Below are 57,671 nucleotides of genomic sequence, written 5' to 3' on the forward strand. Positions count from 1 at the left end.
CCGCAGGGGTAGGATCCTCATTTCCTTCGGACGTATTCGTAGTCCGTCTGGGGTACTTAACCCCTTCGGACCGGAACCGTCCGACGACGAAATGAATGAACACTTCGCCAATCACGCGTTCTTTGCAATCGTATCCGAATCCCCGTATGTACTTAAGGGCAACGGATCGATTCCGTCCCGGAAGTCACAGCCGGAACGGGATTTGCGTAGTAATGGATACGCCCCGTGTGTATATAAGGACGTTGTTCCATGGCGTCGAAGACGCCACCTACGCTCAATCCAGTTGCCCCAAGAGACCTGGCTTCAGAAAGCCAGATAACTGGGAGATGGATACGGTGCCTACCTCCGTGCCGGAAACCGGCCAGAGGGAACGTGGCGGCGTGCGCCACGTCGTTCGCATTAATGACGAGGAGAGGGTGCATACNCCTCCGTGCCGGAAACCGGCCAGAGGGAACGTGGCGGCGTGCGCCACGTCGTTCGCATTAATGACGAGGAGAGGGTGCATACATAAGGCCGTCGAACGAGACGCCCATCGGAATCCAGTACCATGAGAGGAGGTTCCACCTGTGAGTGAATTGCCGTGTACGTGAAATCCAGCTGGGCTGGCGGGTAGAACGGTTTTGAACGAGTGCATACTGGCATCGCTCAGTGCTCCTAGCAAGCAAGAGAACCACAGCAATTGGTGATCCGGAGAGACTCGACGAGGTAAAATAAATTACTCGCTGATCGTGTATCACTCGCTAATCGTAGTAGTCGTACAGACAAGCTGTTACGCGGGCGGAGGTCGGCTAGTCATCCCGTCCTCGTAGATACGGTCGAACCGAATGATACCCGCGTAGGTCGAGTTCAGTTGTGCGCGTGTAAGAAACTTACTTCTGGGAACGGGACGGCGAAAACCAACACTCGAGTAGTTCGCTGCGACGTGCACCGATGCGAATAAACCGAAGGCGTTGCAAGTAACTGATGAATGGTCCGGGACCCGATCGGTTCGGAGTCAACACCGTCTGCAGCAGAAATCTGTGCTGCACTCGACGACCCTGACTGCCGTGAGATCATCCGGAATCTCGAGGAACCCATGACGGCTTCTGAACTTACTAACCGGTGTGAGATACCCCAGTCGACGCTGTATCGGAAACTCGAGTTGCTGACCGACTCGACGCTACTCGAGGAGACCACCGAGATTCGTCGCGACGGGCATCACGCGAGCAAGTACGCCGTCGCGTTCGACGAAATCTCGATCGGGTTGGACGACGACCAGTCGTTGACGGTGCAGATCGATCGGCCGGCCCGAACGGCAGACGAGCGGCTCGCAGAACTTTGGTCCGAGGTGCGAAAGGAAACATGAGCCCGTACGCTTCTGGTGCATCGGAGATCGCGCTCGCACTCGCAATTGTAAAGACGCTCGTCTTGATCGTCGGTGGCTTCATCACGTACTTTGCGTTCAAGGCCTATCGGCGGACGAGACAGCGTGCACTCGGGTATCTAACGCTTGGTTTCGGGCTGGTTACGCTCGGGCTCTTTCTGGCAGGGATGCTCTACGAACTGCTGAACGTCCATCTGGCGACGGGGATCTTGCTCGAGAGCCTGCTGGTACTCGCGGGCTTTCTCGTGATCGCGTATTCACTGTACGTGCAGTAGTGAATGCGCCTCTTTTTTAGTCCAGTTAGCTACCTTGATCGAACAGGAAAGAAAAACCGACTGGTTCCGGTCAGCCGTCGTATCCCGCGTCGTCCATAATCTCGCCGAACTCGTCAGAGTCCATCGCAGACTCGTAAACGATCGCAGTCGCCATCCCACCGGGATAGCGGCCTTCAGTCGTCACGTGGTGGACCTTGTGACAGTGTGCTGGATAGATACCCGGCTCAGCGTCGGCCGTGAACTCGAGTGTGTACCGTTCTGCGGGGGCGATGTTGAGCACGTCCTGTTCGTACCGCGCTGCGTCGGGGATGGGTGAGCCGTCCTTTTCGATGACTTCGAATCGGTGGCCGTGGGTGTGGAACGGGTGGGATTCGTAGCCGTTGTTGGCGATGTGGAGGTGGACGGTGTCGCCTTCGGAGACGATCAGCGGGGTGCCCAGTTCAGGGTGGAACGTAGTGGGGGCGCTGCGGCCGTTGAGGGTGTAGGCGTCCGACGAGCGCTCGACGGGGTCGTAGTCGGCGTCACCGCCCGCTTCGCGGTCGTGGAGACGCGTGTCCCAGTCGCGAAGCGTGAAGAAGTACTCCTGATCCGGTGAGTCGTAGTCCTCCGGGTCGACGCGAAGGATGCCGTACATCCCCATGTCGAGGTGGTTGTGCGTCTGGTAGTGACAGTGGTAGACGTGTGTTCCCGGCACGTCGGCCTCGAGGGTGTAGGTGTGGCTCTCACCGGCGTCGACCTGATCGCGGTTCGTGACCGGGGCACCGTCGTCTTCCCAGGACTTGCTGACGGCGTGGACGTGGACCGTGTGGGGCCGGTTGTGTTCGGTGTTGTCGTAGGTGAGTTCGAAGGTATCGCCTTCGGTCATCCGATACATGGGGCCGGGGACGGAGGGTGCGAGGTCGTCAGCCTGCCAGGCCCATACTTCGGGGAGTTCGACTGGACCGCCGCTGCCGTCCTCGGTGACGAGTGCGTGGCGTGCGGGGACGGTTCGAAGTGTCGATTCGTACCCCTGCTCAGCGATGTCGACGATCTGTGGCGGTGCAGTGTACTGGTAGTCCGTGAGCGGAGCGTCTTCGTCTGTCTCCCCCGAGCCATCACCATCGTCTGCGTCCGGGTCTCCCACAGACGCAGGTTCGTCGTCAGAAAAGACAGAGAGACAGCCGGCGAGTGCGCCCACTGCACCGACCCCGGCAGTCGAAAGAACCGTTCGTCGCCGCAGCGTGGAAGGACCATTGGATGCAGTCATAGTACACCTGATCGTTGGGACGGCAACCTAAAGGAGAGTAGAGGGAGTTCCCACCGAATGGGAAGCCAACGGATCGGTTCGGACCAAATCTGGACAGTTTTCCCGGACGTAGCGACGGGTTCCCTGTCGACGACAGCAGTGGAAACTGGCCGCTAACAGACAGGAATCTACCACGGCAAGAGCCAGTTCGTCTCGAGTACTCCGCCGATTGTGCGTATGGGTGAGAGAGAAGGGGAGTGTGTGTGGGCTCGTTCGAGATTGTGCACCGGTGCAGCGGTGCAGCGGTTCAGCGGTGCACGATGCAGCAGTCAACAGTGCAGCAGTTCAGCGATTCAACGTGTGAATCGCGTGTCCAAGCGCGTTCTCTGCGGCCTCCATCACCGATTCGGAGAGCGTCGGATGCGCGTGGATCGTCGAGGCGACGTCCTCGAGTGTCGCGCCGAGCTCGATTGCGAGGCTGAGTTCGCCGACGAGTTCGGACGCCTCGGGACCGACGATGCTGGCACCGAGGACGTAGCCCTCGTCTTCTTCAGCGACAATCTTGACGAATCCGTCACTCTCGCCGGTGGTCAGCGCGCGACCGCTGGCGCGGAAGGGGAACTTCCCGATCACGGTGTCGAAGCCGGTGTCTTCGGCGTCGGTCTCGGACATCCCGACGGTCGCGATTTCGGGGGCAGTGAAGACGACCGCGGGCATCGCCTGGTAGTCGATGGCCGACGGCTCGCCGGCGATGACTTCGGCGGCGACTTCGCCCTCCATACTGCCTTTGTGTGCGAGCATCGGCTCGCCGGCCACGTCACCAACGGCGAAGATGTGGTCGACGTTTGTGCGTGCGCGCGAATCGGTTTCGATGAAGCCCTTGTCGTTGGTCTCGACACCGGCCTCAGCGAGGTCGAGCGTGTCCGAGACGGGCTGGCGACCGACGGCGACGAGGACCTTCTCGGCGTCGAGGTCGAGCGAGTCTGCTTCCTCGGTTTCCTCCGCTGCAGCCCCGCCATCTGCGGCGACCGCCGCCGCGGGCTCTGCGATGACGCGAACGCCGTCGCCGTCCTCGCGCTCGTGCCACTCCGCGGCCGTGTAGCCGAACTCGAACTCGATGCCGAGGTCTTTCGCGTGCTGCTTGACCGGCCGTTTGAGGTCGTTGTCGTAGCCCGGCAAGATCTCGTCGAGCATCTCGACGACCGTCACATCGGTTCCCAGCTTGGCGAAGACGCTTGCCAGTTCCATCCCGATGTAGCCCGCGCCGACGACGACAAGCGAGTCAGGGACGGAGTCGAGCGAGAGCGCCTGGCGCGAGTTCAGGATTGGCTCGTCGCCGTAGGAGAAGTTCGGAATCTCGATCGGACGCGAACCGGTCGCGACGATTGCGTGTTCGAACTCGAGTGTCTCCGAGCCCTGGCCCTCACCGTCGTGGGAGATGCGGACGGTGTTCTCGTCGGCGAACGTCGCCGTCCCCTCCATGAGGTTGACGCCGTTTGCCTTACAGAGCTTCTCGACGCCGCCGGTGAGCTGGTCGACGACGTCGTCTTTCCAGCTGACCATGCCCGCGAGGTCGATGGCGGGATCGGCGTGGATCCCCATCTGTTCGGCGTTGCGGGCGTCGTGGGCGACGTCGGTCGCCGTGATCAGTGCTTTCGATGGGATACAGCCGTGGTTCAGGCAGGTACCGCCGTAGGCCTCCTTCTCGACGAGCGTGACGTCGAGATCGAGCTGGCCGGCTCGAATCGCGGCGACGTAGCCGGCGGGACCCGCGCCGATCACGAGGACATCGGTGCCGGTGGTGACGTCTCCGACGACCATTAGTTGACTCCTCCGTGCTGGGCCAGGATTGCGGTGCTCGTAGTCGGTACCGAACGGAACCGCACGTGCGTCGTATATGCGCTCATGTACATGCGTATGCTGGTGCGTATGGTGGGTAGCGTCTAACGTTTAGGGGTCGCGGTCGAACTCAGGGAGCGATGGAGGGAGATTCGGAGCCGGTTACTCGAGTAACAGCAGTTCCGGATTTTCGAGGTACTCCATCACCGTATTCGTAAACTGTGCGCCGACGGCGCCGTCGATCAGCCGGTGGTCGAACGACAGCGAGAGCGTCATCACGGATCGCGGCTCGATCGACTCCTCGCCGTTCTCGTCGGTGACGACGCGTGGTTTGCGCTTGATCTCGCCGACAGCGAGGATGCCCGATTCGGGGTAGTTCAGGATTGGGGTTGCGTACTCGCCGCCGATGCCGCCGATGTTCGTGATCGTGAACGTCGAGCCCCGAAGTTCGTCCGGGCTGATCGAGCGCTCGCGGGCGCGCTGGACGAGTTCGTTCATCTCCGAGGAGAGCTGGAGCATGCCCTTCCCGTCGGCGTTGTCGACGACCGGGACCATCAGCCCCACGTCGGTCGCCGCTGCGACGCCGATGTTGTAGTAGTTGCGGTGGACGATCTCCTCGTTCGCCTCGTCGATGACCGCGTTCATCTCGGGGTACTCCTGCAGCGCCGCGACGACGGCCTTCATGATGAACGGCATGTACGTCAGGCGGATACCCTGCTCCTCGGCGTGGGGTTTGAGCCGTTTGCGGGCGTCGACGAGTTCGGTGACGTCGACCTCGTCGTGGTGGGTGACGTGCGGGGCCGAGAACTTCGACTCGACCATCGCGTCGGCGATCGTCTTGCGGACGCCGCGGAACGGTTCGCGCCGCTCGCGCTCGCCTTCGGCGAAGGCTTCGCCGGCTTCGATCGCTGCCGCGTCGGCCTCCTGGGCCTGCTGCTGAGCCTCGGCGTATTCCCGGACTGCCTCAGGCGTGACGAACGCCTCGCCGTCGCGCTCTTCGGTTGCGGGGACGGCGTCGAGGTCGACACCCTCCTCCTCGGCGATGCGCCGCGTTGCGGGTGCGGCGAGTGTGCGCTCGCGGTCGGCAGACTCGACCTGGGCCGGGGCCTGCGTCTGTGTCTGTGTCTGGGATGCCCCAGTCTGACCAGTCGACCCACCCGCCGTGGACTCATCGGTACTCGAGTCGGCTGCTGTAGCCGTGGTCGATTCGTCCGCAGTGGTTGCTGCAGTCGATCCCGAGCCACCGGTCTCACCGCTCTCAGCCTGTGTCTGTGCGTCGGCCGCTGGCGCGGTACCCGCTGCAGCCTGCACGTCGGCAGCCGTGATCCGGCCGCCGGGACCGCTTCCCTGGACCTGTGAGAGGTCGATACCTTCCTCGCGGGCCAGGCGTCGCACGCGTGGGGGCGCGAAGATTCGATCGTCTGGCGTCTCCGCGGGTTCGGTGTCATCGCCAGCACCCGTTGCGCCGGGGTCGCCGGCGGGACCGGCGTCTGCGTCTGCGTCTGCTGTGGCGTCGGATTCCGTCTCGACCTCACCAGCGTCTGCATCTGCTTCCGCTGTGTCTTCCTCGCCCTCCACGTCGAACGTGACGAACACGTCCCCGACGGGGATCACGTCGCCTTCCTCGAAGTGGAGTTCGCGAACGCTGCCGTTGACCGGGGCGGGGACCTCGACGAGCGCCTTGTCCGTCTCGACCTCCGCGACCGGCTGATCTTCGCTGACCTCGTCGCCCGGTTCGACGAACCAGGTGACGAGTTCTCCCTCTGCGACACCTTCACCGACGTCTGGAAGCTCGAATTCGCGGACCATGTTAGAACCCCATTGCGTCGCGGATACCCGATTCGATGCGTTCTGCCTCGGGCAGGTAGTAGTCTTCGAGCGCGTACAGCGGGAACGGCGTGTCGAAGCCGGTGATGCGCTCGACCGGTGCCTCCTGGTAGAGCAGCGCCTCCTCCTGGATCGTCGCGGCGATCTCTGCGCCGAGGCCGCCCGTCTGGGGAGCCTCGTGGACGACCGCTGCACGGCCGGTTTTCTTGAACGATTCGACGATCGTGTCCTCGTCGAGCGGCGAGAGCGTCCGGAGGTCGACGACTTCGACGTCGATCTCGCCTGCGAGGTTCTCCGCGGCCTCGATCGTCGGCCGGGTCATCGCACCCCACGTGAAGACGGAGATATCCGAGCCGTCGCGGCGGACGATGGCCTCGTCGAGTGGGACCTCGTACGATTCTGCGGGGACTTCCTCGCGGAACGCCCGATAGATGAGCTTCGGTTCGAGGAAGAGCACCGGATCCGGCGAGCGGATCGCGCTCGTCAGCAGCCCCTTCGTGTCGTACGGCGTCGACGGAACGACGACCTTGAGTCCGGGCTGGTGGGCGAACATCGCCTCCGAGGACTCGGAGTGGTGTTCGGGCGCGCGAATGCCGCCACCGTACGGTGCGCGGATGACCAGCGGGCACGTAAAGCGGCCGCGCGAACGCGTCCGCAGTCGTGCTGCGTGTGAAACGATCTGGTCGAAGCCGGGGTAGATGAACCCGAGGAACTGCATCTCGGGGACCGGGCGCATCCCGTAGGCGGCCATCCCGATCGCGGTGCCGATGATACCCGACTCCGCGAGCGGCGTGTCGATGACGCGATTGTCGCCGAACTCCTCGTACAGTCCTTCGGTGGCGCGGAAGACGCCGCCGTTCTTGCCGACGTCCTCGCCCATGACGACGACGTCCTCGTCGCGTTCCATCTCGCTGTGGAGTCCGTCTCGGACTGCCTGTACCAGCGTCAGGTTGTCAGTTTCGGTGTCAGTGTCAGTGTGAGATTCTGCAGCCATAGATTATCCCTCCAGCAGCGCGTCGTCGCCGTGTTCCTCGCGAATCGATTCGAACCACTCGAGTTGCTCCTGCAGTCGCTTGGGCATGCCCTCGTAGACGTGGGCGAAGATTTCGGCGGGGTCTGGTCGTTCGACCGCCTCTGCGGCGTCGATTGCGTCTGCGACGTCACTCTCGATGCGCGACTCGATGGCGTCGACGCGCTCGTCGTCGAGCATGCCGTGGTTGCGCATGTACGTCTCGAGGCGCGGGATCGGATCCTTTTGCTTCCAGTGTTCGACTTCCTCGTCGTCGCGGTAGACGGAGGGGTCGTCGGCGGTGGTGTGGGCACCGAAGCGGTACTGAACGGCCTCGATCAGCGTCGGACGGAGTTCGTCCTCGCTGGGGTTTTTCGCTTTCTCGACGGCGTCGCGGGTGACCTTGTAGACGGCGAGTGGGTCCATGCCGTCGACCTGGACGCCCTCGAAGCCGTAGGCGGTCGCCTTCTGGGCGAGCGTCGCGCTTGCAGTCTGGCGTTCGCGCGGGACCGAGATTGCCCACTGGTTGTTGTTACAGAAGAAGATGTTCGGCGTATCGAAGACGCCGGCGAAGTTGAGCCCTTCGTGGAAGTCGCCCTCCGAGGTCGCGCCATCGCCGAAGTAGCAGATGAACGCCTTCTCCTCGTCTTTGAGCTTCGAGGCCCAGGCAGCCCCCGTCGCGTGGGGAATCTGCGTTGCGATCGGGACGGCGACGGTGAAGATGTTCGCATCCTCGGGAATCTCGTTGCCCTGCTCGTGGCCCATCCAGTACAGCAGGGTGCGTTTGAGCGAGAGGCCACGAACCAGCCCGGCACCGTGTTCGCGATAGCTCGGGAACAGCCAGTCGTCCGTCCCGAGTGCGTGTGCGCTTGCGACCTGCGCACCTTCCTGCCCCGACAGCGGCGGGTACGTACCCATCCGTCCCTGTCGCTGGAGGCTCACGGCGCGCTCGTCGAAGTGACGAACCAACCGCATCTGCTCGTACATCTCGAGCAGTTTGTCCTCGGCGATATCCGGCACCTCGACGCCCTCGCGGACGCGGCCGGCGTCGTCGAGAATCTGTACTCGTTCTCGGGGATCGCGCTGTATCGTGCTCACGGAGAGTCCCACCTGCGCATACTCTAACGAATTATCGCTTGTGTTAAAGGATTTTCGTAAATAGTTTACTATCAGAGGAATTCTTGCGAGACAGACCGTGGGACACAGTACGAGTAAGGACTAAATAATTCAAACGTTCACCAAGCCACATCGTTTTGTAATAGTTCCAGAAACAACGTCCCGGGTCGTGTGAACAGTGAACGGTTGGGCAACTCCCCGCTGCTCGTAGGGACACCAAACTTGGAGTGGCGACTGTGAAAGAACGACCGTACTCGAGTAGGGGCTGCGTTAGTCGGGACGAAACGGGCACCGAGAGGGAGACACCATACGGGTGTGCCAGCTTCGCTACCTCACTCCGAGACGGAAACCGAAGTGTCTGCACGGCGGGCGCGCTGTCGCGCCTCGTCAACGCTCGTTCCTTCCCGGAGGACGGCGTCGACGAACAGCTCGCCGGCCTTGTAGGAGGATCGAACCATCGGGCCGCTCGCACAGTAGAGGAAGTTCAGTTCGTCTTCGGCCACCTGTCGCCACGTCTCGTACTTGTGTGGATGGTCATAGCGCTGGACGTCGAGGTGGCTGCGCGAGGGCTGAAGGTACTGGCCGAGGGTGATGATATCGACACCGTGTTCGCGACAGTCGGCGAGCGTCTGGTAGACTTCGTGATCGTACTCGCCGTGGCCGAGCATGATCGAGGTCTTGGTGTAGATGTCGGATTCGCGCTCGACCTGTTCGAGCACCGAGAGCGATTGTTCGTAGTTCGCGCGACGGTCACGAACGGGAAACTGGAGGCGTTCGACGGTTTCGACGTTGTGTGCGATCACGTCCGGGTCGGCGTCGATGATCTTGCGGACGAGCTCGGGTTCGCCCTGAAAGTCCGGAATGAGAACCTCGACGAGGATGCCAGGGTGGCGATCCTTGATTTCGCGAATCGTCTCGGCGAAGTGGCCCGCACCCTGATCCGGCAGGTCGTCACGGTCGACGGATGTGAGCACGACGTAGTCGAGACCGATCTCGGCGACGGCGTCGGCGACGTTGGCCGGTTCGTCCGGATCGAGTGGCTCCATGCCGCCTGTCGTGACGTCACAGAAGTTGCACGCACGGGAGCACCGGTCACCCATGAGCATGAACGTCGCTGTCCCTCCGTCGCCCCCGCCGGTGCCGGCCCCGCCGGACCAACACTCGCCGAGGTTCGGACAGTTGGCCTCCTCGCAGACGGTGTGGAGATTCCGCTCGCGGAGTGTCTCCCGGATATCGGTGAACTCCCGACCTGATGGCGGTCGCATCTTGAGCCAGTCGGGCTTCCGAGCGCTGCTCATACCCGAACCGAAGCGGGCGGGTGGGAAAAATGGTGGTGGTCGGCTGTGCCAGCAGTGGCGTCCGTCAGTAGCCACCGCGTCCCGTACTATCTTATAGCAATGTTTATTTCCCCAACCAATCACCGTGGGAACGAGATGCTCGATCTCGACCGAACGGAGATCACAACGGGGCCGATTCCCAGGGTGCTCGCACTGCTTGCGGCACCGCTGCTCGTTCAAAACCTCGTACAGGTTCTCCAGCAGGTCGTCGATACCCTCTGGCTTGGCCGACACAGCCTCGAAGCGGTCGCCGCAGTCGGCCTCACGTTTCCGCTCACCGGTCTTCTCGCCGCCGTCTCGATTGGGGCCGGCGTCGGCACGCAGGTCCTCGTCTCACAGCGCGTCGGCGCTGAGGGGGACTGGCGTGCACGACGCGGCGCAGCAAACGGCATCGTCGTTGGCTTCGCCGCTGGTGGCCTCGCTGGCCTCATCGTTGCCTACTTCGCCGCCGACATCGTCTCGCTGTTCGGTGCGAGCGACCTCGTCACCCAGTACGCCGCCGCTTATCTCGCCGTCAGCGCGCTCCTCTTTCCCGCCCTGAGCACGAGCGAGGCACTCGAGTCGGGCTTCATCGGCTGGGGAGATACGCGCGCAGCGCTGTACATCAACGTGGTCGCAGTCGCCGTGAACATCGTCCTCGACCCGTTCCTCATCTTCGGCTGGTGGCTGTTCCCCGAACTGGGCGTCCAGGGCGCGGCGCTGGCGACCGGTATTGGCTACGCGCTCGGCTTCGCGTTTGGACTCGTACTGGCGTTGCGCGGCCGGAACGGGTTCGTCCTGTCGCGGGACGTACTCACGTTCTCCCGAACGGATTGTCGCGAGATTATCGACATCGGCTGGCCGACCGCAGGCCAGTACGTCTCGAGTCAGTCAGCCCGTGTTGGGATGGTCTGGCTCGTGGCGCTCGTCGGCGGGGACCCGGGACTCGCCGCGTACACGATCGGGGCACGGGTCGCAGCAATCGCGTTCGTGCCGGCGATCGGGCTCCAACAGGCCGCACAGAGTATGATTGGACAGAATCTCGGGGCGGAGCTACCGAAGCGGGCGCGGCGTACGACGTGGACCGGTGTGGTCATGGCGAGCGTTGGACTCACGGTCGTCGGCGTGATCCAGTGGCTGATTCCGGAGACGCTGTCGGTGCTGTTCGTTCCCGACGCGACGCCGACGGAGGTTGCAGTCGCCGCGGACTACCTGCGGATTCTCGCGTACAGCTACTGGGCGATCGGTGCGACGTATCTCCTGCAGGCCGGGTTCAACGGGGCGCGGCGCACGCGGACGAGCCTGATCGCGACCTTGCTCCAGTACTGGATCGTCCGCATCCCGGTCGCGCTCGCCGCGGCGTATCTTCTGGAGATGGGAGTCAACGGCGTCTTCTGGGGCGTAACCATCTCGAACATCGTCGCCGCGCTCGGACTAGGCGTCTACTACTGGTACGAGACGGCGACCGGGATGAACACACGGGCGGTCGAGGTGGCCCAGTCTGAAGCCGCCGATTAACCCGAAATACGCCGCGAGACACGAGAATACTCCGCGATAGCTTTACGGAGCCGAACGAAGTAGACCGGAGTATGTCACCGTCGACGCTGGACTGGCTTCACCTCTCGGACGACGAACGAGTCGTCTGGGAGAGCCGACCGCATCCGATCACGATGGGAATCAGGGTGCCGATCGCGGTGGGACTGGTACTCGTCGGCTTCGTCCTCACAGGGTGGAGCGCATCCGACGGAATGGGAGCGCTCACCTACATCGGCATCGCGCTTGCACTCGGCGGTGCGATCGTCGCGCTCATCCAGTACGTCTTCTGGCGGAACACTCACTATGTGATTACGTCGGCAGAGTTGTACAAGAAACACGGCGTCGTCTCGCGAGACGTGACCCAGTTCCGCCTCGACCGCGTCCAGAACGCCAGCCTCCAGCAGACGATCGTCGGCCGCGTACTGGGCTACGGGACGCTGACTGTCTACACGGCCGGTTCCGGCGACCCCGAACTGACGTTCGAACGCGTTCCGCAGCCACAACGGGCGTCGGGAGTGCTCAGCGACGAGTTAGGCGAGATCGCACACAGCGGTTCGCCCGTCTGAAATCGACTTTTGGCGTTGGCTCACAGAGAAAAACGGCCGGAAATCACAGTGAGGACTCGAGTGCCACGCGAGAGTCCACGGCCCACGCTCGCCCCGGCACTACCGAAGACTCACCTGGAGAGTGGCGAAGAACCAGAGGGGCTGACGTGTATGCCAGTCGGCAACCCGGATTTAACAGGTTGCTAAGGCCGTATTGGAAAGCCTGAATCACAAAGTATATTATACGAACTCGACTGGGGAGCCAATGCGATGGCCCAACAGTCACTGGCGACACCAGCGGAGTCGGTATCGCGCGGAGCGAGTATTGCAGCGAGCGCCGGACTCGGTGTCCTGGCCGCTATCGTCGGGTATCTGATCACCTACGTGATGGTCGTCGACCAGGTCCGCGAGGGCTTTGGCGACTACGTCGCCGAGTGGACCGGCGTCGCCTGGTACTACTACAACGCACACCTGGTCGATATCGAAGCGAGCGGTGGAATCGGCGGCTTCAGCGGCACCGATACCGTCGACTTCATCGCCCAGACCGACGCCACGAGCGCGACGGCGCTGTACGTCGTCCCGCCGCTCGTGCTCTTCGCGTTCGGCGCGGTGCTTGCGTATCAGCTCGACGCCCGCAACCTCGGCGAGGCGGTTATCGTCGGTGCACCGGTGACAATCGGTTACGCCATCATCATGGCTCTCGGTGCCGTCGTCGCCGAATCGAGCACCGAGGCGTCGTTCCTCGGAATCGAGGCGACGGGCACGATGTCGCCAGAACTCGTGCCGGCGATCATCCTCGGCGGGATCATCTACCCCGTCGTCTTCGCGACGGCCGGTGCAGTGGTCGCGGCACTACTCCGGGCCTGAAGCGGTTTCGGAGCCACGATCCGACCACAACCGGTTACGAGACGACAATCGTCACGGGACAACATCCGGCCACGGAACAGCCACGAGACGATCCGAAGGAAACGCCTTTCACCACCCGCTCCCCGTTTTCGCGTGATGGAGGTTGCCGAGGTTCTCCCCGAGTTCGCAGACGCCTTCGCGTTCGAGGAGTTCAACCGCATGCAACGCGAGGCCCTGCCCGCGTTACTCGAGCGCGAGGAAAACGTCGTCGCGAGCGCACCCACCGCGTCGGGCAAGACCGCCCTCGCCGAACTCGCGATCTGCAAAACCCTGGCCGACGGCGGCACCGCACTGTTTATCGCGCCGCTACGCGCCCTGACGAACGAAAAGGAGGACGACTGGGACCGCTTCGAGGAACTCGGCTATACCGTGTACGTCGTCACCGGCGAGCGCGAGTTGAACTCGAGACGCGCCCGTCACGCGGACATCCTCGTGATGACCCCCGAGAAGCTCGACTCGGCGACGCGCAAGCACGATTCCCGACGCTATGACTTCGTGACGGATATCGACGTCTGCGTGATCGACGAGGTTCACCTGCTGGATGCCGACCGCAGAGGGTCCGTCCTCGAGGTCACGATTTCACGACTGCGCCGACTCTGTGAGCCGCGCGTCGTCGCGCTCTCGGCGACCATGCCGAACGTCACCGACGTGGCGGCGTGGCTCGACGCGCCCGACGAGACCACCTTCGAGTTCGGCGACGAGTACCGCCCGGTCGACCTGAACGCCGGCGTCAAGACCTACACGCACGGCGAGAATTCCTTCGCGGACAAGTACCGCCGACTCTACCGCGCGATAGACCTCGCCGAACCGCACCTGAACGAGGACGGCCAGGCGCTCGTCTTCGTCTCCTCGCGTCAGGACACCGTCCGAGCGGCCGAGAAGGCCCGCGACGAGATCGCCGAACGCGACATTCCGATGGGGGCGCGCGGTGACTACGACTTTCACACCGAATCGAAGGAACTCGAGAACGACACGCTCAGAAAGTCGGTCCTCGACGGCGTCGCCTTCCACCACGCTGGGCTCTCGAAGAACGACCGCGACCTCGTCGAGGAGTGGTTCAAGGAGGGCATCGTCGAACTGCTGTTCTCGACCTCGACGCTCGCCTGGGGGGTGAACCTCCCCGCCCGCTGTGTCGTGATCCGGGACACGAAACTGCACGACCCACTCGAGGGCGAGGTCGATATGAGCCCGCTCGACGTGCTCCAGATGCTCGGCCGTGCGGGCCGGCCGGGGTACGACGACGTGGGTTACGGCTGGGTCGTCTGTGACGGTTCGGAGGCGGACAAGTATCGTCGCCTGCTGCGAGACGGCAAAGAGATCGAGTCCCGACTCGCCGAGAGCCTGGAAACGCATCTGAACGCCGAAATCGCGATGGGGACCATCACCGATCTGGACGACGTGATGGACTGGCTCGAGACGACCTTCTACTACGTCCGCGGCCAGTCCCGTCCAGAGGACTACGACTTCCCGAACCTCAGACAGCGCGTGCGGGACTGTCTCGAGAAACTCGTCGACCGCGGCTTCGTCGAAACCGGCGACGACCTCTCGATCGAGGCAACGCCACGGGGCGTGCTGGCCTCGAAGTACTACCTGCGCCTCGAGACCGCGGCCGAGTTCGCCGGCCTCTGTGATCGCGCCGCGGAACATGCAGGTGCACTCGAGATGGACGACATTCTGACGGCCGTCGCGACCGCCGAAGAGTTCGACTCCGTCTCGTCCCGGCAGGACGAACGAGACGCGATCGATGCGGTGCTCGTCGGCGCGGACACGGGCGATCTGGAAGCGGGAGAGCGGAAGGTGCTCGCCATCCTGCGCAGTGCTGCGAGCGGGACGACACCAGGTGCGTTACGAAGCGACGCCTGGGTCATCAAGCGAAACGCGACACGACTCATCTCCGCACTCGGCGCGTTCCTCGACCGGTTCGTCGGGCCGCATGCGGCGAATCTCTCCCGCCGAACCGAGGCGCGCATCGAGAACGGCGTCGCAGAGGATGCGGTTGGCCTGACGGCCATCGACGGTGTCGCCGCGGGTCGTGCAAGCAAACTTGCGAAAGAAGGGCTTTCGACCCCCGGCGACGTTATCGACGCCGATATCGACGGCCTCGTGGCGGCCGGTCTCTCGGAGGGCATCGCCGAACGAGTTTACGAGGGTGCACAGTCACTCCCCTCGATCGAGTTCGACTGGGGTACCTTCCCCGACGCCATCGGCACCGGCGAAAACGAGGTCTGTGAAGTCACGATCCGAAACGTCGGCGAACCGGCACGGGCCGGCGTCCGGGTCACCGTCAATGGTGTCGAGATGACCAGCACCAGCACCTACCTCCGCGATGTCGAGACTGTCCCGGTTGGGGTGTTCGGCGCAGATGCGGATGTACTCGAGTACACTGTGAGTGTCGCCTTCCCCGAGGAGCCGCTGGTTCCGGTGGAGGCGAGCCGTGTAGTGGACGTCCAGTAGCGGGTTTGTGGTAGTGAAGTTCGACGGAGGGCTCGATAAAGTATTGTCCTGCAGGTACTGAGGTGTACTCTGTCCCTCCCGTCCGACCGCCGTCTGTTTGCGATGTGCCTTCTCGCCGCTGGAGCCGGCCTGCTCGGCTGGCGGGCGTTCGTCCCACACCAGAACGGCGGTGTCGTGCTCGTCCTTGCGATCGGCGTCCTCGCGATCCTGTTTTTCGTGGACGGGGTCGTCCAGCACCACGCGTGAGGTGTGGCTGGGTGAGTGAGCAGATTGGCAGAGAAATTGGTAGGTAGAGAGACGAACGGAGCTATCGAGTGGCGTTTGGATCGGTCAGCGATGGCAACCGATCCGCAGGCAGTAACACACGCTGAAACAGTTGTTGCGTGGACAAGAGAGCCATAGCGAACAGATAGTAATGACGCTGGTCGGTCGTGCGCCGAGTATGGAAGAGTGGCGCCGCCGTTCGGTACTGGCGACTGGTGTAGCACTGTCGATCGGAACCGGACTCGCTTCGGCGGGGGCTGGAGCTGATGAGGGCGAGGCTGACACCGAGACAGGGACCGAGAGCGACGCCGACGAGCTTCCGAACCCGAATCGCGATCCGGGACCGGACGAAGACTGGCCGTCACACCGGGGAGATCCCGGACACGCTAGACACATCGCGGACGGCCACGAGTTCGAGGGAGAGGGACTCGACGCCGTGTGGTCCGTCGACGGGGCGGGCACGAGTTTCGTCGCTATCGCCGATGAGACGGTCTACGTTCCGACCGACGATGGGGTTCTCGCCCTCGATGAGACAGATGGCACCGTCGTCTGGGAGAAGACGGATATCGACGCGGGCACGCCGTCGGTCGACGGCGAGGCGGTCTACCTGAGCGGTGACGAGGTCGTCACGCTCGACCGGGCCGATGGGAGCGTCCGCTGGGAAACCGAATTCGAACCTGAAGAGGAAATCGTCTGGCAAACCGCCGCCTACGGCGGCGTCTACGTCGTGGTCGAGGGCACGCTGTACGCGCTCGATACCGACGACGGCTCGGTTCGGTGGGAAAAGGAGTCGATCACCACCGCAGCGCACGGTGACGAGGAGGACGAATACGAGTTCGTGACGGCACCCGCCGCGGCAAACGGCGTTATCTACAGCGTGACGGGAGCTGGGCCGATTGCGCTCGATCCCGAGACCGGGGCCGAAATCTGGCAGGAGGGAACACACGTCGGAACCCACGTCAGTACGACCTACGCGACATCGACAGGAATCGCGTACGACGGCGGAGCCTACGAGGAGTGGCCGCTGTACGACGCCCAGACGGGCGAATTTGCAACCATCGGACACGGAACTCGCGAAATCGCGTTCAGTGAGGAGATCTACGTCGGTGGCGGCACCGACCACGGCTACTCCGGTGGTTCGATTGTGGATGACGAATACAACTGGGAGCTCGATATGACGTACACCTATGGGCAAGCCGTCATCAGCGGCGACACCGCGTACGCGTATTTCTATCTTGACGGGCACAATTACGGAGACCGTGAGTACGACGAGGAACTCGTCGCCCTGAACAAGTACGACGGCTCCGAGAAGTGGACTATCAGTGTCGAGGACGCACCAGTCGGCCCCATTCGTGCGATCAGCGGCGAGACGTTCTACGTCGAACACGACGGTGATCTCGTGGCACTCCGCGAACCGACCGACGAGGATGACCAGTCGGAGAACGGTGAAGATGGTTCGGAGGACGATCAGACAACCGACGACGAAGACGGTGACGGTGATGGTGATGGTGACAAAGATGATGGCAGTAACGCAGACGGAGATAGAGACGATAACGCAGACGGAGACGAAGATGAAGACGATAACGCAGACGGTGACAGCAACGAGACTCAATCCGATGGTGGCGACGAGGCCAAAGAAGACAGCGGCGACAAAGACAACGGAGACGGAGCCGACAACGATGACGGAACTGCGGTCGACACCGATGGCGGGAACGAGGATAACGCAGCGGCAGACACCGGCGAAAACACCACAAACGGTGCCGACGGCGACGGCGATGGAGGCGACAACGACGCGTCGACCGTCGACGCTGCCGACGATGACACCGGTATCGACGGCACACCTGGCTTTACGACCGGCGCAGGACTGCTTGGCGGCGCACTCGGACTCGAGTGGCTGCGCCGCCAGGCCGGCCTAAGCGAGCAGGCCGACCTGGATACGCACACCGATTCGGGCGAGCAAAGCGACTAACGGACCGCCTGAAGGCACCCGTGGAAGAGCGAACCCGCGTTAGTCGACGAGGTCGAGGACGATCTCTCGCACCTCTGTCGGCGAGTCAGCAACCCAGTCGGCCGGCGAATAGTCGATGTCCCCGTGGGCGTCGATTCGGTAGGCGATCACGACCGTCTCGGCTCGGTGGGCCGCTTCGATGCCGTTCGCCGAGTCTTCGACGACGACACACTTCTCCGGCGGGACACCGATTTCGTCCGCGGCGTACTCGAACACGTCGGGTTCCGGCTTGCTCGCCGCGTCGATATCGTCGGCGCTCACGATTTCGTCGAACGAGTCCTCGAGGTCGAACCGGTCGGTGACCCAGCCGATCCACTCGTGGGGCGAGGAGGAGACGATTGCCGTTTCGATTCCTCGGGCGTCGAGTTCGGCGAGCAGGTCGTGGAGTCCCTCGAGGAGTTCGACCCGTTCCGTGTAGAGTTCCTCGGCTGCCTCGGTAAACCGGTCGGTGTACTCCTCGCGCGAGATCGCCGTGCCGTACTCGTCGTCGAGGTAGTCGTAGATCTCGCGGTAGTTCATCCCGGTGACCTCTGCGACGTCGATGTCCTCGTCCGGGACCGCGGCGGGAAGGATCTCCTCGCGCTCGAACTCGACCCAGTAGTCCTCGCTGTTGACGATAACGCCGTCCATGTCGAACAGGACTGCGTCGGCGGTCTCGCTCTGGGTGTCGGTCTGTCGGTCAGTCGTCTCCGCTGTCTCCGACGCAGTGGTCACCGTTTCGTCCATGTACATCCGGCTACCCGATCGACCAGTATAGCCGTTTGGCCAGCGAGCAGTGTGGATCCTCCAGTCAGCCGAAGACCTCACCGCGACGCTCGTGGATCATCTCCTCGGCAACCTCGTCCGCAATGGATTCATCAAACTCGCGTTCGAGCAACCACAGCCCGAGATCGATTCCCGACGTAACCCCACCCGCGGTGAGCACGTCGCCGTCGTCGACCACTCGCTCGTCCACCACGTTTGCGGCCGTCTCCTCGAGATCGTCCACCGCAGCAGGGTGAGTCGTCGCGGGTCGGCCCTCGAGTAGCCCCGCCTCAGCAAGAATCATCGCGCCGGTGCAGACGGAGGCAACCGTCGCGCCGTTCGTGTAGCACTCGTCGACTGCGGCCGGCAGGTCGCCCTCGTCGACGACGAGCCGGACGCCACCCGTCGAGGTCGTCCAGCCGCCGCCGGGGACGAGCAGCAGGTCGGGGTCACCCAGCGTGCCGTCGGGTTCGACCCGCAGGTCGTGACTGGCGGTCACGATGTCGGTTTCCTCGAGTGTCACGAGATTTGTGTCGATCGATGCGCCGGCTTGCGCGCCGTTCTCGAGTACCTCGTAGGGACCGATCGCGTCGAGTTCGTCGAAGCCATCGAAAAGGACGATTTCAGCGGTAATGTCGACCATATCCGAGTCGTCGCGGGCGCGGGAGAAACGTGTTTTGCCGGACGGTGACGCGTGTGGGATCGTCCTCGGAACCCTCCCACCCGGTCGCAATCCGCTTACCCGGTCAGGTGTGATAGTCATACCTGCTATCGAGTGTCTTTTCTCCCAACACGATCTGTACGCAGCTATGGCAGACCAATCAGCCCAGGAACGCGTCGCCGAGTTCATCGCCACTCACGACCTCGAGACGCCGCCCGAGTTCAGACTGCTCGATCTCACTTCCGAGGTCGGCGAACTCGCGAAGGATGCGAACACGTCGACCGAGTACGGCACCAAGCCGGCCGCACTCGAGTTGTCGTCGGACGAGATTGGCGACGTACTGTTCGCGCTGCTTGCGCTTGCAGAGTCGGTCGACGTGGACGCAGACGCGGCACTGGACGAAGCACTCGCGAAGTACGAGGAGAGGCTGGCAGCAGACGGTGTGGAGTCGCCTGGGTCGGAAACCGGCGAGGAGTGAGGGAGAGCTACAGGTACAGATACAGGTTCAGATCAGATTCAGGACCAGGTGCAGATTTGGCCGCCGATTCAGCACCGATCACATACTCGCGGACCGAATACAGTCTGTGGGCCGCGCTCAGAGGTTGCCCTCACCTGGACTCGGCATCGTGTCCTCTTTCTGGCCCGCTGTTCCCGATTCACCAGAGGACTCCGAAGTCGGCTGGTCACGGTCGTGTTCGTTCCGACGGAGTGCAACGGCGAGGACGGCTACGGAGAAGACGGCTAAGACAACCGACAGTGTTCCGACGCCGTTGACGACCACGAGTCCGAGTGCTGTGAGAAGGCCCACAGTGAAGAGCGCCCCGTGAAGTACCCCGCGCACGGTGGCGTGGGGCGTCCATGTTTAGTCCTGCACTGCTGACGCAACGGACTTTAATTCCTCTCGCGCTCCCATCCCTGGTTGCACCGACGTCCCGTGTCGGTCAACACCCGAACACAAATCGTGTCCGTGAGAGTCGGGGCCTCCACCAGCCCCCGATGCCGCCCGTCTCACCGTCCGAACGTGTGGAAGGGTTTCGAGAGACGGCACATTTCCATACTGTTCGTCTAACCAATTCTGCACAACGCATACCGCAGCCTTCCGATCAGCGTGGTCTTGGAACCCACACCGTTTGCATTTGAATCGCTTCTTCTGTCGATTCGCTCGGTCTGTGTGCTGGCACTCCGTCCGTGGGCATCGCTGACTCGTGTATTCGGGGTCAACCACATCTGAAGGAACCCCTTCCCACGCAGCTTTGTACGATACCATCTCTTGGAGAGCTGCGAACGGCAGTGAGTGTAGCCGACGGTTCATTCGCGTTCCGTAGTCGATGGACTCTCGCATGTCTTTGAGGTCTTCAAAGACGATCACAGGGTCGGTAAATTGCGAGATCCATTCAGCTACTTCCCGCGATACTTTGTGCAAGCGATCGTGAACGTAGTCGCGTTCTTCAGTCTTCACGACCGTTTCAAACGCAGTCTGCCCGGCTTTCTGCATCCGCTTGCGTTTGGTGAAAAACTCGTGGCGTTGCTCTTTCACAGATGGATACTCGAACACCACAGAGTCTTTCACTGCACCGCTCCGACTCATCGCTGCGAGGGCGATGCAGTCCTCGTTCACATCCAAACCAACAATTGTGTCTGCATTGTGTTTGCTGGCGACTCTGTGAGTTTCGTGTGTGACTGTGACGTGGAGTCGCCACTCGTTGTGCTTGTGTACGACCTCAGCAGTTCCAACCCGCCACTCTTTGTCGTTGAATGCAGTTTGGAGTCGGTCGAAGTGATCAGGGCTCCCTCGAAGGTCGCCTTTGACGTGGGTGCCTCTTGTGGCAGTGATACGGAATCGAACAGTCCCATCCTCTTCAGGGAACAGGCGGTAGCCTTCTCCGTGGTTCATCACCATCGGGTACGACTCGTCGATGTATGGGTGGGGTCGCCCCCACCCATCATCTTTGTTGTCGTGATACGTTTCGATTTCACCGAGTGCCTTATCAACGATGAGTTGGGTGGTGTTGTTGACATGGTCGGCGTTATCCACGACGACCGATTTAATCTCGTTCCAATTCCAACCTTGGCGGTCGAGGCGGTTGGTTTCGTTGCGGATGCGGCGGGCCTCAAGACAGCCGGTTTGCAGATCGTCTCCACTCCCCGTGTGGATGTCTAGTCCAAACGACAGTGATTGGGTGAGTTTGGACGACTGCACTGGATTCTAGTATGGTTTGAAACTTGTTAAAAGTTCGTGTTGTGACGCGCTTCACCCACGGCACGGTGGCCCGTGGTACTCGCGCTGCTATTCTTTATAGATGTTCAGTCGGGGAACGGCTGCGTTTGAACCTCCCATAACGCACCATTTGTAGGAGATCTGTATAATTCTTGTTCGTCACACGCCAAATTCACCGATTATTTCGGCGATAACTCGAGAAGCCAACGTCTGCAGAAGAAAATGACCGATCCACAGGGAGTGATCGGGCTCTGCACCAAGACTACGGCGCAACGATTGCGTCCGTCTCGAGTACCGTCGCCGCTGCCGCCTGCACGTCGGCGAGCACTGGCTCCGGCGCGTAGACGCCGAGTCGCCAGGTTTCGCGGGCGCAGGCGTCGAGGCCGGCGACGAGCGAGGAGCGCTCCTCGAGTCGGCGGAGGTCGCCGTCGACGACGATTTTGGCGCGCGATTCGGGAGAACTCGGTTCCGATGGACTGTCGAGGATGACTGCAGCCGGGTCGACGTCTGCGACTTCGGCAATCTCTCGCTCGAGGCTGCGCGTGTGGTCGTACTCGAGTCCGACGAACTCGTCCGTCACGTCGCCGCGGCGCGCCCAGATCGCGCGCTTGTAGAGCGTTCGTTCACGAAGCCGGCGTTCCAGGTCGGCCGTCGGCTCGTGTTCGGCAAGCAACGAGAGCAGTTCTGAGTCGGTGAGGCGGGCGAACCTCTCAGGGGAAATGACCTCGTCGCGCAGCACGCGCTCGCTCGCGCGGTCGAGCATCGCGCCCGCGATACGGGAGACGTGGTGGCCGTAGACGGTCGCGTTCATCAACGTCCGGGCGATCAGCGCGCTTTCGGCGGTCGCGACGTTGCCCGCCTCGAGTGCGAGTTCGCCGTCGACCGTCCGGAGCGCGTAGAGCAGCCGCGAGTGGTCGATCGTGCCGTAGGGAACGCCCGTATGGTGGGCGTCCCGCACGAGGTAGTCCATCCGGTCGACATCAAGCGATCCGGAGACGAGTTCGCCGAGGGGGCCACGGCCGTCGACGGTGGCCGCGACGGCTTCGGGGTCGAGCCCCTGCTCCTCGAGGACGTCGCCGACTTCGCTGTCGGTGAGCAACCACTCGATCTCGTCGTGGTGGCGGCCGACGTGGCGTTCGATCGCGGCCTCGGTCTGGTGGCCGAAGGGGCCGTGGCCAACGTCGTGGACGAGCGCGGCGGCCCGGAGACGGTCCGCAAGCTGGTCATCGAGCTCGAGTTGGTCGACGGCACGGGATGCAAGGTGGTAGACGCCGAGGCTGTGCTCGAAGCGGGTGTGGTTCGCGGAAGGATAGACGAGCTGGACGGTGCTCAGTTGCCGAACGTAGCGCAGGCGCTGCATGGGCGCGGTGTCGAGCAGCGCCTCCGCGGTGGGACAGAGTTCGATATAGTCGTGAACGCTGTCCTTGATCGTCGTCGCCGTCGTGGTCATACCCCTACTCTGCAGCAGTGGTCCTTAGATACGATGATCCCACGTTCGTGTGGGGTATGTGAGAGTACGCCAGGAGAGGAACCGCTCGTGCGCCGTCAGGACACAGGCCCTCACAGCACGTGCTCGTCGATCTGTCGATAGGTCTCCTCGAGTGTCCCCGAGTTGTCGACGACGACGTGGTCGCGCTCGATCGGGTCGAACGTCTCGCGCAACTGGAGGTGTTGTTCGAACTGCGCGTCGCTAATCGTGTCCGTGCGTTCCTCGATGCGCTGCTCGACGACATCGAGGTCGCAATCGACGTAGACGAACTCGTAGTCGACGCTGAGCACCTCGGCCATCGACGCGGCCTGCTCACGGTACGGCCGGGACTGGAACGTCGCGTCGAGGACGACGTTCGAGCCGGACTCGAGTGCAGACCGGGCGCGCTCGAGCAGGGCGTCGTACGTCGCGTCGGTCTCGTCAGGCGTGTAGGAGGGGTCAGGAAAGAGCTGTTTGCGCACCTGGTCGGTTCGGTAGCGTTCCGCGTCGATCTGGTCGGCCGTATAGCCTGAGGCGGCCGATTTGCCGACGCCAGGGAGTCCGCAGTAGACGATCAGCGTTGCGCGATGCACGGGTGGGCATGGGTGAGAGTGCTACTAAACCGAACCGATTCGAAGGCGGTGATTGCTGGCCGTGTCACCGGGGCAGTGACTGCTAGCCGTGTCGCTGGGGGCAGTGTGCTGAGAGGCGGTACGGAACAAGACAGTGTGACGCGTCGCGTACAGCACTGTCACAGTGCAGTACAGTACGGAGTGCAGACAGCGCACAGTGCAGTACAACCACGTCGTCACAACGGCCAAAACCACCGACAGCGCAGAAAAGAGAGGGGACGCGATTACCGGAGCAGCGAATCGGCCATCCGGTTCGGGAACCCGGTGATGAGCTCTCGAATGCTCTGTTTCTCCTGGTCGGAGCGCAGTCGTGCACGCAGCCGCTGGCTGAAGAGCTCGACGACGAAGACGAGCACGAAGATGACGAACAGCGTCGCCATCATGTTCCCGAACATGAGTCGGCTCTCCTGGGTTGCAACGACCGCACCGAGCCCGCCAGCGCCGATGACACCGACAGTCACGGCGGACCGGACGTTGATCTCGAGGATGTAAAGCGTCCAGGCGATGAACGACGTTCGCACCTGGCTCAACATCCCGAAGAACACGACCTGTGGCTTGCTCGCACCCGTCGTTCGCATCGCCTCGATCGGCCCTTGCTCGAGTTCCTCGAGTTCCTCGACGAACAGGCGACCGAGGTTCCCGATGGTGTTGAGCGCAATCGCGAGCGTCGCTGCGGCCGCACCGAGTCCGACCAGGGCGACGAAGATGAGTGCCCAGACGATGGCCGGGATCGAGCGGATGAACGACATGACGGCGCGGAAGATCAGGTTGATCGGGAACGGCGTGACGCGTTCGGAGGCGAGCACGCTGAAGAGCAGTGCGAGCGGGAATCCGAGGATCGTTCCGACGACACCCATCGCGAGCGTCGTCCCGGCCTCTCCGAAGACGGTGAACATGCCGAGCTCCTCGAAGAAGAACGCGTAGTAGTCACCGAGATACGGCGGGAACTGGAAGATCAGTCGCCCAACCTCGGGATCGTAAATGAGCTCGTTGCTCATGATGAACTCCCAGTAGGAGCCGATGTCGAGGAACGGAATGCCCGCATCGAGACCCGGAATCTCGTTGGTCGTGACGGGGAAGTAATCCCCCATTCGATCGGCGAAGTGACTCCAAGTGAACCGTGTTCGATCACTGAAGAATTCGGTCGCGACGAGCCCCTGGATTGTGACGAACGCGATCGACGCCGTGAGCACGACCCAGCCGATCGCCCGCTGCCGGCGCGTTTTCCGAATGTTTTCGAACTGTTCGTTTACACCCGCACTCGCCGATTCGAGTGGTTTCGATTCGTCGACGCCACCGTCCGGGTGCGGTTCGGGTTCAGTGTCGGGTTTTGGAGTGGGGTCAGTCTTTGGCTCCGTCTCCGACTCCGATCCTGGCCCCGACTCCGACTCCGACCGGTTCGTATCCTGCGAATCAGTCACAGTGTCGCCCCCCGATTCGGGCTCGTCTGATTATCTGTCGATCCCCTGTTCGATTCGTTCTCCCCATGTGAAACAAACATTCCTTCAGTGTCGATATCGCCGTAGATCTCGTCAATGACGTCGAGAGTGAGGTCCTCACGATAGCCGTCGAAGACCTTCTCACCGTCGTGCAAGCCGATGAATCGCTGGCCGTACTTGCGAGCGATGTTGACCTGATGAAGACTGATAAACGTCGTCAGATCGCGTTCGTCCGCCGCGCGATTCAGGTACCCCATCACGTCCTGTGCACTGCCCGGGTCGAGACTCGCGACCGGTTCGTCAGCCAGTAACACTTCAGGTTCCTGTGTGAGTGCACGTGCGATACCGACGCGCTGTTGCTGTCCACCGCTCATCCGGCGAGACTTCTGTTCTGCCTCCTCGAGTAACCCAACCGTATCGAGTGCCTCGAGTGCCTGCTGTTTCTCGTCGTTGTCTTGCAACTGGAGGACGCTCTCGAGGAAGCTGCTCCGATTGATACCGCCGGAGAGTGCGTTCGAGTAGGCAGACATGTCGCCGATAATATTGTGCTGCTGGAAGATCATCGCGACCTCCGGCTTCGTACTCGTCATCGGTTCGCCGTCGATCAGCACCTGGCCGGCGGTTGGTTCCGTGAGTGCGGACATACATCGGAGAAGCGTGGATTTCCCCGATCCGGAGACCCCGAGGATGATGACGAACTCACCTGCCGGAACCTCGAACGAGATATTATCGAGTGCGACAGTATCGCCGTATGTTTTTCTCAGATTGTCGACGACAATTTTGCTCATCGGTTGGTTACCCTTGGTTTGAAGTCGCGTTGTTTGAGGCTTACTCTATGTCGTCGAACGCAATGCCGAGGTCCTCGGCGAAGTCACGAACCGGCTCGTAGGCGTCGTGGTCGGCTTCGACGACACCGCTGAACCACAGCGTGTGGTCGTCGAAATCCTGCCAGTCTGCTTCCTGGTCCTCGTCCAGGTCGTAGTCGTCGGTGTCGAGCGTCCCCTCGTTGTACTCCTCGAGCATCTCGTCGGGCAGATCGAGACCGAGTTCGTCAGCCAGGTCGAAGGCGTCGTGCTGGAGCTCTTCGGCCTCGACGTTCTGCATGAACTCCTCGATGTCGTATCGGAGGTCGTCCTGCCAGCCAGCGTTGACGACGATCGGTGCGCGCGGGATCGCCGGCGAAACATCCAGCAGTCGCAGTTCGGGATCTCGCGTGCCGGCGATATCGACTTCCGGGGAAATCTCGTAGAGGTCCGGATACTCGTCCTCGATCTGTTCGACCGGAACGTGTGGAACGGACGCGAACTCACCGGCACCGGCCGCTGCGATGGTGTCGTCGTTGATGAGTTCCTCGACGGCGAGGTCGTGCGAGACGCCGCTGCGCCACTCGAAGTCCTCGGCACCGCCGCCTTCGGCGACGTTTCCGATGTCGAGACCGGCTTCCTGAAGCATCCACAGCGGAGCCATACCACCCGAAACCGAGCCGACGTCAGCCATCGCGACTGCCTCTCCCTCGAGGTCCGACACCTCGGTGATCCCGCTGTCTGCCGTCGTCACGAGCGTCCCGAAGTAACGTTCGGCACCGAAGGCCTCCCGCATCCCGACGACATCGATTTCCTCGGGACCGAGCTGTGGCACTGCACCCGGGGACGTGTCAGCGAGAATCATGTCACCCTCACCTGCACGTTCGAGTTCCACCATCGTTCCGGAGTAACTCTGCGTTGGCAGTCCATCGATCTCGACATCGAACTCGTCTTCGATCAGCTCGAACAGCGGCTGATACTGGACTTCGATGTCGATGGTATCCTCTGCTGGGTTCATTACCCAGGTGATGGTCTCTGTCTCACCGCCAGTAGAACCACCCTCTCCGTTCTCATCATCACTTCTCCCCAGACACCCCGCCAGCGCGAGTGTCCCTACTGCACCAGTTGTAGTCAGGAAACGACGCCGTGAGTTGGTCGACATGCCGCTATCTTGGGACATCTGCCAGTTGATAACTAGAGCACCATCAAATAATTTCTGATTATAGTATATGGCACATCACCCCTGTGAACGTTTGTCTCTCTACCGTTCCGGACCGCGACCCAGCTCCCCGCCGTCATCCGTAACCCAGTGACGGCAGCCCGATATATCAATCAGCCAACCCACTGGTTGTAGCCGATGGTATCGGATTGTAGTTGCATTCGACACTCACTCGAGTCCGAGCTCACGCGCCCGCTGCAGATAGCAGTCTTTCGCGGCATCGGTCGCGGCGGCGAGATCAGCCTCGGGAGCATCCACACCGAGCCCATCGTGGTCGGACTCGAGTTCACCCGCCTCGTCGTGGAATCCCGGAAAGTGGATCGACAGTTCGTATCGGCCAACGTCAGTATCGGCGGCATCGACCAGGCGCTCCTCCGCAGCAGTCACCTCGAGGTCGAACGCATTCTTGACAGCAGTGTGAAGCCGCGTTTCCGCGCGGGTGTAGCCCGGAAGCGTCTGCTTGACGGGCGCCGGAACGTCCGAGAGATAAGCTTCGCTGGCGTCGTGGAGCAGTCCCCAGCGCTGGGCCGACAGACTCCCGCCGCGGGCTTCGACCTCGCGGCTGACGTGGACCGCGTGGCGAGCGACGCTGTAGAACCGCTTTCCCTGCCCCGTGAAGCGACTGAGGTTCGAGAGCGCGTGTGCGATGTCCGCGAGGTTGATCGACTCCGGATCGGGATCGAGCGGCGTGATCGTCCCGCCAGACCGTCGGTTGATCACGCGGTGACCCCCGTCGAGCTCGGCCAGAACATCCTGCAGGCGGCCGACGACAGTTTCGAACTCGAGTCGAGTCGGCCGTACTCCCGTTTCCTGGCCGCCGTCACTTTCGAGTTCGTCACGCGGTGCCCCCTCGGACTGGCGGACGACAGCCTCGAGTCGAGACAGGTCGGACTCGAGTGTGTCGAACGCGTCGCGGACCGTTTGGGGGCCGACTTGCTGTTGCTGACCCTCGTTGGCTCGCTGTGTCTCGCTTGAGACAGCGCTCTCGTGTGACACGGAGCCGTCGCGTCCGTCTCGGTTGGCAACCGGCTCACCGTTGTTGTCGCTGCGGTCACCGACACCCTCGTCGCTGGTCATATCCGAGTGAACCGAAGACCGGCGACAAAGGCGTATCGGCTCGCGATACGGTGGTGGTCGCCAGCAAGACTGCCACAGGACAGCAGCCGTCCGCGACTTTAAATACGATTCCGCATCACCTGCCCTATGATCGACGACGCGATTCGCGTGCTCGCCGGCGACTGCACCGTCATCGCCGAAGGCACCGACCGCTCGGAGTACCGCGGACGGGTGACGACGATCGTCAAGCCCGATAACACCGTTCTCGTCCACGATATCGACGGCTACCAGCCCGTCGCCTGGCTCACCCGCGCCGACAGCGTCTCCAGCGACCGCACGGACGACTTCACGCTCGTCGCGAAGAAAGACACCCAGACGCTCCGGATCGCGGCCCACGACCAGGACGGCTTCGCAAACTACCCCGCCTCCGCGGCCGGCACACCGGTCGGCACCTGTCCGGACGACGACTGTACCGGATCGCTCGTCCGCTCGAAGGGCGTTCGCTGTGTCGACTGTGGAACGCGCTACGGCGTGCCGGCCGACGCGACGATCAAGGACGACCAGTCCCACTGCGAGTGTGGCCTCCCGCGGATGCGCGTCGAGCGCGGCCTCGCGTTCGACGTCTGTCTCGATCGGAACTGCGAGTCGCTCGACGAGGCCGTCCGGGAGGCGTTCGACCGCGAGTGGGGCTGCCCCGAATCAGGCTGTGATGGCGATCTCCGGATTCTCCGCCGTGGCGGCCTCATCGCCGGCTGCGAGCACTACCCGGAGTGTGACACCGGATTTGCCATGCCCGGCGGCGTCGTCGACGGCGAGTGTGCCTGTGGCCTCCCGACGTTCGAAACGCGCAGCGGTTCACGGTGTCTCGACGCGACGTGCGAGGGTCACCAGCGCAGACAGGCCGAAGCTACGAGTGACGACTGAAGGCTACTACCAGTGTCAGTGCCCCCGTCACCACCATCGCCACCACCAACCGACCACTGCTACCGCTATCGGCACCATCGCCACCACCAACCGACCACCGCTACCGACACCAGCACCACCACTCACGCCACCAGCACATCCACACGCACTTAATGCCCGCTCGCAAAACACGAGTATGTCACTGGAGGGGCAATTCGACGACGACGCAGGCGTCGTCCACGTTGGCCACGACGCACGCCAGCGCTACCACGACTCGCGCGGCTACGGCTACCCACTCGAGGGCAACGAAATCGCGCTCGCACCGGTCGAAGCCGCACACCTGCTCTATCGCGGCGACCTCGACGCAGTCGTCGAGACGTCGACCGGCGACCGCCTCGACTTTCAGGCCTTCGTCAGCCGCGAACCCGGCACCGACTTCGGCGTTCGATTCCTCGTCTACGCAGATCTGCGCGAACGCGGCTTCTACCTCTCGCCCGCGAGAGAGCCCTGGATCGACGAGTCACTTCTGGACGCAGAACACGAACGAATCGACTTCGCCGTCTTCCCCCGCGGCAAGGGCCCCGGCGACGGCGAACTCGAGTACGCGCTACGCGTCATCGGCGAGCGAACCGACATCCCCGCAGCTGAACTCGCCGACAGCGTCCTCGCCGTCGTCGACGAGGAGAGCGAAATTACGTACTTCGACGTGAACGCGAGAAACCCAAGCGGCGAGACGGAGACCGACCTCCCGACCGGCGTCGAGGCGGCGCTACTCGAGGACCGGGTGGTTCTCTGGGAGCCGCCGATCGACCTCTACGAGGATGCGTTCTACGGCCAGCCACTCGAGGGCCGCGAGTACGAGCGGCCGACGCTGCAGTGTTCGCTGCTCGAGGCGGCCTACCTCGCCGAGCGGGGTGTGATCGACCTCGCGGTCGAGACGGTCGTCGAGCGCGGTCGCGAGGTCGAAGGGGAACGGTTTGACCGGCGACTGCGGGTGTATACGGAGCTTCGCGAGCGTGAGATTGTGCCCAAGACGGGCTACAAGTTCGGGGCGGACTTCCGGACGTACGCAAACGTCGAGTCCGTCTCGGAGTTGAGTCACTCCGAGTTGCTGGTGCGTGTCCATCCCGCTGGTTACATCTTCGAGCCGCGCGATCTGGCACTCGACGTGCGGTTGGCCCACGGCGTCCGGAAGACGATGGTGTTCGCGCTCGTCGGCGAGTCGGACGAGGACGGGGAAGAGGCGACTGGTCTTACCGACGACAGCGACGATAGCAACGACAGCAACGACACCGACGCGAGCGACGACACTACCGACATCGAGTGGTGGTCACTCGAACGACTAACGCCCTGACAACTATCACCACACAGACTTCTTGTCCGCGTCACGGCAGCGCTGTCTCAAACGGAACCATGAAAGTCCCGCCATACGATAGGTTCAGCCATGCAACTCGAGGTGATCGGGATCGGTGGCGCGGGCTGTCGGATCGCCGACGCGATCCACACTACGGAGTCGACGGCCCAGCCGTTTCTCTGCGATACGTTCGCGTTCGATACGGACACGCTCAGTCTGGAAGCACTCGAGTCGATTCCGGACGAGCACCGGCATCGATACGGGGCGGAGATCGAGAACGGACTCAACGGCAATCTCCAGCGCGGCGAAACCATCGGTGAGGAGCACGTCGACGAACTGAGTCGACAGCTCGACGCGGGCACACCCTCGGCTGCGGACGCCTTCCTCGTCGCGGTCGGCCTCGGGGGTGCGACCGGCGGCGGAGCCGCACCCGCACTCGTCGCAAACCTCCAGACGCTGTACGACGCGCCGGTGTACGTCCTCGCGACGCTGCCAGCGGACCGCGAACGTCTGCCCGACGGCGATCCGTCGGTTCCGAGTGACGATACACGCGCGTCCGGTGCGGACGCCGACGGGGCGACGCGGCCGATGGCCGCACAGAACGCGGTACGGACGCTCTCGCGGCTCGACGGCCTCGCGAACGCAATCTTCTGTTTCGACACCGAGCCGTGGCTTCGCACCGGCGAGGACCTGATCGACGGCCGCGACCGACTTAACCGTGAGATCGCCACGCGCACCGGCGCTTTCTTCGGCTCGACGGCACAGGCTGCAGACAGCACACCGAACGCTGAGAGCATCGTCGACGCGAACGACGTGGCGCGCATCCTCGGCGACGAAACCGCGCTCGTCTCGCTGGGCTACGGCGCACAGCAGGTCGACGCCGACGACTCGGGGCCGCTGCTCGGAATCGACCTCGGAATCGGTCCCTTCAGTTCGGCCGACGAAATCGAAACCAGCGCCGCCGTCAGCGCCGTCGAAACGGCCGTCGCGAAGGCGATCCAGGGGAAGCTGACACTCGAGTGCGACCGACCGAACGTCGACCGGGCGCTGTTGATCGTCGGCGGCCCGCCGGCGTGGCTCAACCAGACGGCCGTCGCCGATGGACGGCGGCGACTCGAGTCAGTCACGGAGTCGACGGAGACACTTGGTGGGGACGCGCCGCGGCCGGGAAGCGACGAGGTGTTCGCGCTGGCGGTGCTTGCGGGGGTCGAACCGGTCGCGCGCATCGAGGCACTGCGAGAGGCAAGCGAGACGCACTGAGCAGACGGCAACCGAACACCGACAACGGAGTGGGCCGGCGGGGCACGGACAGTGCCCGAGTGAGGACGCCTTCGCAACCGTGGCGATCTCCTGCTGGCGGCGGGCGAGAGAGAGCGTATGAAGATTTTGGCCGCCTGCATGTCATCTGACCATACGTTTATAATCGCCGACTCAATATGTCACGTCGAACGGAACGTTTGGATGGGGTCAGAATCGGCACGGGAGACGGACGAGTCGGCGAACGGTGAGGGAGAACCATCTACTACCGGAGACACAGAATCGACGCCAGCCGAGCGGCCGGACTGGGGGCAACTGCTCCTCGTCTCACTGGCCGTTCTGGCACTCTCGCTTGCTGCACTCACCGTTCCCGCACTCGGCGGTGTTGCGGGGACGCCGGGTGGTGGAGGCGGTAACGATCTGTTAGAGTCAACACTCGAGTCGGAACTACGCGAGGAGCCGGACGAAAGGGATGTGGATGATCCGAGCGCTGGAGAGGAAGGGAGTGATGACAGCGAAGAGTCGGAGGCGGATGAAGAGACGGAGGCGGAGGCGGATGCGAATACGGATGGCACTGACGAAGAGCCGGCAGAGCAGGACCAGGATCCAGAACAAGATTACGAGCCGGAGCAGGACGACGCATCCGATATCGATCCCGACAGCGAGGAGACCGACGAGTCGTTCGAAGACGAGACGGAGCACGACGACGAGGGGAGCGACTCCGAAGCTGATGCTGACGAGACGGCTACCGAGGAGTCAGAGGCAGACGGCGAGACCGAAGCGGATGACGACGCCGAACGTGACGAGGACGAGGACGGCGATCCCGAACAAGATGACACCGACGACGATCACACTGAGACTGACAGCGGCTACGACATCGCGTTCAACGAGACGCCGACGCCCGGGAGCGTCGTCGAGGTAACCGTCACCGAAAACGAGGAGACGCAGGAGGGTGTGGACGTCGCCTTTAACAGCAACTCGATCGGCGAGACCGACGCCGATGGAACGGCAACGGGGACGGTCCCGTTCACGGACACACTGACGGTCACAGTCGATCCGGCGGACGCAGCTGCCGAATCGACGACCGAGCCGTCGATCCGTGGCCCGATTGGCGGTCCCACCGGCGCACCGCTTCACTTCTACGGCGGAAGCAACGCGGCGCCAGCGTCCGAGCACGACGAGACAGCTGCCACCGATGAGGACGAAGCCGAAGATGGCGATGAAACTGCCGAGCGCGATCCGAGCACCAAACGGACCGTCGAGATGGATGCCGAAACCGAGCTCTCGATCGACCGAGAGGCACCGATGGAACACGAAGATGCCGTGCTCTCCGGGACGAACGCCACGGTGACGGCAACGGTCGCGGGGAATCCCATCCCGGATGGAATAGTGCTGATCGACGGTGAGGAAGTCGGGACGACGGATGCGACCGGAACCGCACGGCTCACTGTTCCCGAAACGACCGAGGAGGTATCAGTCGCCGTCGAGCGTGATGACATCCGTGCCGAGCGGGACATCGCGGTTTACGGCCTCTCGGTGGACGTGTCCGAGCGGGTTCCGTTGCCCAGCCGAACCGTGACCGCCGACGTGTCCTATACAGGACCACCGTTAGCGGACGATCACAATGGTGATTCCGACGGAAACGAGAGCACAAGTACGAGTGAGACGCCCGACGAAGTCGCCAACGCGACGGTGTTCCTCGATGGCACCGCTATCGGCGAAACCGGAACTGACGGAACGGGTTCGGTAACGCTCCCCCTCGCGAACGAGGCCACACTCGGGGCGGCGGTCGGCGAATCCACGGCAGAAACGACCGTCAGCGGACTCTACCGAAACGCTGCGCTCGTTGCACTTGGTGTGCTCACTCTCGTAACCGCAGTTGGCTGGATCCTCGTTCGTCGGTTCGGACTTTCGCGGGAGACGGTTCGATCGATCCCCTCGCTCATCCGGCGTGCAGTCCGCCGCGCAGGCACGCTGGCACAGCTGATCGGCCGAAAGGGAGTCGAGGCGGTCGTCCGACTCGCACGCAGCCTCGAGCGAGCGGGAATCTGGCTCGTCGAGCGCGGCCGTGACGCGTTGGCGACAGCACGTCGAGCGGGGCGCTGGCTGCTCGCACTGCCCGGCGAACTCGCAGAGCGAGGGCTCGCCGCGCTGGCGGCGGTACATCCCGCACGGCTTGTCGGCGCGCTCCTCGCATTGCTGCGATCGTTCGGTAAATCGTCCCGCGAACGGGTGGCATCGGTGACTGGATCGACACAGACAGACGCCCCAGCGAGTGATTCGGCCGCCAACACCGACCAGTCCGTGCGCACACTGCGAACGCTCTGGCACGAGTTCGTCAAGACGGTTCGCCCACCCCAAATTCGGACGAAAACGCCCGGCGAGATCGGACGCTACGCGGTCGACAGGGGATTCCCGGAGCCGCCAGTTCGGACCGTCATCGACGCGTTCCGGGATGCGGAGTACGGCGAGTCCCCACCCACGGAGACACGACTCGAGTCGGTCGAGCACGCGGTCGGGTCGGTAACTGAACCAGCGGAGGACGAAAAATCGGACGGACAGTCGGCAACGGACGAGGATCTACTGCCGGGGCGGCAGACGGACTCCACGACGCAGACGGACACCACAACGCAAACAGACGCATCACAGGCGGATGGACAGCCGCCGGCGGCCGACGACACGTCAGCGGATGAAGCAGCGCCAACGGACACGGAGGACCACAATGAGTAATCGATCGATCTGGAACGTTCTTCTCGGCCTGCTCGCGGCCTGCACACTCGTGTTTGGGGCCGTTCTCGCGATCACGCCGGAATCGCTTCCGACGCCGGTACTCGAGCAGATCACCGAAGTCGAGCAGGCGAGCAACCCACAGGACGTGATCATGGCCATCAGCGGCGTCGTCGGACTGTTCGCACTCTGGCGGACGTACTTCTCGGGCGCGACAGATGCTGATTCGGCGGGCGATTCCAGCCCGATACACACGGACGAACCGAACGCACATCGCACGGAAACGGGAACAGGCCGCTCGCGGATCCACTCGTCCCGGAATCGCCAGTCCGACTCCGAACCGCCAGTCGGTCGAATCGTCGGCGGCGAGACAACAGCGCGCGTCGAGGAGACACTCCACGCACTCAAACACGGTCACAAGCGACCCGAGCAGACGGCTGTCATCGTCGACGACCTCCGCCAGTCCGTTCGGACGATCGAAGCGGCACAGGGCTGTGGCGAGCAGGCTGACGAACGGATCCGGCGTGGTGAGTGGACCACCGATCGGATCGCGGCGACGTTCCTGGGCGACGCCTCGGCAGGCCGACTCTCGCTCTGGCACCGACTGCGTCGGTGGCTGTTCCCCGGCCGAACGTTCGAGCGACGACTCGAGCGAACTGTCGACGAAATCGAGCGACACGCACTCGAGTTCGATTCGAGCGAGGTGTCGCCAGTTGACGGTGCGGGTGGCGAGTACGGTGACGGTGGGGGAGCGGGTGACAGTGATGATACTGGTGCTAGTGCTAGTGCTGGTGCCGGTGATGGTGATGATGTTGGTGTTGGTGTTGGTGTTAGTGCTGGTACTGGTACTGCTGATGAGTCAGTAACAGAGGACAACACGAGCGGGACAGACGACAGAGATGCTACCGAGGGCGGGGAGAAGGACGGGAACCGGGACAGCGAGTCCGAGCCTGCCGCGGAACGGACGGAGGTAACCCATGCATAGAGTCTCGCGCTGGCACTCCAGTGTGGTCGCCGCCATCGCACTCGTCGCCAGCGGCGTGCTGTTCGGCTTGGCCGCGCTCTTGCTCGCCGCAGTGGTTCCCGTGAGCTACCTCGGCTACGCCGCGCTCTCATCGGTTCCCGACCCGAACGACGTGCTCGCCGTCGAACGCGACTGTACGCCTCGAACACCGCTCCCCGGTGAGCGCGTCGAGATAACACTCACCGTCCGCAACGAAGGCGAGCGGACGCTTCCCGACGTCCGACTCGTCGACCGGGTGCCGCCGGAACTCGACGTCGTCGACGGCAGCGCACAGACCGCGACGACGCTCCGCCCCGGTGAGGACACCGAACTCACCTACACGCTGCGTCCACGTCGCGGCAGCTACACCTTCGAGGGCTGTTGGGTTCGCCTCCGGAGTCTGAGCGCGACCGCAGTCGCGACCGCCGACGTGGACGCCGCTGGTGAGGCGGTACTCGAGTGCTCGGTGCCGCTCGATGGGGTGCCGATCCACCGCGAGACGATTCCGTTCGTCGGCGCGGTGGCGAGCGACAGCGGCGGCGCAGGCTACGAGTTTCACTCGACGCGGGACTACCAGCAGGGAGATCCGCTGAGTCGGATCGACTGGCGGCGATACGCCCGGACGGGCGAGTTGGGGACAGTTCGATACCGCGAGCAGGAGTCGGCGAAGATCGTGCTCGTGCTCGACGGGCGGCCGGAGTCAGGCGTCGCGGCAGCCGAGGGACACCCCGACGGAGTCACGCTCGCGGCGTACGCGGGGATCGTCTCGACGGCGGCGCTGACCGAAGCCAATCACAGTGTTGGCATCGTCGGACTTGGCGTTCGAGCGGAGACGCCGGGCGTCTACACCGGTCCGCCGGCGTACGTCGAGCCCGGAACGGGGGCCGATGTGGGTGGTCGGATCGCGCGGGTCTGTGATACCGTCGCAGCACGCGGAACCGGTGGCTCAGTCTCGGCGGGTGCATCCGATGGTGGTGGAACGGACCCAGAGGCAGGGACAGGTGCACGGGGACAGGGACAGCAACAGGGGCAGAGCCAGCGACAGACGCGAGCAGACGGATACGGAGCCGCAGCGGGGGGTGAAACGGGGAGGGCGACAGGCGCAGCCAGCGGACCGACAGCCCCGAGCGGGCGGTCGCCGGCACAGGTCGCGGACCACCTCGCAACGCTGCTCCCATCCGACGCCCAGCTCGTGGTCTGCACGCCGGCCGTCGACGACGAAATCGTCGAGATCGCGGCGGCGCTGCGCCGGCGCGACTACCGGCTCTCGGTCGTCTCACCGGACGTGACGACGCGGGACGTGGTCGGCGCGCGGCTGGCGGCAGTCCGTCGCAGCGCACGCCTCGAGCGGCTCCGACGGACTGACATCCCCGTCGCCGACTGGGATCCGGAACAACCGCTCATAGCGGCGCTCGGCCGCGCGTTCGACGAGGTGATCCGCTGATGGCGACCGAACGGCCACGCGAACATGAACACGAACGACGCGAGCGCCGACCGCCAGAGACCGGTACGATGAGCGCGACGGAGCCTGTCGGATCCATCCGGGAGAGCGAAACCGTCAGCGCACCGACGACATCAGCAGTCGCGATGGCAGCAGTCCTCGTCGGCTCGATCGTTCTCGCAGCCGAGATCGGCCTCGTCGGCCCGGCACTCCTCGCGATCGTCAGTGGCGCAATTCTGACGGCGACCGTGACCGCAACGAAGCGCCGAACGCCGGGCGGGCGCGCCGTCGGTAGCATCCTCGCCGTGTTCGCCGCACTCGGGCTCGCGGGTGCACTCGGGCTCACCCTCGCAACGAGCGGCGATCCGATGGCACTCGAGACGCGCTATCGTGCTGGCATCATCCTCTCGATTGCGGCGGCCGCCTTCGGCGCCACAGCGACGGCGACGGGCGCGGTCGGTAACAGAGCCGTCCGGTCGACGCTGCCGGTCGTCCTGGTCACGCCGTTCCCGCTTGCACTCGTCGCAGCCGCGTACTTCGACCCGCTGCGAGCGTTCCTTCCCGGCGTCCCCGAAGTAGGGGAGGGGTGGTCGAGCACGGCGGTACTCGACTCGCTCCTCTGGCCGGACGAACTGGCTGCGGGCGTGTTGAGCTTCGCTGCATTGCTCATCGGACTGCTGTGGCTGACGACGTTCATCGTGCCGCGGCTGCCGATCGTCGAGTTGCTGCCGCGTGATCGGCGAGCGGCCGCAGAACAGAGAATCGACCGACTCGCGTCGTGGACCGGCATGGGCGGCTTCTTGCTGTTGATGGGAACGGTCATCGCGAGCGGAATCGCTCTCCACGCACGGGAGGAAGAGGCGGCATATGCCGTCGAGGCGTACGGTTATCTCGAGGCGACTGTCATTCCGGTCGCCATGCACCCGGTCGCTCGGTTCGTCGTCCTCGGCGGAATCGCAGCCCTCTGTGTGGCTGCGCTCCTCTCCCGGCTCCCCGACCTCCACCGGCTCCGTCGCAGCCGCGTGCTCCGACTGGTCCCGGTGTTCACCGGTGGCGTACTGGTCGCAGCGCTCGTCGCGCTCGGCTATCCGTCGGTGTTCGACCGCTGGATTCGACCGGTACTCGAGTCCATGGCTGCAGCGGGCGATGGAGTCCCGCTGCCGGGAGGGATGGGAACGATCCCGCCGGACGAACTGCTCAGTGTGGGCTCGCCGCCGGAGGGTGTCGCGATCGCTGCCGTCGCGATGATCGGCGTCATCGGCACGATCAGCGCGCTGGCGTGTTGCATCTGGCTGCTCGGGTCCCTGCAGTTGCTCTCGGACCGTGGCGCACCCGGCACACTCGCAGCGAGCGCGCTCGTCGCGGGTGCGATTCTCGCAGCGCTCACCGGTGCCTCGACGCTCGTAGTTGGGGGTGTCGTCGTCTGCGCGATCGTCGCCTGGGACGCCAGCCTCTACGGCGTCTCGGTGACCGAGGAACTCGGCCGGGGTGTCGACGCCCGTCGGCCCGCACTCACGCACGCGATCGGGACGGCACTGGTCGGTGCGATTGGAATCGGTATCGCGCTCGGCCTCGCCGAACTGGGGAGTCGGCTCACGATCCAGAGTGGTGTGACGATCGTCGTCACACTCGTCGTTGCGCTGCTCGCAACGTTCATCGTACTCAAGCGCCGCGCAGTGGCCTCGGCGTCGAGTTCGAGCGCGAGCGAGATTTCCCGACTACCTATCGCAGCGGGGACGATGCCCGGCGTCGACCCTGATGAGGCTCGTGCGCTCAAGTCCGCCGGCTTCGAGACGATTGGAGACGTACAGACCGCAACGCGGGCGGAACTCGCCGACATCGACGGACTGGACGGCGAGACAGTGGAGGCGCTGACAGGCGATCTAAGCGCCGCTGGCGTCACCAGCGCCAACAACAGCAGCGACAGCAATGGCCGAGAACAGCAGCAACACTGATAGCCGAGAATAGCAACGCCGGCGAAACACCACCCGGCTACGGCTCGACCGCCGGCACCTCGACGCGATCGAGCACGCTCTGTACCACCGTCGCCCCGTCGACACCCTCGATCTGTGCATCCGTCGTCAGCACGAGCCGATGTTGCATCACCGGCTCCGCGATCCGCTTGACGTCGTCCGGTGCGACGTACTCGCGGCCCGAAATCGCCGCTCTCGCGCGGGCCGCCTCGAAGTACCGCTGAATCCCGCGCGGCGAAATCCCGATCTTCACCCGGTCGTCCCGTCTCGTTTCTCGCGCCAGATCGACGAGGTAGCCACGCACCGCCTCGCCCATCGAAATCCGTTCTGGAACCTGCTGTAAGCGCGTAACACCAGCCGTATCGAGCACCGGCTCGATCGTCGGCATCTTCGTCTCGCGAGCGCTCCGGCGCTCGATCAACTCGAGTTCCCCGTCCCGATCTGGATACCCGATCGAGGTCTTGATCATGAAGCGGTCGCGCTGGGCCTCCGGCAGTTCGAAGGTCCCCTCCTGCTCGACCGGGTTCTGCGTCGCGATGACGAGGAACGGGTCCGGCAGGTCGCGGGTTTCGCCGTCGACGGTAACCTGGCCCTCGTCCATCGCCTCGAGCAGCGCAGCCTGGGTCTTCGGCGGCGCGCGGTTGATCTCGTCCGCGAGGACGACGTTCGCGAACACCGGTCCCTTCGTGAACTCGAACTCGCCGCGCTGTTCGTTGAAGACGTGCGAGCCGGTGATATCGTTCGGCAGCAGGTCAGGGGTGAACTGAATGCGGGAGAACTCGAGTCCCAGTGCCTGCGCGAACGCGAGCGCGGTGAGCGTCTTGCCGGTGCCGGGAACGTCCTCCAGAAGGACGTGGCCGCGTGCGAGGGACGCTGTGAGCACTTGCTCGAGGAACTCGCGGTCGGTGATCACTGCATCGCCGATGCGGGAGATGACTTCGGTGCAGGTTTCGCTCGTCGAGACGGCTGAGACGTCGTCTGCCATCGGTTGGCGTTGTCGACGCGGTCACATGAAGATACTGGCAGCCGAACAGACGCTACTCGGCGGACAGGGTGGAGCAGAAGCGAAGGCTTTTGCGCGCCGGCGCGCCAAAACGGTGATAATGACCGGAGACGACCCACGCGAGGAGCGGGGACCGGAGTTCGATGTCGATTCCGATTCCGATCTCGAGGACGAAGGCGAAGGCAAAGACAAACGCGCAGGCCTTCGAACCGATGGTGGCGCAGCAGGCGCAGACAGCGAGGGGGCGCAGACCCCTCGAGCAGACGGCGGTGCCGTCGATGACGTCGCGCTCGACCCCTGGGGCTCCTCGACCGTCTCCGACTACCGCAAACTGTTCGAGGAGTTCGGCATCGAGGAGTTCGACGACGTGCTGCCGGAGGTTCCTCACCCACACTACCTGATGCGCCGGGGCGTCATCTTCGGCCAGCGCGACTACCGACCCGTCGTCGAAGCACTCCAGAACGACGAGCCCGCGGCCGTCCTCTCCGGGTTCATGCCGACCGGCGACCCGCACATCGGCCACAAACTCGTCTTCGACGAGATCATCTGGCACCAGCAACAGGGTGCAGACGCCTACGCGCTGATCGCCGATCTGGAGGCGAACTCGGCCCGGGGAATGTCCTGGGAGGAGATCGACGAACACGCCCGCAGCTACCTGCTCTCCCTGCTCGCGCTCGGCTTCGACCCCGAAGACGGCGACCTCTACCGCCAGTCGACCAACCGCGACGTGCAGGACCTCGCGTTCGATCTCGGCGCAGAAGCCAACTTCTCCGAGTTCCAGGCGATCTACGGCTTCGACGGCGAAACCGATGCCTCGCACATGCAGTCGGTCGTCACCCAGATGGCGGACATCCTCTACCCGCAACTCGAGGAGCCCAAGCCGACCGTGATCCCCGTCGGTCCCGACCAGGACCCCCACGTCCGGCTGGCGCGAGACCTCGCCGAGCGGATGCGCTTCTTCAAGGTCTCGACGGCCTATGCCAGCTTCGAACTCGACGACGAGGAGCGCGACCTCGTCGCCCGGTTCCACGAGGAACTCGATCCCGCCGACTTCGACGACGACCAGCTCCGGTGTGTCCACGTCGCCGAGACGCTGGAGGAGACGCCGCTCGCCGAACTCGCAATCGACGCTGAGGTCCTCGATTCCGTCCTGACGAAGCTGAACGAGGCCGGGATGGAACCGCTTCGCCCGCGTATTCGCTTCTCCGACCGGCGGGCGACCGAGGACGCCTTCGACGCCCTCATCGACGCCATCGAAGGCGAGAAGCGCGTCTACGAGAATCACATCGACGCCTTCGAGATCGACCGCGCCGACGCTGAGGAACTGGCACGCGAGATCGAAGTCGACAACGGCGGGTATGGCTTCCAGCCGCCGTCGTCGATCTACCACCGCTTCATGACCGGCCTGACGGGCGGCAAGATGTCTTCTTCGGTGCCGGCCTCGCACATCTCGCTGCTCGACGATCCCGAAGACGGCTACAACAAGGTCAAGTCGGCGACAACGGGCGGGCGCGAAACCGCCGGGGAACAGCGCGAGAAGGGCGGCAAAGCCGACGAGTGTCCGGTCTACGAGCTGTACGCCTACCTGCTTGCCGGCGACGACGACGAGTTTGCAAAGCGCGTCTACGACGAGTGTGTCGGCGGCGAGCGCCTCTGTGGTGACTGCAAGGAGCAGGCCGCCCAGCTGATGAAAGAATTCCTCGCGGAGCATCAGGAGAAACGCGCCGAAGTCGAGGAGCTACTCGAGCAGGCGGACATCGAACTCGAGTCGCCGCGGCGTCGATAGCGCGTACTGGCCTCGTTGCGGTCGATCATTACCGCGTTCAAGATCGAGATACGAAGGCTGCTGACTACCCGGCTATCGAACTGACATTCATCTGTTTCTCCCGACAGCGAAGTTATGTTTTGGCGTCTGACGAAGATATATAGGCCCGTTCGTAAAAACACCGCCAACAGATGCCCGCCTCTCGCCCTCCCTTCGGGTCCGACGCCGATGACGCTGCAGACGACCTACTGCGGTGTGCGGACGTGCTCGGCTCGTTCGGCGTCACGGCGGCCGAGATCCGCTCGTCGCGCCACGCTGGCGGCGAGACCAGCGAGGCCAGCGAGGTCAACGAGAACCACAAGGACGACGACCTCGCGAGCGCGCTAGCCACCGAACTCGAGTCCGGTCGAAATCGAACGGCCGTGCTCCGCCAGCTAATTACCGAGAGCGAGCGCGGGCTCACCTGTTCAGCGCGCTACGCACAGGACGCCCTGGAGCGCGAACTCGTCGCCGTCTTCGACGCCATCGGCTGGTCGTTCCACTGCGAACAGCTCACCGCAGCGCTTCGGTCGGCCGACCGGCTTCACCTCCAGGCGACCGACTACCGGGGCCGGCAACGCGAGACGACAGTTGAGTACCCCAGCACGCCGCTCGGCACCGACAACCTGCCGGCCATCCTGCAGGCGATCAACGCCTCGATTCTGGCTGGCACCGACGCGCAGTTCGTCCTTCTCTCGACCGGCGTCGACCGCTGGCGCGCCGCACTCGTGAAGGCGAGTGCACTCGAGTCCCTTCGTGACCGGTACGGTGAGCGGATCGACATCGGTGTGGATGGCGAGCCACTGCTGCCCGAGCACGGGGTGGCGGCGTACGTGCCCGACGAATCGGGAGGGGACTCGAGTACCGTTCCCGATGGCGAGGGACCGTGGCCCGACTGGGCGGAGGGTCGCGAACGAGAACGGGGGCGGAAGCGGGGACAGGAGCAGGGTCGTGGGCAGGGGCAGAGACGCGGACAACAGCGTGGCCAAGACGGCGGCCGAAGCCAGGACAGAGACAGTGTCCAACCAACGCTGGACGAGTTCGGGTCGCTGGTCGAGGAGGCGGAGGGAGACGACGAGGGTGCCAAGGTGGGTGACGTGTCATCGACCTCATCGGCGTCCACTCAGTCCGCTAGCGATTCGTCGGCGAAGGCGACCGGGACGACAGCGGCCAGTGGCGAGTTCGAACTCCGCGGCTCGCCGAGTGTGTCGCGGGTGAGCGACGGGAGGGACCAGAGTGACGGAAGTGGCGGAAGTGGCGGAAGTGGCGGGAGTACCGAAAGTGACGGGAGCGACAAGGAGGGCAGCGCACGAAATCAAGGAGCCGAAACGAGCGCTGGAACTGCACTCGAGAGGTTCGGTCGTCCATCGGGGAAGGAAGTGGAGGAGACGGCGGACAGCACTGCAACGGCCACCGACGACTTCGGCTCGCTCTCTGGCACCAGCACCACGGCACGCGTCTCGAACGACTCTTTCGGCAGCGACGTCGAGTGGGAGACCGAAGACGACCGGTATCGTGCGCTGGGGGCAGCCCTCGGCGCAGGTGGCGCTGTGTCAGTTCGGGGCCTACTCGAGGACGACGAGTTCCTCCCGGAACTCCCGGCAGCCGAGAAGGCGGAGACGCGCATCGAGTTCGCGGACGCGTTCGATCCAGCAGCAGTAACGCGAGCGAAGTCGGCGGCCGAGCAGTCGGGGTTCGTCTGGGTCGAGTCGGGATCGCTGGAGACGACGCGGGTGTCGAACTCGTAGACGGCGAGGAGTCCGATCAGCGGAGTAAGGCGATGGAAGACGAGAAGCGATTGCCGAACATCGCGTGCGATCACTGTCACCGTCCCGCAACGCTTTTGAATCGCGCATCGTATCCAACGCGTATGGCACCCGAATCCACCGCCTGTGCCAGCGTCGTGCGAAAGCCACAGCTCTCGTGTTCAGGATTCGGGTTCGTTTTTGCGGACTGAGGGAGTCGGCGGACCCGCGGGGACCCACACCGGGTTGACGCGGCGAAACCGGCCGCAGGCGCACCGTTCGGCGTCGTGAGGGACATCACCAGCTCCTCGACCTCGAACCGCGCCACTGCAGTATCGGTCCGAGTCGGAACCGCTAACTGACCACCACGCAGCCATCTATACAAGCGAATGCAACTACCAGCAGCACAGGTCGCGGTCTTGGAGGCCGCGAGCGCGGACGAAGCAACGTCCGTCGACGCCCTCGCCGAGGCGACCGACCTGCCCCCAGAGACCGTTACCGGCGCGGTCTTCGAACTCGAAGCGGAGGGGCTCGTCACCGTCTCGGAACGCGTCGACGAAACGATCACACTCACCGACGAAGGACGCGAGTACGCCGAGAGCGAACTGCCCGAAATAAGCCTCTACGAGGCCGCACTCGAGGCCGGTGCCGACGACGACCCCGTCTCGATGGGACAGGTCATCGGCGCGTCCGGACTCGAGGGCAGCGCCGTCGACATCGCGCTCTCGAACTACGCGCGCAAGGGGTACGGACAGATCGACAGCGGTGAGATCACCGCGGACTCAGACGCCGATCCGACCAGCGACGAGGAGGCGAGTGCACTCGAGTCCCTCGCTACAGGCGACGGACTCGACGACGCCGAAGTTCGCGATCAACTCGAGCGGCGTGGGTTGCTCGAAATTAGCGAGACGACGGTCCGCGAGGTCACGCTCACTGACGACGGCGTGACGGAGCTGATGGCGGGACTCGAGACGGCCGAGACGGTCGGCCAGGTCACCCCAGACCTCTTGACCGGCGGCGACTGGGAAGACGTTGAGTTCGCCGAGTACAACGTCGAAGCGGACGCAGAGCAGTTCGAGGGCGGCCGCGTGCACATCCTGCGCCAGACGGCCGACCGCGTAAAGGACGTCCTCGTCGGCATGGGCTTTCAGGAGATGGAAGGCCCGCACGTCGACGCGGACTTCTGGATCAACGACTGTCTGTTCATGCCCCAGGACCACCCGGCGCGCACGCACTGGGACCGGTTCGCGCTGGAGCAGCCGACGCACATCGACGACCTCCCCGAGGACCTCGTCGCAGACGTCGAGCGCGCACACAAGGAAGGCGTCGGCCCGGACGGTGAGGGCTATCACTCGCCGTGGGACGAGGACTTCGCCCGCGCACTCGCGCTTCGCGGCCACACGACCTCACTCTCGACGCGCTATCTCTCCGGCGAGGAAATCGGCGAAATCGAACCGCCAGCGCGCTTCTTCAGCGTCGAGAAGGTCTACCGCAACGACACCCTCGATCCAACGCACCTGCTGGAGTTCTTCCAGATCGAGGGCTGGGTGATGGCCGAGGACCTCTCGGTCCGTGACCTGATGGGGACCTTCGAGGAGTTCTACGCCCAGTTCGGTATCGAGGACATCCAGTTCAAACCCCACTACAACCCCTACACCGAGCCGTCGTTCGAACTGTTCGGGACCCACCCGACGACGGGCGAACTCGTCGAGATCGGCAACTCCGGCATCTTCCGCGAGGAGATGTTAGAGCCACTTGGTGTCGAGTGCGACGTGATGGCCTGGGGGCTTGCCCTCGAACGGCTACTCATGCTGATGTACGGCTTCGAGGACATCCGAGACATCCACGGCACGCTGTGTGACCTGGAACTGCTGCGCGAGACGGAGGTGACCTACTGATGCCAACGGTCGATATCGACCCCGACGAACTGCGCGACCTGACCGGCCACGACGACGTGGGCGACGAGGAACTCAAAGACGACCTGTTCGGCCTCGGACTCGAGTTCGAGGGCCACACCGAGGACGGCGCGTTCGAACTCGAGTTCGCGCCGGATCGCCTCGACCGCCTTTCGGTCGAGGGTGTAGCGCGCTCGCTTCGCTACCAGTACGGCGACGCCCGCGGCGTGCACGTTCCCTCGACGAACTCGGCGGAGTGGTCGATCACAGTCGACGACTCCGTGCCGGACGAGCGCCCGTACGTGACTGGCGCGGTGATCCGCGACGTGAGTCTGGACGAGGATGGACTGGACTCGCTCATCCAGTTGCAGGAGAAACTCCACGCGACGATGGGGCGAAAGCGCGCGAAGGGTGCGATCGGGATTCACGACCTGACCATGCTGAAAGGCGCGTCGGCTACCGACACCGATACCCCAACCATTGAGTACGTCGGCGTCGAACCCGACGAGGACCGCTTCGTCCCGCTCGATTCGGACGCCGAACTGACGCCCGCCGAAGTCCTGGAGGAGCACGACACGGGCCGCACCTACGCGGATCTCGTCAGCGAGTACGAACGCTACCCAGCGATTTACGACGACATCGGCCTGTTCTCGTTCCCGCCCGTCATCAACGGCCGCCGGACCGAAGTGTCGACGGAGTCCCGAGACCTGTTCGTCGAGATGACCGGCACCGACCAGTGGACGATCGACAAGATGCTCAACATCGTCTGCTACGCGCTCGCGGCCCGCGGGGCGACGATCGAGGATGTGACGGTCCAGTATCCTGATCATGAACTCGTTCGTCCGGATCTCTCGACGAAAACGAAATCCGTCCCGCACAAGCGCATCGAGACGATTCTGGGAATTAACCTCGATCCTAACGAAGTGGTCGACCTGGCAGAACGATCCGGACTCGAAGCCACAAAAGAAGACAGCGAAGACGCCGACGAACTCGTCTACGAGTTCACCATCCCACCCTACCGCGTCGACGTCCTCCACCCGCTCGACGTCATCGACGACCTCGGGCGCGCTTACGGCTTCAACGAACTCGAGCCGGAATACCCCGACGTGGGCACCGTCGGTGGCCGCCACGAGCGCTCCCGACTCGAGGACGCCGCGCGAACGCAACTCGTTGGCCTCGGCTTCGAGGACCTGCTCAACTTCCACATGATCAGCGAGGCGGAGAACTACGAGCGCCTCGGCGTGTCTCCCAACGCGGACGCCTACGGCGCTGGCGAGGCCGCGACGATCAAGGAACCCTACAGCGAGGACTTCACAATGTTGCGGACGTGGGTCATGCCGTCGCTTCTGATGGTCTTAGAGCGCAACACCCACCGCGCGTACCCACAGCACCTCGCAGAGATCGGCTTCACCGCCGCCGTCGATAAGTCCGAGAACACCGGCGTCACCGAGCAGCGCCACGTCGGTGCCGTGCTCGCGAACCACGACGCTGGCTACGAGGACGCCAAGGCGCGCCTGCAGGCGCTGGCACGACGGTTCGACGTGGAACTCGAGACGCCGCCGACCGAGCACCCGACCTTTATCTCTGGTCGGACGGCTGCCGTCGTCATCGACGGTGAGGAGGTCGGCGTCATCGGCGAAGTCCACCCGAAGGTGCTCGTCGAACACGACCTCGAGGTGCCGGTTGCGGCGTTCGAGTTCGAGCTGGCGGCGCTACAGTAGTCGCGGCTCTCTTTTCGTGGTGGCTACCTGACCTCGCCGTACGTTCGCACCAGTTCTCCGTCAGCGTAGCGGCGCTGCTCGAAGCCGAGTGCGTTACACAGCAGGGTGTGACCCATGAACGACACCGCGTAGTCCGCCATCCCGAACGGATGGAGTTCGGTCTGCTGGGCCGGCGGGAGCACCGAGCCGACGACGGCGATTTCGCCAGCATCTCCGTTTCCGGCTGCGGGAAGCAGCCCCGCAGCGACACCCGACTCGAGTTGGGTCGATTCGCCGTCTTGCAGTGCGGCCGTGGTGAACGACCCGGCGACGGAACCGCCAGCCGCCTCGAAGGCGTCCGCATCGACGATGGTCGCGGGCTGGTCGACACCGGTCGTGTAGCCGAGCTGTGACCCCTTCCAGATCTCCTGCTGGCGGGTTCTGATGCCGGCCAGCAGCGGGTGCTCGAAGTCCCGATCCTCGAGGTTGGCGAACGGCACGAGGATGTTCGCGATATTGTCGTCCGTGATGGCTGTGGCCGCACCGGTCTCGAGTACCGCGAGCAGGTTGACACCCGAGTCCGTGAGGACGAGGTCGCCGCCAGCCTCGACGAAGTCCTCGAGTGCACCGACGTAGTCGGGGTCGTCGATACCGTCGTCGTGGGAGACGACGACCTTGTCGTAATGGCGCATGCCGGAGTTCCCGCGGAGGAGTCGGCCGACGCTGACGTGGTGGACGCTCATGCCGTCCATGTTGCCGTCGACGACGTCGTCGTCGAGATCCGCGAAGAACTCCATCGGGTTGACCGAGTACTCGCGCTGTTCGTAGCCGAGTACCTCCACTGGGTCCGGGATCTCCTCGTCGTCCGCCACGTCGACGACCGTCGTGAGGACGTTGAGTTCGGCGTCGCTCTCCGCCTCGATGGTCCACTGGCCGGCCTCGGGCCGGCGCACGAAGACCTCCTCAAAGTCGTGCGTTCGCGCGGCCTGATTTCGTGGGTCAGCCTTCGCGTCGATGTCGATTTCGTGGACGACGGTGCCGTCGGGGTTTCGGACGCGAACGGTCCCCTCGGTCGCGTTGCCGACGCCCTCGAGGTCGACGAACAGCGAGTGGGAGTCCGCGGTCGTCTCGGCGCTGAGTTGGGACTGGGTGCCGGGACCCGGCTGGACGACCTCGTGGCTGCGCTGGACCGACGTTGCGCGGTCCTGTCCCTGCCCGCGGCCCCGTCCGGGGCCGCCACGACCAGGACCACCTCGTCCGGGCTGGTCGTCGGTGTGTGGCAGATCCGCCGAGGTTCGCGTCAGTTCGTCCGTCGTGACGTACGCAGTGTCCTGGCCACCGGTTTCGACGGTCGCGTGCGTCTCGCGAGCCGTCATCGCGGCATACTCGCGCATCGAGATCCGGTAGGCCTCCTCGTAGTGGCGTGTCCAGTAGGGCTTCCACTCCTTCTGTGCGGCGGTGTAGTGGTTCGAGAGGATGATCTCCGGTGCAACGGTGATCGCACCGAGCCCGCCGAACTCCTCGGGCTGGCCGGCCCAGCCGAGGAAGCCGCCGGTGATCTGGTAGGACAGCGAGTCGTAGATCGTTCCCCAGTCGAACAGGCCGTTGTAGCTGTCGCCGTCCGGCACGAACGGTGAGCCGTACATCTCCTCGCCGGCCGTGGCGATGTCGTCCGCGATCGCGTCGATATCGCCCCAGAACTCCTGCATCCCTTCGCCGATCTGGATGTTAACCTCGTCTAAATCGTGCGTGCCGTCGTGGTCGAACGGCGCGTTCGTCTCGAGGTTGAACACCATGTGATCCGCGGTGTACATCCCGTGGTAGTCACAGAGGAACGCCACGTTGTCGTACTCGCGGAAGTGCTCGACGATGGCGAGCGAATCAGGCACGAGGTCGTGGAACTCCTCAGGCGCACCCTCCGGCTCCGCCGGCCGGAAGCTCGGATTCGTCCAGCCCATCGTCGGATACTGGCGATTGGTGTCGACCGGCTGCCCCTCGAACGTGCTCGCGTTGCCGCGCTGGAAGTTGGTGTTGTGGTCGGCAACCCACGGAATCTCGGTCTGGGGCTTGCGCGAAACCCAGCCGTCCGGGTTCGTGAACAGGAACAGCAAGACGATATCGTCGAGCAGGTACTCGAAATCGTCCGCCTCGCCGCGTGCGATTTCTTCGATCAGCCGACAGCCGGCCTCCGTTCCCGCCCGCTCGTCGCCGTGGATGTTGAGCGAATAGACGACCTTCTCCTTCGCGGCGAACGAGGAATCGTCCTGCACGTCGTTCGTCACCTCAGCCACGTAGATATCCCGCGGGTCGGCGTCCTCGCCAGTGTACAGGTTCGCCCACCCAGGTGACTCGCCGATCGACTGCACGCGAACGCGGTCCGAGTGCGTGTCCTCGATGTACTCGAGTGCCTGGACCGTCTCCTCGTAGGCGATGTACTCGCGCGCCTCCTCGATCGGTGGGAAGACGCCGTCCGCGTAGGGTGCCTCGAGTGTCCACCAGGGGTTGGCACCGGGTGCGAAGTTCATTGCGTCGATACCATCACCGTCGTCGCCATCACCCAGCGCGAGCACGTCCTCGACCTCCGACGCCGTGAGGTGTGCGTGTGCGGATAGCGTCGGCGACTCGCGGGTGACAGCCTTCGGTGCGCGCGAGAGTTCCGGATCTGGGTCCTCCTCGTACTCGTCTGCGAACGCGTTGAAGGTGTCCTGGTCGGTGAAGACGATGCTGGTCGCAGCCTCGTACTCCTCGGGCGTGTGATTGATGACGTACTCGAGTTCGTCGCTGAGGACGTCGTCGCTCACGTCGGCGGTAGCGCTCCCGGGGAGTGCGAGGGCGGCACCGGTTGCAGCAGAGAGGGAGAGGAACGTCCGTCGGTCGATGCGAGAGTCGGTCTCGAAGGTGTCTGTTGGTGTGCCTGTCGGTGTGTCTGGAGAGGCTGCATCTGGGGAGGCCGTTTCTGTGGCGGCTAGGTCGGATCCAGGTACAGGCCGTGAGTGACCGTCGGTCGACTGGTGAGAACGGTCGTCTTCGTCGGTTGGCTCGTCAGCGGTACGCTGCGGGTCAGTCTCGTTGTCTGCATTATGTGACATTCTCGCTCACGTGGTTGTTACCCACGGAAATAGTCGACCACAATACGATACAAGTATTGTGTGAAAGGAGCGACAGTCACTGGAATACATATGTTTACAACAACGGACGTTGTGGAATCGAAGTCTGGCCGAACGGGCGTAGTGAGAGCGAAGAGAGCAGCCCATACAGCGGGTCAGAAACGTAGTTACCGGAGTCCGGCTACGGTGGCCACAGCACAGCGCGGCCGCTCACGGAACATGGGTGGCGCGCATCGGAACGTTCAGCGATAACCGGTCAGCGACGACGCGGTGAACGGCGATGCGTGCGTGAGATAGTCAGAATCGATACGACAGACGGTGGTGACCGGACAGCTAGAACTCGTGTTCGACGTCGTCCTCGTCGGCCTTCTGGATGATGATTTTTCCGTCCCGGACTCGGACGAAGACTTCGTCGCCGATATCCATCCCCGCGACTGCGAGTTCGTCCTCGTGGAGATTGAGGTGGACGTTGTGATAGTTGCCGTCTTCGTCTTTCGCACCGCTTGGACTCAGCTTCTTTTTCCGTACCATCGCGGGATTCTATGACGAACTTCGCCGTAGGATATACTTAAGTGTTTTCGACGCCTCGGCGAATGACCGTCTCACACACCGATTGGGCACCCAATCGAGTGAGGGAACGGACGATAGCGGCCGATAGTGCGGAAACGTCGCTGACGTACGCACTTAAAGATACCGGCGCAGTCGGTCGATTTTCGGGGATATATTTATGTCGGACCGTGTGCTGGTTTCGCACGGAGCAAAACCATGGTACGAGAAGACGGTAAGCGAAACTTTGCGCTGCGGTCGTCGAACGGTGAAGAAGAAAGTGTGTTCTCTGGGAACACACCACGCCAGGCCGCCCTCAAGGCAGCCCGGCGACTCGACCCTGGCTCGAGTGAGGACGAAGCCGATCGAACCGAGCTTCGACTGCGTGAGAAGGGAACGGACAAGGTCCATATCTACGACGGCTGGGCCTGGGAGGAGACGGCACCCGATGACAAACCTGACTGGATGCCTGACGAGATCACGGAGGCCAACGTCTCCAAGAAAGGGATCGACCACCTCGAAGAATAACGCTTTTGTCGACGATTTCGTGTGAACGGCTCCAGAGTGGTCACACTGTCCGGCGGGGCTAATCCGCGTGTTCCGCTCGGTCCGTTGGCCTGCCTGGCCCATCCGAACCGCCCTCTCCCCCACTGTAGTCCGACTCGCGGTCGGTTCCAAGCGAGAGCAGTCTGGTCGTCGAAGCGGTCTGTGAGAGCGCTCGGCGGCTTCGGACGACGATGCCACCAAACCCGAGGATCAAGATCATCTCGACGTAGATCACGACGAGTTGGCCGACGAAGTCGTCGGCGAGACCGGCTCCTTCGGACATGAGTCCGGTTGCAACCAGTCCGACCCAGCCGAGAACGATGAGATACTTGAGTTTGGTAAACAGCAGTCGCCGCTCGGACTCGAGTGCCTCGGCGGCGCGGCTGAAGGGACCAAACAGGAGGTACAGGCCAAGCCCCAGCGCTGCAAACGTCCCGAGGGTCGCGACGAGCGCGAGAGCGCCGTCGATGAACCAGCTTCCGAGGGTAATCCAGACACGACCGAGAACTGCAGCGAACAAGAGCAGCGTCAGCCGTCGCCCGACGCCGGCAATCGCACAGATGACGAGGACGATTGCGATCCACATGAACGTGTAGCCGACGAAGCGAAGCACGTCGGTTTCGGCGCCAAAGAGACCACTCGCGAGCGCCATCAGCAGGTACGCGAGCCCCATCGCGCTGGCGGCGACGGCTGCAGCGTAGCCGTAGCGGTGGGGGCCGGACGGCAGCGATCGTGCGTAGCCGCCGAAGATTGCAGCGGCTGCGAGCAACACGGCACTCGAGACGGCGAGCATCGGTGTCGTGTCGATCACGAGAATCTCCCTCCGAGCGAACGGACGATCGGTAGTCGGGTGCGATTCGACGGCTGTCGATCCGGTGTGAGCTGCGGTCGTCTCATCTGTAGTCGTCTCCGGAGGGAGTGTGGAAGCGGGATGTGCAGACGACTGTCTCGATACCGGATAACTGTTATCGCCGATTTGGGTGGTACCGGCGCAGAGAACGGGGTTGACTTCCACGGATCGAAGAGTGAGTATCCTTCACAATGACTGCCCTGGGGTGAGAAGCCAAGCTATAGTAACAACTGCAACTAGTTACACACTGATCGCACTTCCGCAGTTCTCGCTCGCTCCATTCGCTCCGAACCGCGCTGCCGCCGTGCGATCAGGTATGCAGTGACTTGCAGTGGCTACTATACGACACCGGCAATCGTCAGTTCGAACCCCGGGTATTTTGACCGTCTCTCGGCAAACAGAAGGCGATGACTGCAGTAACTCTCGGCCCCGAAGGGACCTACTCTCACCGGGCGGCTCAGGCGATCGCCGACGCGGACGCGATCGACTTTCGCCAGTCCGTCACCTCGATCGTCGACGCCGTCGCGACCGGCGAGTACGACCGCGGCGTGATCCCCATCGAAAACAGTATCGAGGGCAGCGTCACGGAAAGCCTCGACGCGCTCGCCGAGTACGACGTCGCCGTCGTCCGCGAGATCGTCACCCCGATCAAGCACGCACTCCTCGCGCAGGGGCCGGGCTTCGAAACGATCGCCAGCCACTCCCAGGCGCTCGCCCAGTGTCGCGCCTACCTCGAGCGTGAGTACCCCGACGCCACGCTCGAAGCCGTCGCGAGCACGGCCCAGGGCGTCGAGTTCGCCCGCGACGATCCAACCATCGCCGGCATCGGCCATCCCGCCAACGCCGACACCGGCACCGAACTCGAAGTCCTCGCCGAAGACATTCAGGATCAGGACTCCAACGCGACGCGATTCTTCGCCGTCGCGCCCGCCGAGGACCGTTCGAAAGGCGGCGGCAAGACGACGCTGGTCGTCTACCCGAACGCGAACTATCCCGGCCTGCTACTCGAACTCCTCCAGCCGTTTGCCGACCGGGATATCAACCTGACTCGCGTCGAGTCCCGACCGAGCGGCCAGCGGCTGGGAGATTACGTCTTCCACGTCGATATCGAGGCGGGGCTCTACGAGGCACGGACGAACGAGGCGATTGCCGAGTTAGAGGAACTCGCCGAAAACGGCTGGGTCCGCCGACTGGGCTCGTACGATCTCGAGCACGTGGTCGAGTAACCCGAGTAGCGGGAGAGCGACCCCGCACTGTTGGCAAGATTTCTTTTATGTCACTACCTCCTCGCTCAGCGTGATGACAACAGCGAGCAGCCTCCCGGACCCGAATGAGTACGAGTGGGACTTCGAAACGCGCGGTCGCGTCGGCATCTGGTTCATGAAGGGCTGGCAGGGCTTCGCCGACGAAGACCTCGACGCAGCCAGTGATCACTACCGAGAACGCGGCAAGCGAGCCGACATCGACGCGACGCTTGCGGTCTTCGGCGACGAAACGAACCTCCCCAAAGAAACGCAGGAGTATATGGGCGAGGAGTGGTCCGCCAACGGCGCGTACACCGGCGTCGACAAGATCGGCTTCGTCTCCGAGGGAACCACGGCCCTGGCGGTGAAGTCACGGGTCGACGTCGACGATGCGAGCGTAGAGAGCTTCAGCGATCTGGAGACGGCACTCGAGTGGGCACAAGCGTAAGTTTCGTTTCGCTGCGATCGGGCACCGGCCAGTACCAGTCAGGCGCACCGAAACGCGTTTCCGCGCCATCGCAGTACGACCGGACATGCCACTCGAGACAGGCGACGACGCACCCGACGTGAGCGCACCGAATCAGGACGGCGAGGCAGTCTCGCCTGCGTTCGACGAGCCGACGGTCCTCTACTTCTACCCGCGCGACGACACTCCCGGCTGTACGACCGAGGCCACCCAGTTCCAGCGCGAGCAAGAGACCTACCGCGAGGCCGGCGTCGACGTCTACGGCGTCTCGACCGACGACGTGGAGTCCCACCAGTCGTTTGCCGAGGCGGAGGGGCTCGAGTTCGACCTGCTCGCGGATCCGGATGGCCAGGTTGCCGACGCCTTTGGCGTCGAGGTCGAGGGCGGCGCGGCCGCGCGAACGACGTTTCTGCTCGCCGACAGCGAAGTGCAGGCGGTCTACGAGGATGTCGATCCGGACGGTCACGCGCGCGATGTGTTGCTCGATGCGATGGACGAGGGGCTGGTGACGCTGCCGGAGTGAGCGGCGCACGGGCCACCGCACCCGAAAACGAAGGCGATGGTTCTGTTGTTCATCCGCGGGCAGAATTTATCCCCGTCGAACACCTATGAACAGGTATGCGACGAAACCCGTTCGACGAACTCGAGGACATGCTCGACCGCGTCAGCAAGCAGGTTGAGGAGGGAATGGCCGGCGGCGGCCTGCAGGTACCCGGCTCCGTCCCGGTGGACGTCGCCGATCGCCACGACGAGTACGTGGTGACGGCCGACCTCCCGGGCTACGACGTCGAGGATATCGACCTCACGCTCTCGGACGGGACGCTCCGTCTCGAGGCAACCCGTGCAGACGAAGAGGAAGAATACGTCGAGGGACGGTACCTCCGACGCGAGCGGACGCGAAAGTCGGCGAACCGCCAGATTCGACTGCCGGATCCGGTCGACGAGGACGCGGTCGACGCCGGCTACGAGAACGGCGTGTTGACCGTTCGGCTTCCGAAGGAGTCGACTGACGAGGAGTCAAAGCAGATCGACATCGAGTGAACGAGTACTCGAGTACCCGAACAATCGAGTACTCGAGAGGACCCCGCGGCGGACACAGCACCGCAACGGCTGTTTTTCGGTTCGGTGGATCCCAATGCCCGAGTCGGAGCACGCTGGCCGAGTCAGTAGCGCCGGACACGCACCGGGTGACCGGATGGTCGCTCGAATACACGAACTGGCCCGGATTCGAACGGAGGGGGCGAGGAAACGGACGAAGACGGCGTCGAGCGCCGGCAAGTGATGGAAAGTTATACAGCCTCGACGCTCTCAGAGCTATATAAGCAAATGAGCGACGCGGGATACGACCACGCAGCAGTCGAGCAACGCTGGCAGGCCGCGTGGGACGACGCGGACGCGTATCGGACATCGGACGACGTCGACGATCCGACGTACGTCCTCGGGATGTATCCGTACCCGTCCGGGAAACTCCACATGGGCCACGTCCGAAACTACACGATCACGGACGCCTACGCCCGATACCGACGGATGTGCGGCGACGACGTCCTCCACCCGATGGGCTGGGACGCCTTCGGCCTCCCCGCCGAGAACGCGGCCAAGGATCGCGACACCAACCCGCGCGACTGGACGTTCGACTGCATCGACACGATGCGCGATCAGATGCGCGCGATGGGCTTTGGCTACGACTGGGATCGGGAAATCGCGACCTGTACGCCTGAGTACTACCAGTGGAACCAGTGGCTCTTCTCCCGGTTCCACGAGGAAGACCTCGTCGAGCGCCGCGACGCCGAAGTGAACTGGTGTCCCGAGTGTGAAACCGTCCTCGCCGACGAACAGGTCGAGGGCGAGGCCGAACTCTGCTGGCGCTGTGACACCCCCGTCGAGCAGCGCGAACTCGAGCAGTGGTTCCTGAAGATCACCGAGTACGCGGACGAGTTGCTGGAGGATATCGACGATCTCGAGGGGTGGCCGAACTCGGTCCGCCAGATGCAACGCAACTGGATTGGCCGTCAGTACGGTTCCGAAGTGGAGTTCGAAATCGGCGGTCACGGCTCTGTTACCGCCTTTACGACCCGTCTTGACACCATCCACGGTGCGACGTTCTTCGCGCTCGCGCCGGACCACCCGATCAGCGAGCAGGCTGCCGAGGAGGACGAGGAGGTCCGCCACTTCATCGAGCACGAGGCAGACCCTGAGGGCGACGAGCCAAACGGCGTCGCGACCGACCTGACGGCAACGAACCCCGTGACGGGCGAGGAGATTCCCGTCTACGTCGCGGACTTCGTCCTCTCGGATGTCGGAACGGGCGCGCTGATGGCCGTTCCCGGTCACGACGAGCGCGACCACGCCTTCGCCGAGAAGATGGGCGAGGAAATCGTCCCCGTCATCGCACCCGAACCCGAGGAGGGCGAAGAGGGCGAGGAACCGGAGATTCCGGACGTTAGCGAGGGAGCGTTCACCGAGGACGGAGTGCTGGTCAACTCGGGTGAGTACGACGGACTGGACAGCGAAACAGCCCGCGAGCGCCTGACCGAGGACATCGAGAGCGCCGAGCACACCACACAGTACCAGCTGCGCGACTGGGGGATTTCCCGCCAGCGCTACTGGGGAACGCCGATTCCGGTCGTCCACTGTCACGACGGCTGTGGCTCGGTCGTCGTCCCCGACGAAAACCTGCCCGTCGAGTTGCCCGAGTTCATCAACACCACCGGCAACCCGCTGGACGCCGCCGAGGAGTGGAAGCAGACGACCTGTCCCGACTGTGGCGGCGACGCCACCCGCGAGACGGACACGATGGACACCTTCGTCGACTCCTCGTGGTACTTCCTGCGGTACGTCTCACCCGACCTGGAGGAGGCACCGTTCGACCTGGCGCGTGCGAACGACTGGATGCCGGTCGACCAGTACGTCGGCGGTATCGAACACGCCGTGATGCACCTGCTGTACTCGCGATTCTTCACCAAAGTCCTCGCAGACCACGAGGACTTAGAACACCGCGAGCCGTTCACGAACCTGCTCGCCCAGGGAATGGTCCAGCTGGAGGGCGAGAAGATGTCCAAGTCGAAAGGGAACACGGTCTCGCCCCAGCGGATCGTCGAGGAGTACGGGGCCGACACCGCGCGCCTGTTCATGATGCAGGCCGCCCAGCCCGAGCGCGACTTCGACTGGAGCGAGGAGGGCGTGCGCTCGACGAACGCCTTCCTGACGCGGCTGAAGGAGATGGTCGAGGAGTTCGCCGCAGAACGGCCAGACGGCGAGGATGACGCCATCGCCCGCTACGTTGCAAACGAGATCGACGCGACGGTCGCCATCGCCGGCGGCGAGTACGACGACCTGACGTTCAACCGTGCACTCCGCGAGACCCAGGACCTCGTTCGCACGCTGCGCCAGTATGCGGCGTACACCGAACCCCACACAGAAACCTACGAGCGTGGCCTCTCTGCGGTCGTGCGCCTGCTCGCGCCCGTCGCACCGCATCTGGCAGAGGAGCTGTACGCCGAACTCGGCACCGACGAGGACGAGGACGAGGGCGCGTTCGTCGTCGACGCACCGTGGCCGACCGCGACCGTCGATCGCGAGTACGTCACGAAGCGCCGCCAGCTCGTCGAAAACACCCGCGAGGACGTCCGCGACATCATCGACGTCGCCGGCATCAAGGACCCGCAGGCGATCGACGTCGTCGTCGCACCCGACTGGAAGTACGATGCACTCGAGATCGCCATCGAAAGCGACGCACCNGATGTGTATAAGAGACAGGACTACGGTCAGGACCTGCAAGCCGAACGCGAAGCGCTGTCGATGACGCTCGGTCCCGACGAGGAACACGAGGTACTCGAGTCCGCCGCGTGGCTCCTCGAGCGCGAGTTCGAGGCGCCGGTCTCGGTCGTCCACGCAGACGAGGTCGACGAGAGTGTGCTGAAGAACGCCGAGCCGGGACGGCCGGCGATCGAGATCGACGACTGAGACGGTCCGGTGTAGTCGCTGTTGGCGCAACCGCGAGCAGTCTGCGGTCGCGCCGGCAACCCGTCACAGCAGACCGGTAGGCGTGACGGGTTCCGGGGAACGAGACCAGAGACTACAGTCTGCAGTCTGCAGTCTGCAGTTTCGATGACGGAATTTATGGTCCGCTGGGTGGTAACTGACTCGTGACACCGTCCGGCGATCCGCCACCGACAGACGGACAG

48 protein-coding genes (1 of these 48 running past the window's edge) are annotated in these 57,671 nt (G+C 63.7%); 28 read left to right on the forward strand and 20 right to left on the reverse strand.

The annotated features are described in order from the left end of the window. Positions 1 to 967: 967 nt before the first annotated feature. Both C483_RS09490 and C483_RS09495 read left to right on the forward strand, forming a co-directional pair. Positions 968 to 1,345, forward strand: coding sequence for a winged helix-turn-helix domain-containing protein (locus C483_RS09490; protein ID WP_006166508.1), 378 nt, complete (start codon positions 968 to 970; stop codon positions 1,343 to 1,345). Next, positions 1,342 to 1,638: a DUF7521 family protein gene (locus C483_RS09495; RefSeq protein WP_006166507.1), complete on the forward strand. Its 297-nt coding sequence runs from the start codon at positions 1,342 to 1,344 to the stop codon at positions 1,636 to 1,638. Before C483_RS09490 ends, C483_RS09495 begins: the two co-directional genes overlap by 4 nt. Positions 1,639 to 1,708: 70 nt before the next feature. Here the strand turns inward: C483_RS09495 and C483_RS09500 are convergent, their stop codons facing one another. The 6 genes from C483_RS09500 to lipA form a co-directional block, all read right to left on the reverse strand. Then, complete coding sequence (locus C483_RS09500) at positions 1,709 to 2,884, reverse strand: multicopper oxidase domain-containing protein (protein WP_049912536.1); 1,176 nt, start codon at positions 2,882 to 2,884, stop codon at positions 1,709 to 1,711. Positions 2,885 to 3,208: 324 nt separating this feature from the next. Then, positions 3,209 to 4,684: a dihydrolipoyl dehydrogenase gene (gene lpdA / locus C483_RS09505; protein ID WP_006653140.1), complete on the reverse strand. Its 1,476-nt coding sequence runs from the start codon at positions 4,682 to 4,684 to the stop codon at positions 3,209 to 3,211. 180 nt (positions 4,685 to 4,864) lie between these two features. Next, positions 4,865 to 6,511: a dihydrolipoamide acetyltransferase family protein gene (locus C483_RS09510; protein WP_006653141.1), complete on the reverse strand. Its 1,647-nt coding sequence runs from the start codon at positions 6,509 to 6,511 to the stop codon at positions 4,865 to 4,867. A 1-nt stretch (position 6,512) separates the two neighbouring features. Beyond that, positions 6,513 to 7,523 carry an alpha-ketoacid dehydrogenase subunit beta gene (locus C483_RS09515; RefSeq protein ID WP_006653142.1) on the reverse strand — a complete coding sequence of 337 codons (1,011 nt, stop codon included), beginning with the start codon at positions 7,521 to 7,523 and terminating at the stop codon, positions 6,513 to 6,515. A gap of 3 nt (positions 7,524 to 7,526) precedes the next feature. After that, complete coding sequence (gene pdhA, locus C483_RS09520; RefSeq protein WP_006653143.1) at positions 7,527 to 8,636, reverse strand: pyruvate dehydrogenase (acetyl-transferring) E1 component subunit alpha; 1,110 nt, start codon at positions 8,634 to 8,636, stop codon at positions 7,527 to 7,529. Positions 8,637 to 8,986: 350 nt separating this feature from the next. After that, complete coding sequence (gene lipA / locus C483_RS09525) at positions 8,987 to 9,952, reverse strand: lipoyl synthase (RefSeq protein WP_006653144.1); 966 nt, start codon at positions 9,950 to 9,952, stop codon at positions 8,987 to 8,989. A 135-nt stretch (positions 9,953 to 10,087) separates the two neighbouring features. Here lipA and C483_RS09530 point away from each other — a divergent pair, with 135 nt between their 5' ends. The 6 genes from C483_RS09530 (at position 10,088) to C483_RS09550 (ending at position 17,644) form a co-directional block, all read left to right on the forward strand. After that, a complete protein-coding gene (locus tag C483_RS09530) occupies positions 10,088 to 11,488 on the forward strand; it encodes an MATE family efflux transporter (protein WP_006653145.1) in 1,401 nt (466 codons plus the stop codon). A 71-nt stretch (positions 11,489 to 11,559) separates the two neighbouring features. Continuing rightward, entirely contained in the window at positions 11,560 to 12,072 is a 513-nt protein-coding gene (locus C483_RS09535; RefSeq protein WP_006653146.1) for a PH domain-containing protein, read from the forward strand. Between the two features lie 249 nt (positions 12,073 to 12,321). Continuing rightward, a complete protein-coding gene (locus C483_RS09540; protein ID WP_006653147.1) occupies positions 12,322 to 12,918 on the forward strand; it encodes a hypothetical protein in 597 nt (198 codons plus the stop codon). A gap of 135 nt (positions 12,919 to 13,053) precedes the next feature. Beyond that, on the forward strand, positions 13,054 to 15,411 hold the full coding sequence (locus tag C483_RS09545) for a DEAD/DEAH box helicase (protein WP_006653148.1): 2,358 nt from the start codon (positions 13,054 to 13,056) through the stop codon (positions 15,409 to 15,411). A 102-nt stretch (positions 15,412 to 15,513) separates the two neighbouring features. Next, positions 15,514 to 15,657: a hypothetical protein gene (locus tag C483_RS20430; RefSeq protein WP_006653149.1), complete on the forward strand. Its 144-nt coding sequence runs from the start codon at positions 15,514 to 15,516 to the stop codon at positions 15,655 to 15,657. Between the two features lie 196 nt (positions 15,658 to 15,853). Next, positions 15,854 to 17,644, forward strand: coding sequence for an outer membrane protein assembly factor BamB family protein (locus C483_RS09550; protein ID WP_049912539.1), 1,791 nt, complete (start codon positions 15,854 to 15,856; stop codon positions 17,642 to 17,644). Positions 17,645 to 17,683: 39 nt separating this feature from the next. On the opposite strand, the gene C483_RS09555 is transcribed toward C483_RS09550, so the two are convergent. Continuing rightward, the gene (locus C483_RS09555) at positions 17,684 to 18,409 is read right to left on the reverse strand and encodes an HAD family hydrolase (protein WP_275039995.1); all 726 of its coding nucleotides are present in this window, start codon (positions 18,407 to 18,409) and stop codon (positions 17,684 to 17,686) included. A 64-nt stretch (positions 18,410 to 18,473) separates the two neighbouring features. Continuing rightward, positions 18,474 to 19,070 carry a DJ-1/PfpI family protein gene (locus tag C483_RS09560; RefSeq protein WP_006653152.1) on the reverse strand — a complete coding sequence of 199 codons (597 nt, stop codon included), beginning with the start codon at positions 19,068 to 19,070 and terminating at the stop codon, positions 18,474 to 18,476. 166 nt (positions 19,071 to 19,236) lie between these two features. Between C483_RS09560 and C483_RS09565 the strand changes: the two genes are divergently transcribed. Further along, positions 19,237 to 19,566: a MazG-like family protein gene (locus tag C483_RS09565; protein ID WP_006653153.1), complete on the forward strand. Its 330-nt coding sequence runs from the start codon at positions 19,237 to 19,239 to the stop codon at positions 19,564 to 19,566. Positions 19,567 to 19,683: 117 nt separating this feature from the next. On the opposite strand, the gene C483_RS09570 is transcribed toward C483_RS09565, so the two are convergent. The 8 genes from C483_RS09570 to C483_RS09605 all read right to left on the reverse strand — a co-directional run bounded on the left by C483_RS09570 (position 19,684) and on the right by C483_RS09605 (position 27,944). After that, positions 19,684 to 19,896 carry a hypothetical protein gene (locus tag C483_RS09570; RefSeq protein ID WP_241431500.1) on the reverse strand — a complete coding sequence of 71 codons (213 nt, stop codon included), beginning with the start codon at positions 19,894 to 19,896 and terminating at the stop codon, positions 19,684 to 19,686. Between the two features lie 54 nt (positions 19,897 to 19,950). Beyond that, on the reverse strand, positions 19,951 to 21,288 hold the full coding sequence (locus C483_RS09575) for an RNA-guided endonuclease TnpB family protein (RefSeq protein ID WP_006653155.1): 1,338 nt from the start codon (positions 21,286 to 21,288) through the stop codon (positions 19,951 to 19,953). A gap of 280 nt (positions 21,289 to 21,568) precedes the next feature. Further along, on the reverse strand, positions 21,569 to 22,756 hold the full coding sequence (locus tag C483_RS09580) for an HD domain-containing protein (RefSeq protein ID WP_006653156.1): 1,188 nt from the start codon (positions 22,754 to 22,756) through the stop codon (positions 21,569 to 21,571). 110 nt (positions 22,757 to 22,866) lie between these two features. After that, positions 22,867 to 23,367, reverse strand: coding sequence for an AAA family ATPase (locus C483_RS09585; RefSeq protein WP_006653157.1), 501 nt, complete (start codon positions 23,365 to 23,367; stop codon positions 22,867 to 22,869). Between the two features lie 263 nt (positions 23,368 to 23,630). Then, positions 23,631 to 24,827, reverse strand: coding sequence for a phosphonate ABC transporter, permease protein PhnE (gene phnE / locus C483_RS09590; RefSeq protein WP_006653158.1), 1,197 nt, complete (start codon positions 24,825 to 24,827; stop codon positions 23,631 to 23,633). After that, a complete protein-coding gene (locus C483_RS09595) occupies positions 24,824 to 25,633 on the reverse strand; it encodes a phosphonate ABC transporter ATP-binding protein (RefSeq protein WP_006653159.1) in 810 nt (269 codons plus the stop codon). The genes phnE and C483_RS09595 overlap by 4 nt, the downstream gene beginning before the upstream one ends. 40 nt (positions 25,634 to 25,673) lie before the next feature. Further along, on the reverse strand, positions 25,674 to 26,666 hold the full coding sequence (locus tag C483_RS09600; protein WP_006653160.1) for a PhnD/SsuA/transferrin family substrate-binding protein: 993 nt from the start codon (positions 26,664 to 26,666) through the stop codon (positions 25,674 to 25,676). A 369-nt stretch (positions 26,667 to 27,035) separates the two neighbouring features. Beyond that, complete coding sequence (locus C483_RS09605) at positions 27,036 to 27,944, reverse strand: hypothetical protein (RefSeq protein ID WP_006653161.1); 909 nt, start codon at positions 27,942 to 27,944, stop codon at positions 27,036 to 27,038. Positions 27,945 to 28,070: 126 nt separating this feature from the next. Between C483_RS09605 and C483_RS09610 the strand changes: the two genes are divergently transcribed. From C483_RS09610 to C483_RS09640, 7 genes are all read left to right on the forward strand, one after another. Then, on the forward strand, positions 28,071 to 28,847 hold the full coding sequence (locus C483_RS09610; protein WP_006653162.1) for an endonuclease NucS domain-containing protein: 777 nt from the start codon (positions 28,071 to 28,073) through the stop codon (positions 28,845 to 28,847). Between the two features lie 175 nt (positions 28,848 to 29,022). Beyond that, on the forward strand, positions 29,023 to 30,180 hold the full coding sequence (gene endA, locus C483_RS09615; RefSeq protein ID WP_006653163.1) for a tRNA-intron lyase: 1,158 nt from the start codon (positions 29,023 to 29,025) through the stop codon (positions 30,178 to 30,180). Positions 30,181 to 30,270: 90 nt separating this feature from the next. After that, complete coding sequence (locus tag C483_RS09620) at positions 30,271 to 31,440, forward strand: hypothetical protein (RefSeq protein WP_006653164.1); 1,170 nt, start codon at positions 30,271 to 30,273, stop codon at positions 31,438 to 31,440. Between the two features lie 201 nt (positions 31,441 to 31,641). After that, positions 31,642 to 34,167 carry a DUF4129 domain-containing protein gene (locus tag C483_RS09625; RefSeq protein WP_006653165.1) on the forward strand — a complete coding sequence of 842 codons (2,526 nt, stop codon included), beginning with the start codon at positions 31,642 to 31,644 and terminating at the stop codon, positions 34,165 to 34,167. Further along, a complete protein-coding gene (locus tag C483_RS09630; protein WP_006653166.1) occupies positions 34,160 to 35,149 on the forward strand; it encodes a DUF7269 family protein in 990 nt (329 codons plus the stop codon). The genes C483_RS09625 and C483_RS09630 overlap by 8 nt, the downstream gene beginning before the upstream one ends. Continuing rightward, positions 35,142 to 36,611, forward strand: a complete 1,470-nt coding sequence (locus tag C483_RS09635) for a DUF58 domain-containing protein (protein WP_049912537.1) — start codon at positions 35,142 to 35,144, stop codon at positions 36,609 to 36,611. The genes C483_RS09630 and C483_RS09635 overlap by 8 nt, the downstream gene beginning before the upstream one ends. Then, positions 36,611 to 38,563 (forward strand): DUF7519 family protein, encoded by a 1,953-nt coding sequence (locus C483_RS09640; protein ID WP_006653168.1) that lies wholly within the window; start codon positions 36,611 to 36,613, stop codon positions 38,561 to 38,563. The genes C483_RS09635 and C483_RS09640 overlap by 1 nt, the downstream gene beginning before the upstream one ends. A gap of 37 nt (positions 38,564 to 38,600) precedes the next feature. Here C483_RS09640 and C483_RS09645 read toward each other — a convergent pair whose 3' ends face one another. Next, complete coding sequence (locus C483_RS09645; RefSeq protein ID WP_006653169.1) at positions 38,601 to 39,566, reverse strand: AAA family ATPase; 966 nt, start codon at positions 39,564 to 39,566, stop codon at positions 38,601 to 38,603. A 118-nt stretch (positions 39,567 to 39,684) separates the two neighbouring features. Here C483_RS09645 and C483_RS09650 point away from each other — a divergent pair, with 118 nt between their 5' ends. The 4 genes from C483_RS09650 (at position 39,685) to pheT (ending at position 46,749) form a co-directional block, all read left to right on the forward strand. Beyond that, positions 39,685 to 41,370: a tryptophan--tRNA ligase gene (locus tag C483_RS09650; RefSeq protein WP_006653170.1), complete on the forward strand. Its 1,686-nt coding sequence runs from the start codon at positions 39,685 to 39,687 to the stop codon at positions 41,368 to 41,370. A 170-nt stretch (positions 41,371 to 41,540) separates the two neighbouring features. Continuing rightward, positions 41,541 to 43,136 carry a hypothetical protein gene (locus C483_RS09655; protein ID WP_006653171.1) on the forward strand — a complete coding sequence of 532 codons (1,596 nt, stop codon included), beginning with the start codon at positions 41,541 to 41,543 and terminating at the stop codon, positions 43,134 to 43,136. 386 nt (positions 43,137 to 43,522) lie between these two features. Continuing rightward, a complete protein-coding gene (gene pheS / locus C483_RS09660) occupies positions 43,523 to 45,031 on the forward strand; it encodes a phenylalanine--tRNA ligase subunit alpha (RefSeq protein WP_006653172.1) in 1,509 nt (502 codons plus the stop codon). Next, positions 45,031 to 46,749, forward strand: coding sequence for a phenylalanine--tRNA ligase subunit beta (gene pheT / locus C483_RS09665; protein WP_006653173.1), 1,719 nt, complete (start codon positions 45,031 to 45,033; stop codon positions 46,747 to 46,749). Before pheS ends, pheT begins: the two co-directional genes overlap by 1 nt. 23 nt (positions 46,750 to 46,772) lie before the next feature. Here pheT and C483_RS09670 read toward each other — a convergent pair whose 3' ends face one another. Then, complete coding sequence (locus C483_RS09670; protein WP_006653174.1) at positions 46,773 to 49,817, reverse strand: M14 family metallopeptidase; 3,045 nt, start codon at positions 49,815 to 49,817, stop codon at positions 46,773 to 46,775. A gap of 351 nt (positions 49,818 to 50,168) precedes the next feature. Continuing rightward, positions 50,169 to 50,366 carry a hypothetical protein gene (locus tag C483_RS09675; protein WP_004215684.1) on the reverse strand — a complete coding sequence of 66 codons (198 nt, stop codon included), beginning with the start codon at positions 50,364 to 50,366 and terminating at the stop codon, positions 50,169 to 50,171. 234 nt (positions 50,367 to 50,600) lie between these two features. Here C483_RS09675 and C483_RS09680 point away from each other — a divergent pair, with 234 nt between their 5' ends. Then, a complete protein-coding gene (locus C483_RS09680) occupies positions 50,601 to 50,909 on the forward strand; it encodes a non-histone chromosomal MC1 family protein (RefSeq protein WP_006653175.1) in 309 nt (102 codons plus the stop codon). Positions 50,910 to 50,967: 58 nt separating this feature from the next. Here C483_RS09680 and C483_RS09685 read toward each other — a convergent pair whose 3' ends face one another. Beyond that, entirely contained in the window at positions 50,968 to 51,738 is a 771-nt protein-coding gene (locus C483_RS09685) for a bacteriorhodopsin (RefSeq protein WP_241431501.1), read from the reverse strand. A 446-nt stretch (positions 51,739 to 52,184) separates the two neighbouring features. On the opposite strand from C483_RS09685, the gene pheA reads away from it, so the two are divergent. The 7 genes from pheA to C483_RS09715 form a co-directional block, all read left to right on the forward strand. Then, positions 52,185 to 53,003, forward strand: coding sequence for a prephenate dehydratase (gene pheA / locus C483_RS09690; protein WP_006653177.1), 819 nt, complete (start codon positions 52,185 to 52,187; stop codon positions 53,001 to 53,003). Between the two features lie 73 nt (positions 53,004 to 53,076). After that, positions 53,077 to 53,469 (forward strand): hypothetical protein, encoded by a 393-nt coding sequence (locus C483_RS09695; RefSeq protein ID WP_006653178.1) that lies wholly within the window; start codon positions 53,077 to 53,079, stop codon positions 53,467 to 53,469. 85 nt (positions 53,470 to 53,554) lie between these two features. Further along, positions 53,555 to 54,010: a peroxiredoxin gene (locus C483_RS09700; protein WP_006653179.1), complete on the forward strand. Its 456-nt coding sequence runs from the start codon at positions 53,555 to 53,557 to the stop codon at positions 54,008 to 54,010. 95 nt (positions 54,011 to 54,105) lie between these two features. After that, positions 54,106 to 54,528: an Hsp20/alpha crystallin family protein gene (locus C483_RS09705; protein WP_006653180.1), complete on the forward strand. Its 423-nt coding sequence runs from the start codon at positions 54,106 to 54,108 to the stop codon at positions 54,526 to 54,528. Between the two features lie 94 nt (positions 54,529 to 54,622). Continuing rightward, complete coding sequence (locus tag C483_RS20240; RefSeq protein WP_160166257.1) at positions 54,623 to 54,769, forward strand: hypothetical protein; 147 nt, start codon at positions 54,623 to 54,625, stop codon at positions 54,767 to 54,769. A 44-nt stretch (positions 54,770 to 54,813) separates the two neighbouring features. Then, positions 54,814 to 57,450 (forward strand): leucine--tRNA ligase, encoded by a 2,637-nt coding sequence (leuS, locus tag C483_RS09710; protein ID WP_006653181.1) that lies wholly within the window; start codon positions 54,814 to 54,816, stop codon positions 57,448 to 57,450. Positions 57,451 to 57,632: 182 nt separating this feature from the next. Beyond that, positions 57,633 to 57,671: the 5' portion of a sensor histidine kinase gene (locus tag C483_RS09715; protein WP_006653182.1), read on the forward strand. The gene runs 1,995 nt beyond the window's last position; 39 of the gene's 2,034 nt are visible here — the first part of the coding sequence; its start codon is at positions 57,633 to 57,635; its stop codon lies beyond the right edge, outside the window.

This window comes from Natrialba hulunbeirensis JCM 10989 (assembly GCF_000337575.1).
In the GTDB taxonomy this organism is placed as follows: Archaea; Halobacteriota; Halobacteria; order Halobacteriales; family Natrialbaceae; genus Natrialba; species Natrialba hulunbeirensis.

Coding starts and splice junctions, on each gene's coding strand:
- C483_RS09705 (WP_006653180.1), top strand. CDS start 54,106: ATGCGACGAAACCCGTTCGACGAACTCGAGGACATGCTCGACCGCGTC.
- C483_RS09670 (WP_006653174.1), bottom strand. CDS start 49,817: ATGTCACATAATGCAGACAACGAGACTGACCCGCAGCGTACCGCTGAC.
- C483_RS09635 (WP_049912537.1), top strand. CDS start 35,142: ATGCATAGAGTCTCGCGCTGGCACTCCAGTGTGGTCGCCGCCATCGCA.
- C483_RS09595 (WP_006653159.1), bottom strand. CDS start 25,633: ATGAGCAAAATTGTCGTCGACAATCTGAGAAAAACATACGGCGATACT.
- C483_RS09655 (WP_006653171.1), top strand. CDS start 41,541: ATGCCCGCCTCTCGCCCTCCCTTCGGGTCCGACGCCGATGACGCTGCA.
- C483_RS09510 (WP_006653141.1), bottom strand. CDS start 6,511: ATGGTCCGCGAATTCGAGCTTCCAGACGTCGGTGAAGGTGTCGCAGAG.
- C483_RS09500 (WP_049912536.1), bottom strand. CDS start 2,884: ATGACTGCATCCAATGGTCCTTCCACGCTGCGGCGACGAACGGTTCTT.
- endA (WP_006653163.1), top strand. CDS start 29,023: ATGTCACTGGAGGGGCAATTCGACGACGACGCAGGCGTCGTCCACGTT.
- C483_RS20430 (WP_006653149.1), top strand. CDS start 15,514: ATGTGCCTTCTCGCCGCTGGAGCCGGCCTGCTCGGCTGGCGGGCGTTC.
- C483_RS09625 (WP_006653165.1), top strand. CDS start 31,642: ATGGGGTCAGAATCGGCACGGGAGACGGACGAGTCGGCGAACGGTGAG.
- C483_RS09545 (WP_006653148.1), top strand. CDS start 13,054: ATGGAGGTTGCCGAGGTTCTCCCCGAGTTCGCAGACGCCTTCGCGTTC.
- C483_RS09610 (WP_006653162.1), top strand. CDS start 28,071: ATGATCGACGACGCGATTCGCGTGCTCGCCGGCGACTGCACCGTCATC.
- C483_RS09540 (WP_006653147.1), top strand. CDS start 12,322: ATGGCCCAACAGTCACTGGCGACACCAGCGGAGTCGGTATCGCGCGGA.
- C483_RS09560 (WP_006653152.1), bottom strand. CDS start 19,070: ATGGTCGACATTACCGCTGAAATCGTCCTTTTCGATGGCTTCGACGAA.
- C483_RS09630 (WP_006653166.1), top strand. CDS start 34,160: ATGAGTAATCGATCGATCTGGAACGTTCTTCTCGGCCTGCTCGCGGCC.
- C483_RS09535 (WP_006653146.1), top strand. CDS start 11,560: ATGTCACCGTCGACGCTGGACTGGCTTCACCTCTCGGACGACGAACGA.
- C483_RS09640 (WP_006653168.1), top strand. CDS start 36,611: ATGGCGACCGAACGGCCACGCGAACATGAACACGAACGACGCGAGCGC.
- lipA (WP_006653144.1), bottom strand. CDS start 9,952: ATGAGCAGCGCTCGGAAGCCCGACTGGCTCAAGATGCGACCGCCATCA.
- pheT (WP_006653173.1), top strand. CDS start 45,031: ATGCCAACGGTCGATATCGACCCCGACGAACTGCGCGACCTGACCGGC.
- lpdA (WP_006653140.1), bottom strand. CDS start 4,684: ATGGTCGTCGGAGACGTCACCACCGGCACCGATGTCCTCGTGATCGGC.
- C483_RS09600 (WP_006653160.1), bottom strand. CDS start 26,666: ATGAACCCAGCAGAGGATACCATCGACATCGAAGTCCAGTATCAGCCG.
- C483_RS09565 (WP_006653153.1), top strand. CDS start 19,237: ATGGCAGACCAATCAGCCCAGGAACGCGTCGCCGAGTTCATCGCCACT.
- C483_RS09695 (WP_006653178.1), top strand. CDS start 53,077: ATGACAACAGCGAGCAGCCTCCCGGACCCGAATGAGTACGAGTGGGAC.
- C483_RS09580 (WP_006653156.1), bottom strand. CDS start 22,756: ATGACCACGACGGCGACGACGATCAAGGACAGCGTTCACGACTATATC.
- C483_RS09495 (WP_006166507.1), top strand. CDS start 1,342: ATGAGCCCGTACGCTTCTGGTGCATCGGAGATCGCGCTCGCACTCGCA.
- C483_RS09620 (WP_006653164.1), top strand. CDS start 30,271: ATGCAACTCGAGGTGATCGGGATCGGTGGCGCGGGCTGTCGGATCGCC.
- C483_RS09515 (WP_006653142.1), bottom strand. CDS start 7,523: ATGGCTGCAGAATCTCACACTGACACTGACACCGAAACTGACAACCTG.
- C483_RS09490 (WP_006166508.1), top strand. CDS start 968: ATGGTCCGGGACCCGATCGGTTCGGAGTCAACACCGTCTGCAGCAGAA.
- C483_RS09675 (WP_004215684.1), bottom strand. CDS start 50,366: ATGGTACGGAAAAAGAAGCTGAGTCCAAGCGGTGCGAAAGACGAAGAC.
- C483_RS09605 (WP_006653161.1), bottom strand. CDS start 27,944: ATGACCAGCGACGAGGGTGTCGGTGACCGCAGCGACAACAACGGTGAG.
- C483_RS09700 (WP_006653179.1), top strand. CDS start 53,555: ATGCCACTCGAGACAGGCGACGACGCACCCGACGTGAGCGCACCGAAT.
- pheS (WP_006653172.1), top strand. CDS start 43,523: ATGCAACTACCAGCAGCACAGGTCGCGGTCTTGGAGGCCGCGAGCGCG.
- C483_RS09530 (WP_006653145.1), top strand. CDS start 10,088: ATGCTCGATCTCGACCGAACGGAGATCACAACGGGGCCGATTCCCAGG.
- C483_RS09555 (WP_275039995.1), bottom strand. CDS start 18,409: ATGGACGAAACGGTGACCACTGCGTCGGAGACAGCGGAGACGACTGAC.
- C483_RS09645 (WP_006653169.1), bottom strand. CDS start 39,566: ATGGCAGACGACGTCTCAGCCGTCTCGACGAGCGAAACCTGCACCGAA.
- C483_RS09680 (WP_006653175.1), top strand. CDS start 50,601: ATGGTACGAGAAGACGGTAAGCGAAACTTTGCGCTGCGGTCGTCGAAC.
- C483_RS20240 (WP_160166257.1), top strand. CDS start 54,623: ATGCCCGAGTCGGAGCACGCTGGCCGAGTCAGTAGCGCCGGACACGCA.
- pheA (WP_006653177.1), top strand. CDS start 52,185: ATGACTGCAGTAACTCTCGGCCCCGAAGGGACCTACTCTCACCGGGCG.
- C483_RS09550 (WP_049912539.1), top strand. CDS start 15,854: ATGGAAGAGTGGCGCCGCCGTTCGGTACTGGCGACTGGTGTAGCACTG.
- C483_RS09650 (WP_006653170.1), top strand. CDS start 39,685: ATGACCGGAGACGACCCACGCGAGGAGCGGGGACCGGAGTTCGATGTC.